Here is a 55,503-nt window from a genome sequence, read left to right on the forward strand (position 1 = left end):
ACGAGGCATGGCATCGACACGAGCGTCCATCGCACGCTGCATGCTCTGGCGAGCAGTCCTCGCCCACCTGAAGTGCGCCTCTACCTATGCAGATTTGCGATCAACCTCCTCATTGGCGGCCATGCTGGCGCAAGGGAAATTGCCGCAGCACAGAGCATGCGGGCCGGTGGGCCAGCAGCAAAGCACGGGCCCCAAGGCATCGGGGATAGCAAGACGGATTTGGCCTAGCGACGGCTCCGTCCGGCATTCGAAGTCAAGACCCTGCCTTTGGCAATATCGCTCGGCCGAGGCGCGGTCAGGAAAGCGCAGCTCGATCGTCGCGAGGGGATCGCCTCCGCCGGTCCAACCCGTCAGCGGGTCGGCAACCGGGCCCCAGCGCGGCGCAAACCTGACCCGCCATCGATTTTGGCGGCGTCGGCCGCCACTTGTCGCTAAGGCCAGCGGCTCGATGATCGCCTGAGCACCGAGCGGGAACGAGGTCGCACCCGCCAGGGCAACCGCCTGGTTGTCGTTAGCCGAAGGCCCGGACTCGAAAGTCCGGGCCCTGCCGTCAGCGGGCGCAGCCATTGACGGGAACCCGGCGGATGTGCTGCTCCGCCGCCTCTGTCCTCGGCAGCGTGACCGTCAGCACGCCGTTTTTGAAGGTGGCTGCGACCTTGTCGCGTTCGATGCCCCTAGGCAGGCCGATGCGGCGCTCGAAGCGGCCATAGCTGCGCTCCGAGTAGCCGCGATCCTTGTCCTCGACTTCGGACTTCTTTTCGCCACGCAAGGTCAAGGCGCCGTCCTCGACGAAGATCTCCACGTCCTTCTCGTCGAGGCCCGGCAGTTCCGCCGTTACCCGAATCTCCTTGTCGGTCTCGCCCAGCTCAAGGTGCGGCCATCCTGACATGCGGTCGAAGCCGGCGAAGGCGGGCATGCCGAAGTTGCGAAAGACATCGTCGAAGAGACGGTTCACGTCGCGGTGAAGCAACTGAAGCGGATGGGTTTCCCTTTCCCGCTCGGCGCTGACCGGAACGGGCAGCCGGTTTTCCTGCCGGCTCCAGGGAATGAGATCACGAATAGCCATGATGACATCTCCTTTTCTGGCTGGATGAAAGGCTGAACCTGCCGGACGCCGCGTGCGGGGGGTATCGGAAGGCGGCGCCGGCAGGCCGATGGGCGCGGGATCAGGCCGGCTCGGCCGCCTTTTCCTTCACTTCGCCCAGTCGCTTGTCGTTGGAAGCGGCGCCGAAGATCTCGATGCGGCGCGGCTTCATCGCCTCGGGCACGACACGAGTCAGCTCGATCGACAGGAGGCCGTGCTCGAAGTTCGCATTCCCGACCTCGATGAAATCGGCAAGCTGGAAGCGCCGCTCGAACGCCCGGGCCGCGATACCGCGATGCAGGTATTCGCCCTTGTCGGCGTCATCGGCACGCTTGCCGGTGACCGAGAGCAGGTTCTGGTGCGCGACGATCTCGATATCCTCGGGCTTGAAGCCGGCGACCGCGATGGTGACGCGGAAATTGTCGTCGTCGATCCTCTGGATGTCGAAGGGCGGATAGCCATCTTCCTCCCGCGCACCCGCTTCGAGCAGGTTGAACAAACGATCGAAGCCGACCGTCGAACGGCGATAGGGCGTAAAGTCAAAGTTCGGTCTCATCTCCAAATCCTCCAAATGAAGCAATTCGGGCATGAGATGCGCCAGTAACCAAGAGCCGGCGCTCTCATGTGTCCAACCGGACCCGGTTTGGCGTCCGGTACCGGTGAGCTAATTTTGGTCGCGCGGCTTTCAAGATAGTGCGGCCAAAAAATTTTTGCGGCGCGCGCAGATTTGCTCAGGCGCTGTGCTCAGCCGGGGAACCGAACGCCAGCAAGACCAATTTACCGGGCGATTTCAATCCAAATAGAGGTAATGTGTTCTCATGAGGTACCGACTGCTGCGCGATGACGACCGCTCGGTGGCGACGACGAGCGAGGATCTCGAGGGCGAACTGGCCGCGACGACGTGGGCTCGCGCATGGCTCGAAGACCATGCCGATCACGATCGCTACCGGCTCGAGCCTATGGGCGGTTCGCGGCCCATGCTGATGATTCGAACGGTCGCCGGACATGGTACGCTATTCCGATTGCTGCAGAGACGGAACGCACCTGAGCTTGCCGAACGACGCGCAAATTTCGCGTCAGGACGCGGGACCACCCTCTTCGTAGATCGGGCCGAGCGCTAGCCAGCGTCCGCTGCGCGAGCGCTCGATTGGTGTGCCGCACCAGTCGCACAGCGCCGAAAGGTCGCCGCCCCGCTTGCGCCGGCTGACCGAGATTATCGGCGGCCGGTGCCGTCCGATGAGACAGAACAGCAACCGCGCGTCGATCATGCTGGCATTGCCTCGTCATGCCGCGATCTCGCTTGATGCCATTACCGATCACTGCCGCTTTCCTGTCGCCCAATAAAGATGGCAGGGCGGGATGTTCCTCCATTCGTAGCTTTCGCGCAGGCTCGCGAAATGACGCCTCAGCAGCGGACGGATGGCGGTGCGCATCTGGTAGGCCGCCAGCGTGCCGCACGGCGACATGGCCCGCACCGTCTCGCGCATGATCGCCTCGGCGTCGCCCGGCTCGAGCGTCGAGAAGGGCAAGCCCGTTAAAATACAGTCGGCCTCGCCCAGTCCATGCTCGGCAAGGTGGCGATTGACGTCCTGCGCCGTTCCTTGAACGACGATGAGCCGGCGATCGTCGCAGCGCTGCCGCAAAGTTTTGACGAATCTTTCGCCGGTCTCAATCGCCAGAAGAACGGCATCGCGCCGCATGCGCTCCAGCGCTTCGAAGGTAAAACGCCCCGTGCCCGGACCATATTCGACCAGAATGCTGATGCGCTGCCAGTCGAGCGGGGCGAGCATGCGGCGAACCATGCGCGCGCTCGCCGGGACGGCCGAGCCGACCATGCCGGGATTGCGCACAAACTCCGAGACTGCCACCCAAGCTGAATCCTGCGCCATCGCTCTCTCCTTGCAACCGTGACAACGATACTCGCGGCCAGTGGTTCGCGGGGAGGAAGCAGTACCTCGAACTGCGCCGGTGGCGATGATGGTCGTGCTCATCCTGTTCGGCGATTCGCTGGTCCATGGCCTCCTCTCGCCGCTCGGCTCGGCCTAATGGGCGGCGGCCATTGCTATCATCATAATCGAGCGATTGCCCGCCGGGCTGATCGGCATGACCGCTTTCAGGGCGGCGCGGCACGAGAAGTCGATGCTGACCTTTTTCGGCCTCCTAGTGTCGGATCGTTTTACTATATAGCTTATGGGGTCGACGACGGTCCGTTTGCCGGTTGCCACCGGCTGCGAACCCCTGCGGATTGTCGGCCCCTTGTCATCCTGCCGGCCAAACGATCGATGAATATCGGGTTCTGACAAGAGCTGTCCTCCGATCCATCGCTTGCGAACGGCAGCAAAGTCCCAGTCTCGGCCATAACCGGACCGACAGCTCGTAGGCGCGACACTTTTCCAATTGAACGGCATGCATGGGCGCGTTGCCGCCTTTCAGCATGAGGCTTCTACAGGTTAGTGAATGGCCGCTTTGCTGGTTCGGTTTCTCCGAAGCCGAAATTCGGGAAAGTCCCATTTGCCGTCATCACAGCCGGCGTTGCCATCAATTGATATCCTAAATCAATTTGTCGAGCGTGATCGGCAAATCACGCACGCGTTTCCCAGTCGCATTGTAGATCGCGTTGGCGACCGCCGCCCCCGTACCGGTGATGCCAATTTCGCCGACGCCGCGCGCGCCCATGGGTGTGTGGGGATCGGGTATGTCGGTCCAGATGACATCGATTTCGGGAACGTCCATATGCACGGGCATATGATATTCAGCGAGGCTGGGGTTCATGATCCGTCCGCTCCGCTCGTCGAACTGTGCTTCTTCCATCAGCGCGAGGCCCAGGCCCATGATGATGCCCCCCCTGAACTGACTCGCCGCCGTCTTGGGATTGAGGATGCGGCCGCAGTCGAACGATCCCAGGAAGCGAGATATGCACGGTTCACCCGTAATCATGTTGACCCGCACTTCGCAGAACATGGCGCCGTGGCTGTGCATCGACCAGTGCATGGTCTCGAGCGGCATGGGCGGCTCGGCTTCGATGACGACGGCGTCGCGCTGGGCGCGCGAGAGGATCGACGTGTAGCTTTCATACCGCGATGGATCGTCCAGGCTGGCTAGGCCGCCATCCCGACTTCCCACCTCTGCCTGTTTCAGCCCAGCCAAAGGCGAGTCATTTCCTGCCAGAGCCAGCAGTTGCGCAACCAGCTTATTGTAGGCCGCAATCACCGAGGCGCCGATCGATGCAGTCTGCTGCGATCCGCCTGCAAGGACCAGCCCAGGCAAGGTTGAGTCGCCATAGTTGAATTGGACGTGTGACATCGGCAGGCCCAGTCGTTCAGCTGCCACCTGTGTCTGCGCCGTAGCCGTACCCATGCCCATTTCGTGCGCGGCGATGTCGATCGTCGCATGGCCGGCGCGAGACAGGGTGATGCGGGCTGCGCCGCCGGGCATCCGGTAATAGGGATAGGTAGCGGTGGCGCATCCCATGCCGATCAGCCATTCGCCTTCCTGGTGCATGCGCGGCAGAGGGTTGCGTGCGCTCCACCCGAAGCGCTCGGCCCCGTCGCGCCATGCCTGATCAATATGCCGCGCTGAAAAGGGCAGACCGGATATCGGGTCCTTCTCCGGCTCGTTGCGCAAGCGGAGCTCGATGGGATCGATACCGAGCTTCTCGGCCAGTTCGTCCATCGCGCATTCAAGCGCGAAGGTGCCCACCGCTTCGCCCGGCGCGCGCATGAATGTGTTACTGGTCATGTCGATCTCGACATGCTGGACGTCCAGCAGGATATTCTCCGCGGCGTATGCGCTGCGCGTCGGGAGGATGAATGGTTCGGGCATGACATTGTGCGATGTCTTGGCCGTCACACCGCGATGGATGAGTGCGGTGAGCTTGCCCTCGGCGGTCGCGCCCAGAGCAACCTGCTGCTCGGTCGGCGAACGACCACCAACCGTGCGGTAGACACCTTCTCGGGTCAGCATCAATCGGACAGGTCGCTCGACAAGCTTCGCGGCTGCGGCCGCAATGATCTGATGCTGCCACAGCGTCTTACTGCCGAAACCGCCGCCGACATAAGGCGATGTGATGACGACCTTGTCCGCGGGTAGATCTAACACCTGCCCCAGCGTCCAGGCCGAATGCGCGACAGCCTGCTGCGCGTCATGGATGCGGAGTGTGTCGCCCTCCCACGAAAGCGTGACGGCATGAAGTTCGATAGGATTATGATTGTGGCGCGGCGTCGAATAGGCCGCGTCGATCTTGACGGCGGCCTTTTCGAACGCTGCCTGCGCATCGCCCACCTCGTCATGCAGCGGCTGGCCCATGAACTGCGATTGGGTGGTACCCCTGGCGATCGCCGCGTGGAAGTCGGTCTCCGCCGGCTCGGCCGCATAGGCCACATCGATCAGGCCAGCGGCATGGTCCGCTTGCTCCTGCGTGTCAGCAAGTATGATGGCGATAGGCTGACCGTTCCAGTAGATCTTCTCATCCTGTAGGACGGGAATGCTGTCGCCCGCAGCGGCCTTGGGATCACTCATGAACAGGGGGGCAGGCTTTAGTCTTGGCGCGTTACGATAGGTCATCACGAGCAGGACGCCGGGCGCGCTCTCAGCCCTTTCGACATTGAGCGAGGTGATGCGGCCTTTCGCGATCCTGCTGTAGACGATGGCGGCATAGACCATGTTTTCCAGAGGAAACTCCGCCGCAAAAGGAGCAGCCCCCGTCACCTTGAGTGGCCCGTCGATGCGCGAGACGGGCTTGCCGACATGACCATGCTGGTGACGGATGAGCGGATCGGGTTCGCCTCCCGGCATCCAACTATCTGGCGCGAGCGCCACTACCTTCGCCATCGCGCCCTGCATCAGGCCTTGCGCCAACGCCTTGCCGCTATCGATCAGGCTCATGCCATGTCCTCCATCAACTGCGTGAGTACAGCGACCATCGTCCGCTGCGCGAGCGCGACCTTGAAGCCATTGTCCCGGAGCGGCCGGGCATGGGACAGTTCTTCCGAGGCTGCCTTGATGAAGGCATCCACCGTTGCAGGTGATCCACGCAAAAGCGCTTCCGCTCTGGCTGCACGCCACGGCTTATGGGCAACGCCGCCGAGCGCCAGCCGGACGTCCCGCACATGCCCCTGTTCCACATCGAGGACGGCCGCGACGGACACCAGCGCGAACGCATAGCTCGCCCGATCACGGACCTTGCGGTAGGTTGAGCGCGCAGTGGATGGCACGGCTGGCAGTTCGATTGCGGTGATGAGTTCGCCCTGCTGCAGATTGGTGTCGATATCGGGTCGCTCGCCGGGCAAGCGATGAATGTCAGCGAACGCAATCCTTCTTTCGCCGTCGGGTCCTCGCACATGCACAGCGGCGTCTAGCGCAGCCAAGGCCACGCACATGTCCGATGGATGGGTGGCGATACAATGATCGGACGCGCCAAGAATCGCATGATTTCTGGTGAAGCCGCCAATCGCATCGCAGCCGCTTCCTGGGATGCGCTTGTTACATTGCGTGCCATCCTGGTCGTAGAAATAGAGGCACCGGGTGCGCTGCAGGATGTTGCCGGCGACGGTCGCCATATTGCGGATCTGCGCGCTGGCTCCGGCGACGATCGCGCGGGAAAGAAGGGGATATCGTTCGCGGATGGCGCGATGTTCGGCCACCGCAGTGTTGCGCGCCGCAGCGCCGATCAGCATGCCGCCATCGGATTGCTCGACTATGCCCGTGTCGAGACCTGTCACATCGATCAAGGTCGATGGACGCTCGATATTTTCCCGCATGAGATCGACGAGGTTTGTTCCTCCGCCAAGATAGCGGACACCGTTACCGGCCTGTCGCAGCGCCTCGTCGGCGTTGGCGGCGCGATGATAGGTAAAGGGGATCATTCGGTGACCTCCGCAAACGTCTCGAGGATCGCATCGACGATGCCATTATGCGCGCCGCAGCGGCACAGGTTGCCGCTCATCCGCTCACGAACCTCGTCGCGCGTCATCCCTATGCTGTCGGTGTCGAGCGCGTGCGTTACGTGACTGGGAACGCCGCGTTGCAGTTCGGCGGCCATCCCGACTGCAGAGCATATCTGTCCCGGCGTGCAATAGCCGCATTGGAAACCGTCATGCTCGACAAAGGCCTGCTGAAGCGGGTGCAGATTGTCGGCCGTTCCCAAGCCTTCGATCGTGATGATCTCCTGCCCCTCATATTGAACGGCGAGCGCGAGACAGGAGAGGATCCGCTCCCCATTTGCCAGCACGGTGCAGGCGCCACATGCTCCTTGATTGCAGCCTTTCTTCGATCCGGTGAAGCCCTGATTCTCCCGCAGAAAGTCGAGGAGGGAAACACGAGGGTCTCCAGGACACTCGGCCAAGGCGCCATTTACAAGGATGCTCATCCATCACACCCCATAGTCGGGTGCGTAAACGATGTAGAAATGCGCGGATCGAGGTTTCGGGCCCATCGACAGCATTTTCCAGATGCGATTGCCGATCGGGCTCTCATCAATCAGTCTGGAAACTACCGCCCGCATAAGCGATGATCGACATGGTGGTGCCACCTTTCTGGAAGCAGAAATGCGCGGTGGCACGTCAGGAATTCAGGGCGATAGTTGACAGACCGACCAGCGGGATAGGTTCAGACCTTTGTGTCCGACTTGCCTAAGCTCGAGAGCCGTAGCCTTCCAAATGGATCCAGAATCGAATTGCTGGATCATGCGTGGAGACGCGCTAATGGTGCGTCCATGCGCAAACTCATTCTACCTCTAATCCTTCTCTCGATCACCTCGCCGGCTTTTGCCTGGGGGCCCATCGGCCACCGCGTCACCGGTGCCATTGCCGACCGGAACCTGAGCGGCGTGGCCCGCGCCAATGTCCAGCTTCTCCTGGGGGACGAAGATCTGGCACAGGCGGCGACCTGGCCGGACGACATGAAATCCGACCCCGCCGATTTCTGGCAGAAGCAGGCCAGCCCATGGCATTATGTGACCGTGCGCGAGGGCGACGCCTATACGAGCGCCGACGCGCCGCCCGAAGGCGACGCGATGAGCGCGCTTGCCCGCTTCACCGCGACGCTGCGTGATCCTGCGGCCTCAATGGACGACAAGCGCCTGGCCCTGCGCTTTGTCGTCCATATTATCGGCGACCTGCATCAGCCACTTCATGCCGGCGGCGGCAACGACCGGGGTGGCAATGACATGAAGGTGAGCTGGTTCGGTCGCTCGACCAATCTCCATTCGGTCTGGGACAGTGCGATGATCGAACAGCGATCGCTCTCCTATTCCGAACTCGCCGACTGGCTGGCGCGCGCGATCACGCCGCAGCAGATCATCGCCTGGAATGTTCGCGATCCAGGCACCTGGATCCGCGAGAGCATCGCGCTGCGCAAGACGATCTATCCCACCGATACCAGCCTGTCCTGGGACTATGCCTATCAGCACCGGGTCGAGCTTGATGATCGGCTCAAGCGCGGTGGTATCCGCATCGCCGCCTATCTCAACTGGGTGTTCGAGAATCCGCAGGACCAGAACCCGTCCCAGGCTCAAACTCCCCGCAAGCCCGCAAGGCACAAATGACATGCCACTCGGCACGCGGCACGAACTGATCGGCATCCTGCTTGGCGGCGATCCCTATACCGTGCTGCGTGTCGCTGATGGCGGGGAATGGCGGCTCGATTGCCCCAGATCCTGCCGGCATCTTATTGGCCAGAAGGTCCGGGTCGTGGGAACGAGATCCGATTTCGACATGCTCGATGTCGAGCGGATCGAACCCGCCTGAGCCGTATGGGCGGCCCGCCGCCATTCAGCGAAAATCCCGTGTCTTGACCTTGATGCCCTCTGTCGGCTGGCCCGGAATGATGCCCGAGCCAAGGCGCAGATCGGGATCGTAAAGATCGCGGGCCCCGCGCCCGAGCGGCCTGTTCGCCGCATCGCGGGGATCGGGAGCCATGGCGCTTCTGACGATATCGGCGCGGCTGACCTGATAGATGCTGGCGACATCCGCCCGCTGGCCGACGCTGGCGAGGAGAGGCGAGAGATCGTCGAGCCGCTGGGCGATGAGATGGATGACCTCGCCCTCCTTCTGGACCTGACCGCGCACGCCCATCATCGAGGCGCCCAGCACCACGCGGCGATGCTTCTCGAAGAGATTGGGCCAGACGACGAGATTGGCGACATCGGTCTCATCCTCGAGCGTGATGAACATGGTGCCTTTGGCGGAGCCCGGCTTCTGGCGCAGGAGAACGAGACCGGCGAGATTGACCCAGCGCCCGTCGCGAATGTCCCTGAGCGCGGCGCAGGTCACCATCTTCCGGCGCGCCAGTTCGTCGCGCAGAAAGGCGAGCGGATGGGCGCGCAGCGAAAGTCCGATCGCGCGATAATCCTCCACCACCTCTTCGCCTTCGCCCATCTGCGGGAGCGCCACCTCCGGCTCGATCGCTTCGGGGCGAAGCTTGCCCGCCCTTGCGTCAGCGGCGGCAAAGAGCGGCAAGGCTTCTTCGCCAAGACCCTTCACCTCCCAGAGGCCGGCGCGGCGCGAGAGCGCCAGCGAACCAAAGCCACCGGCATGGCCGATCCGGTCTAGCGCGCGGCCGCTGACGCCGGCGCGGCGCTGGATTTCCTCGACACTGGCATAGGGTTCGTTGCCACGGGCCAGGACGATCGCGGCGCCATCTGCATTTTTGAGCTCGCGCGCATAACGCAGCCCGATCCTTAACGCATGATAGCGGCCTTGGGTCGGCTCGAGCGTGCAGTCCCAGCGGCTGTGATTGACGTCGATGGGGCGGACCTCGACCCCATGCTGGCGCGCGTCGCGGACGATCTGGGCGGGCGCATAAAAGCCCATGGGCTGGGCGTTGAGGAGCGCTGCGCAGAAGACGTCGGGATGATGGCATTTCATCCAGGAAGAGGCATAGGCGATGAGCGCGAAGGATGCGGCGTGGCTTTCGGGAAAGCCGTAGGAGCCAAAGCCCTCGATCTGCTTGAAGGTCTGTTCGGCAAAGTCGCGCTGATAGCCGCGCGCGATCATGCCGTTGATGAGCTTGTCGCGGAAATGGGAGACCCCGCCGGTCAGCTTGAAGGTCGCCATCGCCCGGCGCAGCAGATCGGCCTCCGACGGCGTGAAGCCCGCGCATTCGATCGCGACGCGCATCGCCTGTTCCTGGAAAAGGGGCACGCCCAGGGTCTTTTCCAGCACCCGGCGCAGTTCTTCGGTCGGATAGCTGATCGCTTCCTTTCCCTCGCGGCGACGCAGGTATGGATGGACCATGTCGCCCTGGATCGGGCCCGGGCGCACAATCGCCACCTCGACCACCAGGTCATAGAATTTGGTGGGCTTGATCCGCGGCAGCATCGCCATCTGCGCCCGGCTCTCGATCTGGAAGACGCCCAGCGTATCGGCCTTGCGGATCATCGCAAAGGTTTCCGGATCATCATGGGGAATGGAGGCCAGGTCCATGACGATCCCCTTGTCATCCTCGAGGAGAGCAAAGGCGCGGCGCATGCAGCCCAGCATGCCTAGACCCAGCACATCGACCTTCATGAAGCCGAGCGCATCGATATCATCCTTGTCCCATTCGATGATCTGGCGATCGGCCATGGCGGCGGGCTCGATCGGCACCAGTTCGTCGAGACGCTCAAGCGTCAGCACGAAGCCGCCGGGATGCTGGGACGTGTGCCGCGGCGTATTGATGAGGGTGCGGGCGAGCTCGAGCGTCAGCGCCAGGCGCTTGTCGCTCGTGTCGAGATTTAGCTCCTGCGCATGTTTCGCCTCGACGCCGTCGCGGGCCCAGCCCCAGACCTGACTTGAAAGGCCCGACAGCATGTCTTCGCTGAGCCCCAGCGCTTTGCCGACCTCGCGCACGGCGCCGCGCGCGCGAAAGCGGGAGATGACGGCGGTCAGCGCCGAACGTTCGCGGCCATAGGTTTCATAAATCCACTGGATCACTTCCTCACGCCGCTCATGCTCGAAATCGACGTCGATATCGGGCGGCTCGCGCCGCTCGGCCGAGACGAAGCGCTCGAAGAGCAGTTCGGATTTGACCGGATCGATCGAGGTGATGCCGAGCACAAAGCAGACCGCCGAATTGGCGGCGCTGCCGCGCCCCTGGCAGAGAATATCCTTCGAGCGTGCAAACTGGACGATCGAATGGACGGTGAGGAAATAGGGCGCATAGGCCAGATCACCGATCAGCCGAAGCTCATGGGAAAGCTGCTCGCGGACATTGTCGGGCACCCCATGAGGATAGCGGCCCGGCGCCTTGGTCCAGGTGAGGCGCTCGAGTTCCTGCTGCGGGGTAAGGCCGCTTTCTCCGATCTCGTCGGGATAGGTGTAGGTGAGCTGACCAAGGTCGAAGTGGCAGGCCCGCGCAATCTCGACGCTGCGGCGGAGCGGCGTCAGGTCGCCCAGATAGCGGGTGAAGAGCCGCTCCATTTCCGCGATGGATTTGAGATGCCGGTCGGCAAAACGCTCGCGGCGCTGGCCCAGCGTATCGACCGTGCATTTCTCGCGGATGCAGCTCACCACATCCTGCAGCAGCCGCCGCTCGGGCGCATGGTAGAGAATGTCGCCGGTGGCGACGGTCTGGACCCCGGCGCGCGCGGCGAGGCGGGCAAGGTCGCGCAGTCGGGTGGCATCGCGCGGCCGGCGCCGGATCGAGAGGGCGAGATAGGCGTGGGGACCGAAGATCGAGCCAAGCCGGTCGAGCGCCTCCTCGCACGCCGCATCGGCGCGATCGGGCACCAGGATGCCGATCACCCCTTCCACCCAGTCCGCCACGTCCGACCAGTCGAGATGGCAGCTGCCCTTGCCGCCACGGGCCTTGCCGATGCTCAAAAGTCGGCAAAGCCGTGAATAGGCCTCCCGGTCCGTGGGATAGACGAGCAGGGACGTGCCGCAGACAAGGTCCAGGCGGCAGCCGATGATCGCCCGGCAGCCGGTAACCTTCTGCGCGTCCCAGGCTCGCACGGCGCCGGCCAGACTGTTGCGATCGGTGATGCCAAGGGCTGGCAGGCCGAGCAGTGCAGCGGCCGAGAACAGCTCTTCGGGGCTGGAAGCGCCACGCAGGAAGGAGAAATGGGTGGTGACCTGCAGCTCGACATAGCGGGCGCCCTCAAGCTCGTCTGCGAGATCATGCTCGGCCATCATGCAAAGGCCCCGTGGATGAACCAGCGCATCGGTCCGGTGGACGCCTGTTCGCCATCGCCCATGCGGAACAGCCAGTAGCGCGCGCCGCTTGACGTCTCGACCTGGAAATAATCGCGCACGGCATAGGGTGTGTCTGCCTCATGGCCGCCCTCTCGCCACCATTCGCCATGCAGGCGCTCTGGCCCATCGGCCTGGGCGATCCGATGGCGCCGCCCCCGCCAGACGAACATGGCAGGCGGATGATCGGGCAGCATCGCCATCACATCGACCGGCTCTGGCGGGACCAGCATGCGGGCAGGCCGGGGAAGATCATCGGCCCAGCCAGCGCCGCCGGCCGATGACAGCGGCGCAACATGTCCGACTTCGCGTTCGGGCATGCTGCTCGCGCGCGGCGCCGAGCGATAGAGGCTGCGCGCGCCAAAGCGATTGGCGAGCGCATCGACGATCGCGGTGAGATCCGGCCCGCGATCCTCGCCAGCCAGAACGCTCCCGACCTGCGCGGCCGCCATGGGCTGGGTGAGCGACGCGACCAGCGCCATCGCCTCGATCCCCATGCCCGGATCAATCGTCTCGATCTTCTGGGAGAGCAGCTTTGCCAAATGACGCACATCGCGCGAGGGGGAAGCAGTCCCGACCCGCACGGCCAGTCGGGCGCCATCGACCCGCTCGAAATGAAGGTCGAGCCGGCGCGCGCCTGTCCCCGCGCGCAGCAGGAGGCGGGCAAGATCGGTGCAGAGGTCCGCGATGACCTGGGCGATGGCATCGGCGGTACCGATCGGCTCGAGCAGGCTGCGCCGCACGCGCGGCAAGCTGGCGCGGTAGATCGGATCGATGGGTTCGGGCACCTGGCCCAGGGCCTGGTCGAGCCGTTTGTAGAGCTGCCGGCCGAACCGCTTGGCGAGGGGCGCACGCGGCGCGGCGATCAGCTGCTCGATGCGCTCGAACCCCATGCGGCGCAGTTCGCTCGCGGCGCCCGGCTCGATGCGCAGCGCCGACACCGGCATGATCGAGAGCGCGGCGCGCGTGGCGCCGGGCTCGATGATGTTCGGCCGTCCTGATGGCACAAACCGTGCCACCGCATGGGCGCAACCGGGCGTGTCGGCGACCGCGACCTGGCAGGCGAGGCCCGAGCCACTGACCCGGCGCATCATGTCCTTGAGGAGTGGCACTTCACCCTCGAAAAGATGGGCGCAGCCGGTAATATCGATCCACAGGCCATCAGATGGATCGGGCGCGACGATCGGAGAATAGCGCTTTCCTGCCCACAGAGCGAGCCGGCGCAGGCCCTCAAGATCGCCCTCGGGATCGGCATCCACGACGTCCAGGTCCGGCGCCAGCGACCGGGCGCGCGTTACCGTCATGCCGACGGCTATGCCAAGCCGGCGCGCCTCCTCGTCCACGGCCGCGATCAGGCGGCGGCCATGGTCGGCATGGGCGGTGACGAGGGGCGGTGCGCCGCCTTCAGGCGGCCTGCCGGCTTTGCGACGGATACGATCCGTCGACCAGCGCGGCAGGAACAGCGAGACAACCCGTCTCATCGCTTCCCTCTACGGTCCAGATTTGGGGTTCGGTGCCGCGCGCGCGCTCAAGCGCCAGCGACCAGCGCGGACGCGCGAGACCGGGAAAGCCCAGCGCCGGGCTGGGCACGGCCCGCACCCGCCAGCGGGTCAGCGCGGCGCTGCCCTCGGCCTGGCTTTCCGGGGGCATGGCGCGGCGAAAAACCATGGCCAGCACGCCCGATTGTTCGGCTGCCAGCTGCAGCCGGCGCGAAGCGGTCAGCGACATTTTCCGCAGTTCCCCGACGACACCACCAAGGCCGGGGTGACGCAGGCATTCCTCCATCGCGATGAGGACATTGGTGTCATTGCCCGCTTCCACAAAGATGACCCGATCGGGGTGGAGCCCGGCGAGATGCAGGGCCGGCGAAAACAGGTCGCGCCAGTGGAGGCACCAGATGATCTGGCCCCGCGACCGCGCGAGAATGCCGGCCAGGAAGATGGTGGCGGCCGCATCATCGGCGAGATCGGGACTTCCCGCCACCTCATGGAGAGCGCCGGTCGCGATACCGCCACCCGGCAGATGATGGTCGATGGCGTCGATACCGAAGGGCAGCACCGGGTGCCGACCGCCCACAGCTTCGACCTGCGCGATGCGCGCGCGCAGTTCGTCGAGGATGGCGGTTCTGGACATGGGCGGTAGGGACTCGAAAATATGTTCCATATTTGTTCGCTCCAATCTGCCACTGGAGTCAACGGCATTTCGTTCTTCATATGTTCTATGTTAGGAAGATGGCTTCGAGTCCCTCCAGGAGGTGAGGTCATGTCACGGCTGCATTGCGCGCGGGCGAGCATCGCCGAGATCGCGGCGCATTTCGGGATCGATTCCTTGCCCTCGATCACGGTGCCCGAGGAGACAGTCGAAGGGCTGCCGGGGCTGGTTGTCTTCGAGAAGAGCGGCCGGCGCCTCTTGCGGTCCATGACATGGGGTTTTCTGCGCCTGACCAAGGATATGCGCGCGCGCGGCGAAGAAGCGGGGCGTATCGGCCTTGTCGCAGATCTCACCAACCCAATGTGGGAGGAGATGGTGGTCGATCCGCGCTATCGCTGCCTTATCGTGCTCACCCATTTTGCCAATCCCGATGGCGTGCCCGGTGCCAGGACCAGGACCTGGTTTTCGGTGAAGCGCCAGCCGATCATCGCCTGGGCCGGCTTCTGCCGAAACCTGCTGAGCGAGGGGCCGGTCTATGCCGGCATGACGATGGAGGCCAATGCCGCGATCCCGCCGACCAATGACCGAATGCCGGTGCTGCTCGACCCCCATGACTATGACGCCTGGCTGCGTGGCGGTATCCAGGATGTGATCCGGTTTCAGTTCCGGCCACCTTTTGCAGCCGAGCGAATGAACGTGCAGCGAACCGAGGATAGCTGGCGCAGCAAGGCACCGCCGCCCGGAACGCAGGCGCAGGCGCTTCTGCTGTAGTCGGGGCGAGAAGTTTGCCGGCTATCCTGCCAGACAGGCGGCTTTCCCGTCTCTCGCGCCATGATAGGATGAAGCTGGAATCACCAGCTGCTCCAGCGGCTTCGTTCGAACAGGAGGTCAGCCATCTGCAATCTCTACACCGAGCGTCTGAGCGCTGCCGAGGTGGCCGCCCATTTCGGCGTCGCCAACCCGGTCATGTCCAATGCCGGTGACGAGGTCTATCCCGGCACGCCGGGCCTCGTGATCCGGGAGGAAGCCGGGCAGCGCATCATGCAGTCGATGACCTGGGGCTTCCCGTTGCGCCTCAAGGGCATGGCCCCGACGGCAAAGCCCAAGCCTGTCAACAATATTGCCGATCTCGCCAAGCCGATGTGGAAAGGCCTGGCGGCCAAGCCGCAATGGCGCTGCCTCATCCCGCTGACGGCCTTTGCGGAAGCGGAAGGCGTGAAGGGCGCCAAGACGCGGACCTGGTTCAATGTGAAGGGACAGCCGATCTTTGCATGGGCGGGGCTCTGGCGCGTGAGCGATGAATGGGGGCCTGTCTATTCGGGCGTAATGACCGATTGCAACGAAGCCATCCGGCCTGTGCATGATCGCATGCCGGTGCTTCTCATGCCGGAAGATTATGAGCGGTGGCTTCACGGCTCATTTGATGACGCGGTGTCATTTCAGGACCGCTGCTTTCCCGATGCGTTGATCGAGATGACGCGCACCAGCGAGCTCTGGGTGAAGAAGAAGGCGGTGGCCGAGGCTCCGTCACTCCTATGACCCGGGAGATGGAACGTTGGGCCGCGGCTCTCGCCGTTGATCGCCAATATGGCACCGGAGCAGCGGAGTTCATCGCAGGGCGCGTGAAAGCCCTTGCCATTGCGGGGGATGAGGCTGGCGTGCTGCGCTGGCTTGCGATCGCAGACTGCCTTGACGCTCTTGCCGCTGGCGGCACCATCCAGTGACATGATTGGCCGCATTTGGGGCCAGCCGCCGAACCGGTATCAACTGCCGCCAATGGCTCCGGCACGAAGAATCGTCGACGATATGGGCCGTGTGCGATCAGCGTCCTACGCCAGCGCCTGTCTTTCTTCGCCACAGCTTCATGATCGCAGACATCTGTTGAAACCCGCCATTTTCTGCGTCTCTTAATCATCCCATCGGCGGTCCGGCATCGCCATCAGATGGGAAAAAGCATGTCTGAGACCGCGACAATAGCTGTCAGAAAGCCCCAGCGCAGCGCGCGCATGCTGCAGACCGCCTTGGGGCCTCATATCGGGCGGTGGCTCCAGGATCCGGCCGTCATCGAGGTCATGCTCAATCCGGACGGTCACCTCTGGGTAGATCGGCTGGGCGAGGGCATGTCCGACAGCGCCATCAGGCTGGCACAAGAGGATGCAGAACGCATCATTCGCCTCATTGCCCATCATGTCGGCGTGGACGCACATTCAGGATCGCCGCGCGTGTCGGCAGAACTGCCGATAACGGGAGAGCGGTTCGAGGGGCTGCTCCCACCGATTGTCAGGGCGCCGACCTTCGCCATTCGCAAGCCAGCGACCGCGATCTTCACGATCGACGACTATGTCGCAGCGCAGGTGATCACGCATGAACAGGCGGCAGTGCTGCGGCGTGCTGTTGCCGACCGTGCCAATATCATCATTGCGGGCGGCACTGGGTCGGGCAAGACGACGCTGGCCAATGCCCTTCTCGCCGAAATCGCCAAGTCGCCGCATCGGGTCGTCCTCATCGAGGATATGCGTGAGCTGCAATGTGCCTCGCCCAATCTGGTCGCCATGCGGACGAGGGATGGCATAGCATCGCTGCAGGATCTGGTGCGCTCGGCCTTGCGTCTGCGCCCTGACCGCATCCCCATTGGCGAAGTACGCGGGGCAGAGGCGCTCGATCTGCTCAAGGCCTGGGGAACCGGCCATCCCGGCGGCATCGCGACGCTTCATGCCGGTTCCGCCCTCGGCGCGCTCCGCCGGCTCGAACAGCTGATCCAGGAAGCGGTCGCCACGGTGCCCAGCGCACTCATCGCAGAAACCGTCAATCTCATCGCGGTCCTTGATCGCAATGCCCAGGGCCGACGCCTCACCGAACTGGCCTGGGTGACAGGCCTTGATTCCGCGACCGGCAATTATCGCCTGATTTCTCATGCTTCCAGCTCAGGAGAAGATTCATGACCCATCCCCTCAATCGCTACGCTTCGCGGATGCGTGCCATGCCCGCCGCAGCCTGCATCGCCTTGATGCTGATAGCGGCGCCAGCAAATGCCAGCGGCTCGTCCATGCCATGGGAAGCACCGCTCCAGTCGATCCTTCAGTCGATCGAGGGGCCGGTTGCCAAGATCATCGCGGTCATCGTGATCATCGTCACGGGGCTCAGCCTCGCCTTTGGCGACACATCGGGTGGCTTCAGGCGGCTGATCCAGATCGTCTTCGGCCTCTCCATCGCCTTCGCAGCATCGAGCTTCTTCCTGTCCTTCTTCAGTTTCGGCGGTGGGGCGCTCATCTGATGCAGGACCATGACACCACGCCCGGCTTCCATGCGCCTGTCTATCGGGCGCTGGGCGAACCGATATTGCTGGGCGGGGCGCCGCGCTCGCTGGCGATCGTCAATGGTACGCTGGCAGGTGCGGTCGGACTTGGTCTTCGGCTCTGGATATTGGGCATCGCCCTGTGGGCCATCGCCCATTTTCTCGCCGTCTGGGCCACGCGCAACGACGCACAGTTCGTGGAGGTGGCCCGCCGCCATCTCAAATATCCCGGATGGATGCAGCCATGATGTCATTGCGGGAATATCGATCGACGTCGGCCTGCCTGGCAGACTTCCTGCCCTGGGCGGTGCTGGCGGCACCGGGCATCGTCCTCAACAAGGATGGGTCGTTCCAGCGTACGGCCAGGTTCCGCGGCCCGGATCTCGACAGCTCGACGCCCGCAGAACTTGTTGCCGTCGCGGCGCGCATCAACAATGCGCTGCGACGCCTGGGATCAGGCTGGGCGCTGTTCGTGGAAGCGCAGCGTCTGCCCGCGCAAGCCTATCCCCAAGGCCTGTTCTGCGACCGGGCATCGGCTCTAGTGGACATGGAGCGCCGCGCGCAGTTTCGCGAGGCCGGCGTCCATTTCGAGAGCTTCTATTATCTGACCCTGCTCTGGCTGCCACCGGCCGAGGAAATCTCGAGGGCGGAATCCTGGCTTTACGAAGGGCAAGTGAAAGGCGCACTCGACCCACTGACCCACCTGCGAAATTTTGCCGACCGGACAGATCGGCTGATCCATCTGCTCGACGGCTTCATGCCTGAAGCCCGATGGCTGAAAGATGGCGAGACGCTGACTTTCCTCCACAGCTGCATTTCGACCCGGCACCAGCGGGTTCGCGTTCCCGAAACACCGGCCTATATCGATGCGCTTCTTGCCGATGAGGGCCTGTCCGGCGGTTTCGAGCCGCGCCTTGGCGAGCATCATCTGCGCACCCTCACCATCACCGGGTTTCCGACGTCGACCTTCCCCGGTCTCCTGGACGAGCTTAACGCGCAGGCCTTTGCCTATCGCTGGTCGACCAGAGCGATCATGCTCGACAAGAATGATGCGACCAGATTGCTGACCCGAATCCGGCGGCAATGGTTTGCCAAGCGCAAGTCTCTTGCCGCAATCCTCAAGGAGGTGATGACGAACGAGCAGTCTGTCCTGCTCGACAGCGACGCTGCGAACAAGGCCGCTGATGCAGACATGGCGCTCCAGGCGCTGGGCGCCGATCATGCTGGCATAGCCTATGTAACGGCGAGCGTAACGGTATGGGACCGTGATCCGACCGAGGCATCGCACAAGCTGCGGCTTGTGGAAAAGGTGATCCAGGGGCGTGACTTCACTTGTTCGATCGAGCGCGTCAATGCCGTCGAGGCATGGCTGGGTGGCCTGCCTGGCCAGGTTTACGCCAATGTCCGCAGGCCTCCCATAACCACGCTCAACCTTGCGCACCTCATTCCGCTGTCCGCGGTGTGGGCAGGCGCCGCGCGCGACGAACATCTCGATGGTCCGGCGCTTCTCTATGGCAAGACCGAGGGATCCACACCCTTTCGCCTCTCCCTTCATGTCGGCGATGTCGGTCACACCCTCGTCATCGGCCCTACCGGCGCAGGTAAATCGGTACTGCTCGCCATGATGGCCATGCAGTTCCGTCGCTATGCCGGTAGCCAGATATTCGCCTTCGATTTTGGCGGGTCGATCCGCGCCGCCATCTTAGCAATGGGCGGAGACTGGTGCGATCTAGGGGGCCAAATTGATGCAGGTCAGGAAGCCAGCCCAAGGATTGCGCTTCAGCCACTGGCTCGGATCGACCAGCCGGCTGAACGAAGCTGGGCTGCGCAATGGATTGCTGCTCTTCTTGGAACGGAAGGCATTGCGCTCGATCCGGCCGACAAGGATCATCTCTGGACGGCGCTCAATTCGCTGGCATCGGCCCCTATCGCCGAGCGCACGCTGTCGGGTCTGGCAGCGCTCCTTCAGACCCAGCGCCTCAAACAAGCATTGATCCCCTATTGCGAGGGAGGCTCCTGGGGCAATTATCTCGATGGAGAAAGCGAAAATCTGGGATCGGCATCGGTCCAGGCTTTCGAGATCGAAGGTCTGGTCGGCTCCTCTGCCGCAGCGCCCGTGCTGGCCTATCTTTTCCACAGGATCGAATCGCATCTCGATGGTCGTCCGACCCTCATCCTGATCGATGAAGGCTGGCTGGTGCTCGATCATCCGCAATTTGCCGAGCAACTGCGCGAATGGCTCAAGACCTTGCGCAAGAAGAATGCGAGCGTGGTGTTTGCCACCCAGAGTCTTTCGGACATTGATGGCTCCGCGATTGCGCCGGCCATTATCGAGAGCTGCCCAACCCGTATCTTCCTGCCCAATGAGCGCGCCCTAGAGCCGCAGATCACGCAGATATATTCTCGCTTCGGCCTCAATGATCGCCAGATCGAGATATTGAGCAGGGCGACGCCCAAGCGCGACTATTATTGCCAGTCCCGGCGCGGCAATCGCCTGTTCGAGCTCGGTCTGGGTGAGGTCGCACTCGCCTTCACCGCCGTCTCTTCCAAGCAGGATCATCGCTCGATCAGCGACATCCTCGATCTGGTCGGACGGGAGCAGTTTGCCTCCAGATGGCTGACAAAAAGGGGCCTGGACTGGGCGGCAGACCTTCTCGCGCACATCGATATTGCGCCACCGGTGGATCCTGATCCGCAGATCCCTCCCCATGACGAGGAGCCTCCGCAATGAAGAAGCGCTTTGTCCTGATCGCTCTGATGGCGCCGATGGCAATCATGATCCCGCCGGCTGCGCATGCTCTGGTGGTCTATGATCCGACCAACTATGCCTCCAACGTCCTGCAGGCGTCCCGGGCACTTCAGCAGATCAACAATCAGATTCAGCAGATTCAGAACCAGGCCACATCGCTTCTTAATGAGGCAAGGAATCTGACGAGCCTTCCGCTTTCGACATTGTCGACACTCCAGGCACAAATAGGCCAGACCCGTCGCCTGCTCGCGAGTGCGCAGCGCATCGCTTATGATGTGCAGGACGTCCAGAATGTCTTTGCGACCCGCTACTCGGGCGCCGCGCTGCGCGGCGATGCTGCCCAGATGGTCGCGAATGCCGACGCTCGCTGGCACGATAGCGTCGACGCGTTGCAGGATGCCATGCGCGTACAGGCCGGCGTGGTCGGCAATCTTGATGGCGCGCAGTCGAGCATGGAGCGCTTGATGGTGGCGAGCCAATCAGCAACCGGTGCCTTGCAGGTCGCGCAAGCAGGAAACCAGATGTTGGCGCTCCAGGCTCAGCAGCTTGCCGATCTGACGGCAATATCTGCGGCACAAGGCCGGGCTCAGGCGCTGGCGGCCGCGCAGCAGGCGGCGGTCGAAGCGGAGTCGCGCGAGCGTTTCCGTCGGTTCCGAGGCAATTGACATGCGGCGGCCGGGCATCGCCATATTATGCTGCGCTGCCGCGGGAATGATCGTTGCGCTGACAATGGTCATGGCGCGCGACCGAGCGGCCGAAACATCAGCCACGGTCCGTCCACAGGAGGCCAATGCTCCTGCCGCGCCGATCCCGCCCCAGTGCCGCACGGTCGCGCAGCCGGACGCAGCATGCCTGGCGATCTGGGAAGAGAGGCGACGCCGCTTCTTTGCGTCGGATCGCCCGCGATGACCGACACAGGCGTCATCGACGAGTTCCTCCTCGTCTTCACCACCTATATCGACAGCGGTTTCGGCTTGCTGGGTGGTGAGGTCGGCTTCCTCTCCTCCAGTCTCATCGCCATCGATGTGACGCTTGCCGCCCTCTTCTGGGCGTGGGGCGCCGACGAGGATATCCTCCAGCGCCTTGTCCGCAAGACGCTCTATATCGGCCTGTTCGCCTTCATCATCGGCAATTTCTCAACGCTTGCGACGATCCTGTTCCAGAGTTTTGCGGGATTAGGGCTCAAGGCTTCGGGAAGCGGACTTGCGATCGGCGATTTTCTGAAACCCGGTACGGTCGCCGCCACTGGCCTCGATGCTGGCGCGCCGCTGCTCGATGCGACGGCCGACCTGTTGGGTCCGGTCGGTCTCTTCACCAACTTCGTCCAGATCATGATCCTGCTCCTTGCCTGGCTGATCGTCGTGCTCGCCTTCTTCATCCTCGCGATCCAGATTTTCGTGACGATCGTGGAGTTCAAGCTGGTGACGCTCGCGGGCTTTGTCCTGCTCCCCTTCGCCTTCTTTGGTCGAACTGCTTTCATGGCCGAGCGCGTGCTTGCGCATGTGATCTCGTCCGGGATCAAACTGCTTGTCCTTGCGGTGATAACCGGGATCGGAACGAGCTTGTTCGCACGCTTTACGACCGCTGGCATCCCCGCCGAACCGGACCTTGCACAGGTGATGTCGATAGCCCTTGCTGCATTGACGCTCCTGGGGCTGGGCATTTTCGGTCCCGGCATAGCCAATGGGATCGTCTCGGGCGGTCCGCAGCTTGGCGCCGGGAGCGCAGCGGGTACGGCGGTCGCAGCGGCGGCGACCCTGGCAGCTGGCGGCGCGGGTGGAAGGCTGGCAGCCGGCGCCATCGGAAGCGCGGCAGGCAGCGCGGCAGCGAGCGGCGCCCGGATCGCTGGCGCCGCAACGCGGGCCTATTCAGCCGGCGCCAGCGGGAAATCCGGCGCGTCCGCGGTGGGCGGTGGTCTGGCAGAGGTTGCAAAGAGCGCTGCGGCATCGCTGACCTCGCCGCTGCGCAACAGCGCCGCCGGCCTCAAGGACGGTTTTGCCCAAGGACGTTCAGGCGCCACAGGACAGCCTTCAGGCGCGATCGCCCAGGAGGGCGCCGGCCATGTGCCGCATTGGGCCACGGCTATGAAGCGGCGCCAGATGATCAGCCACGGCGCCACAGTCGCCAGCCAGACGCTCAAAAGCGGCGACAGCCATGGTGGCGGCGCCGGCCCGGATATCAGCGAAAGGAACTGACATCATGTTCCAGCGAACATCGGTCCATTATGGAAAGTCGCCCGAAGCAGTGACCCCATATCAGCGGGCCGCTCAGGTCTGGGATGACCGGATTGGTTCGTCACGCGTGCAGGCGCGCAACTGGCGCCTGGCTTTCTTCGCCAGCCTCGCTCTCTCGACGACGATGAGCATCGGGCTGCTGTGGCAAATGGCGCGCGGAACCGTGACGCCCTGGATCGTCGAGGTCGACAAGCTTGGCCAAGCGCAGGCGGTGGCACCCGCAACGCGCGACTATCGCCCGACGGATCCCCAGATCGCCTTTCATCTTGCCCGCTTTGTCGAGCAGGTCAGAAGCCTGCCGACGGATCCCATCATCCTGCGTCAGAACTGGCTGCGCGCCTATGACTTCACGACCGACAGGGGGGCGGCAGCACTGAGCGAATATGTGCGGCGCGATGATCCTTTCACCAAGGTCGGGCGAATTCAGGTGGCAGTCGACATATCGAGCGTCATCCGCGCCTCGGACGACAGCTTCAGGATCGCCTGGGTCGAACGACGCTATGAGCAGGGCATATTGAGCGACACCAGCCGATGGTCGGCAATCCTGACCGTGGCGCTCCAGCCTCCTCAATCCGAGGACATCCTCACCAGAAACCCGCTCGGAATCTTCGTCGATGCCCTCAACTGGTCAAAGGAGTTCGGACAGTGACAAACCCTCGCCCCTCCCTGGTTGCCGGCAGTGCCGTCCCCTTGCTGGTCGCGTTCATGGTCGCGCCTCTGTCGATTGCGCCTGCATATGCGCAGGACAGCGGAGAAATGGCAGCGGCAAAGCACTCCTCCAACAACGCCACAATCAAAGTCGTGCCACTTCCGGTTCCCATGCCGCTGCCGGGGCAGCTCAAGCCTGTGCCGCATGCGGTCCGGGCGCTGCCGGCTGCGCCCCAGCGGGATGTGAAATCAGCCAACGCAGCGGCTCGTATCCAGCCCAGTCAGGGCGATTATGTGAATGCTATGCAGCGCTATGCGTTTGCAGATGGCGCGCTCTATCAGGTCTATGCTGCGCCCGGGCAAGTTACCGACATCATGCTACAGGAAGGCGAGGAGCTTGTAGGCGCCGGTCCGATCGCCGCCGGCGACACTGTACGCTGGATCATCGGGGACACCGTAAGCGGGAGTGGTTCTTCGCTGCGCGTTCATGTGCTGGTGAAGCCGACGAGAGGCGATATCGCCACCAACCTCATCATCAACACGAACAGACGCACCTACCATCTCGAACTGAAGGGGACGCCATCGACCTACATGGCATCGGTGTCCTGGACTTATCCACAGGATGCGCTGTTCGCATTGAAAGCTGCAGCGGCGCAGGAAAGCCGCAATGCGCCGGTCGCGACGGGCTTGGATCTGGCATCCCTGAACTTCCGTTACCAGATAAACGGGGATCTGCCTGCCTGGCGCCCGCTGCGTGCGTTTGACGATGGCCGTCAGGTCTTGATCGAGTTTCCCTCGGACATCGCGACCGGCGAAATGCCACCGCTTTTTGTCACGGGTGCATCAGGATCGGCCGAGCTCGTTAATTACCGCGTGCAGGGGCACTTCATGATCGTCGATCGCCTTTTCAGCGCAGCGGAACTGAGGCTTGGGGACAAGAAAACCAGCAAGCTGGTGCGCATCGAACGGATCGACCCGAAGCCAGTTCATCGGGCAAGCCGATAATGAGCAGCGCAGAAAATAGCAGCAAGCCGGCCGATAAGGTCGAGGACCAAGTCGGGATCGATAACGACGACATCCCGCCCGCCAATGTATCAAAAGGCAAAAATTCTGAGGCGGTTGCGTTGCGGGCGGCCTCGCCGCCGGCCATGCGTCTGTCCCGGAAAGCGATCGGGCTTCTGGCGGCCGTCAGTTGCATCTGCATTGCCGGAACATTGATCTATGCCCTGCGGCCAAAGACGATCGAGCGCGTCGAAAACATACCGGTCTCGCACGGCCGCATCAAAGCCGAAACCATTGCCTCAGCACCCGACGACTATTCCAAAATTCCCAAATTGGGGACGCCATTGACCGACGTCCCGGGACAGCCGCTGCTTGAAGCGGAACAACAGCCAAGTCTGACGAACCCCGGCCGCTCGCCACCCAGCGATGAGCGCCTGACGGCGCGCCAGCAAGAGCGAGAGCGCCAGAGGAGCATGCGTGAGGCCGCGCTATCGAGCAGATTGTTTCTTGCCTCAGCGCCGACGGTTGCAAGGGCGAAGGAACCGGACGGGGTGCTGCCAGCGGAGGCCAGAGCGCCCCGGGATCCGAGGGCAGAAGCTGAAAGCCAGCCCCTCCAGTCCCGAACCACCGATACGAATAGGCGCACGTTTCTGGCGCCGGTCGCTATCGCCGAGGCAAGCACACAGCGCGTTGCGAACTCGGCATCGCCCTATGTCGTGCAGGCGGGCAATGTCATCCCCGCTGCGCTGATCACAGGCATCCGATCCGATCTTCCCGGCCTTATCACCGCGCAGGTGACGGAAAATGTTTATGATAGCCCGTCGGGCCAGATCCTGCTCATCCCGCAAGGGTCTCGGCTGATCGGCGAATATGATAGTGCGACCGCAGCGGGACAGCAGAGGATATTGATCGCCTGGGACCGCCTGATTTTTCCCGACAGCCGTTCGATTCTGCTCGACCGGCTTCAGGGCGCCGATCAGTCCGGCAGGTCGGGCCTGCAGGATGGTGTGGACAATCATTGGGCCGGCTTGCTCGGCGCAGCATTCATCTCGACCCTGTTGAACATGGGGACCGAGGTTATGGCCGACGATGACGGAAGTCTCGTGCGAGCGCTGCGATATGGCACGCAGGACAGCATCAGTCAGGCAGGCCGACAGATCATCGGGCGGCAACTGACGATTCCTCCGACACTCACCATCAGACCTGGCCATCCTCTGCGCGTGATGGTGAAGCGAGACATCATATTGGAACCATGGGAAGGGCAGAAGTGATGGTCAAACTCAAGCTAGGACCGATCGAGGATGATAAGCCAGTCAAAATCTCGGTCGAACTTTCCGCTGCGGTACATCGGGATCTGACGGCTTATGCGCGCATCCACGCTAGCGACACAGGACTGACCCATCCCATGGCAATTGAGCGGTTGATCGGCCCGATGCTGGAGCGTTTCATGGCCAGTGATCGGGGTTTCAGAAGAGGATGATGCCCAAACGGCCTTCGACAAACTTCTGCGTGATAAAATAATCCCAAGAAATGAGTCTGGTGCAGCAGGTTACTGTCCAGCAATCAGACTCTCACTTTGTCCCTGCCGCAACCGATGATGGGAGGTGTGAGCATCAGGATGCGCCATTTGCACTGTCTCCAAGCAGTGACCTGAGCCTTTCGACCGGTTGGCCAGGCTTCATAACAAGCGGCAAGTGAGGATGCCGCGCTTGCAGTTCTGGAGGAAGTCCGGCAGCGCTGTACACTAGGAACGGTATTGCGCTTTCTATCAGCAAAAGTGCTAGAGGCGTCACATCGCGATCCCGGAGATTTGCGTCAACGATGGCAGCGTCAATCTTGGCCTGGGTAAGGAAATTGACGGCTTCACTGACGGCTGAAAACGGCCCGGCAACTGTACCGCCTACGGCTTCTACATTTTCGCAAAGCGCCATTGCAATAAGCGGATCATCCTCGACGATCAGCACGCAGAATCCTGATAGCATATGTTCTCCCTTGCAGCGGGAGCACAATGTCTCTCAGTCGGTGATGCGCCGAACATGTCACCGATAGGCTGTAAGCGGATTGATATGGATTAAGTTCCGAAATTCATTTTATATTTCAGCGACTAATTGTGGTGCCCCTATATTGTTGGTCGAGACGCATTGGCTATTTCCCGCCAAATCGCAGTCTCCAAGGCTACACCGTGCGGTATAGCCTTCCTTGCCATGCCTCCAAAAGGCAGGCATGGTTCGGTGTCACCGCGTAATCGACGCCACTTCGGTTTACGGCGCGCTTGATCCAGAACGCGACAGGAATTCCATGAACTATAGCGGAACGCGCATTGCGCGGTCGTCGCCCCCTGCCTCCAATGACGCCTGGAATGGCAGAGGCGCATCCCCAGAAAGGAAAGGAGTACAGGAAAACGGGGCAGGATCGGACAAAAGCCTCCCGATAATTACGGTCGATATTGCCGATATTCCGGGCGGTGGCCAGCTTCACCTCCTCCAGTGTGGGACAGAGTTCTCGATCCAGTTCGGCGATGATGAGTTGATGGGCAGCCGGGATCATGAATCCGAAAAGGCTCTCGCAAGGCTGACCCAAGAGCGTCTTGCTCAGCGCGATGGCAATATTTTGATTGGCGGCCTCGGCATGGGCTTCACGCTCGCGGCTGCGCTCGACGCCTGGTCACAAAGCGCGACCATCACGGTTGCCGAGCTCGTGCCCAAAATCATAAGCTGGGCTAACGGACCTCTGATGCACTTGTTCGGTACCAATCTGACAGATCCGCGAGTCAGAATTCAATTGGCCGACGTGTTTGATGTCATTACCCATGAGAAGGATCGCTTCGATGCCATTCTGCTCGACGTCGATAATGGTCCAGACGGTTTCATCAGAAAAAGCAACGACAGGCTTTATTCGACCGACGGCTTGGAAATGGCCTATGCGGCACTGAAACCGGGCGGCCTACTGTCGATATGGTCAGCCTACAGCGATGACGCATTTGCCGAAAGGCTGGAGCAGGCCGGATTCTGTCTGGATGAGATTTTGCTGCCAGCCTTTAGCGGCAGCGCCGAACGCTGGCACAATATCTGGTTCGCCGCCAAGGCCGGGGCCTGACAGTCCGTACCAGCTTTGCAAGCATGAGACCAAGCCTGCCAGGCTTCCATTCGCGACAGCGCGCGACCGGGCTTGGCAGGCATCGTCGTTCTCAGGTCAGTAAACCGGAGACTCACATTTGAGTTGTCGTGATGGCACTTGGCCGGGTTAGTTCAGAATTGCCACTGCTGTAGAGGCGTTGAAGCCTCTTCGCGTTGCAACACGGAAATGATCTTCGCATAGGCACGAGCCAAATCCTCGTGCCTTGCTCTGATCGCAGGATTCTCCGCAAGCTCAGCATGCTTTAACTCGGCCAATCTCCGGCGGTTAAGATAGTCGAACCGACCCATGGCCATATTCATCGTGCTGACGGCGGATGGTGACGGGCCACATGCGATCGGGAGCGTGTGACAGATCCTTCGATCAGCTTACCCTTCATCAAAGCGCGAAGCGCATCGGCATCCCGTGGGTCAAGCAGAACGATCCGCACGCCACCGGAGTCAAGCGCCTCGAGAACCGAAATCCTGAAGCCGTTTTTTTGACACACCAGCCGCACGGAGTCGGCTGACTCCATGATGTTTATGGCCCTGCTCATATCCGACCATCCCGCTGGTCATTCAAAGCGAAAGGGGCTGAACCATCGGGACGCTCTGATCGATAGGGGTGCACATGTTCTCGAATGCGCTGCGCATAACGGTTGGCCAAACGCTGATGCGCATGGGATGCAGCGCGGCAATGCGCGCTTTGGGCACGCAGCAACTCTTCCTGCTCGCGCTTGAGCAAATAATTTAGATCTTCCACAGATGGGCTCCCTCAGCTGGCAAGCGGGAGCACGTTGGTCTCTCTGTCACGGCGAATGCTTGCAGCAAATTTCGCGCAATAATTGTGTTTATCAAATAATATTCTCAAAGTCCATGATTTAATTTATAAATCACATGAAAAACCTTAAGAATTATTGGATCGACATAGCAACGATATTTTATAAAATATAATGCATGATATTTGAGATCAAATATGTAGAACGCTCTTAATTATTTTAAAAATAATCATATTATACCATATTCACTTTGATATCTATTTAACATCATAAGACGTTTTATAGATTTTCATAATTCACCGATCTTCAGATCGTCCCCATCATCCAATATGCTGCTCCTCCACTCTGTTCGAGAATTCGGCATAATTGGTTGGCAACCAAGAAATGCGCTCGCTCACCTGGCGCTGACAGCAAATGCAGCGCCCGCTCATGACCATGGATGGCCTGGCGGGCTGCCTTCCCCTGCCCATCCACGCCTGTTTTGACGCCGGCCCAATGGAACTGCCTTCATACCCATCGCCTTGACAGTGGAGATGACGGTGCTGGACTGCATCCCAAGCTTGTTGGCTTATGGTCGGGTTCCGCATATTCATCAGCGCGACCTTGCGCTGTTCGTGACCCAACCCTTGGCCATCGGGCAACGATGCGCGGATGCTTAAGCGCAAAAGCATCAATGATAAATCTGACAATATCTATCAGAGTTCTTCGAGAATTCGCTTTACCGCCTCAAGCCCCGAAGAGCTTTTTACCGCGATGTCTAGTGGTCGGCCGCCGAGGCCGGGCTCTTCGCCGTTCAGAAATGCGATGGCGGCCTGAGAGCCCAATCGGGCTATGGCAAGTTCAAGAATATGCCCTTGGCGCTCGATCTGATCCGAAGATAGATATGGACCGTCGAACCGTCTTCCAGCCCGCTTAATCAAGATGCTCATCCTTTTTTCGCATCTTGTCCAGCGCTTGTCTTTTGCGGTCGATCTGGACCAGCAAAGCGCGATCAGACATGATCTGCCATGCAGCTTTTGACCGCAGGCAGCGCTCTTTCACATTCGCCAGATTGGTTTCCTGCGCCTCTTTGTCACATTGTGCGACGCGGGCCAGGTAGAAGTCGATCGTGGCGGGCATGTCGATCTCCTGCGAGTTGGATGTCGTTGCGACGGACGTCAATCGATCATTTCAGCGACAGCCCTGCGCAATTCGCGCACGGGCAGAGTGCCCAAAGGGACGTTTTGGTAAAATGAACGCGGCGTTTTGCCAGTCGCGGGCGATAATTTGGCATGAGCCATATTCGAACGGATACTGAGATTCATGATATTCCTGAAACACGCATCTTGGCGTGTGATGTAATGAAAAAGTCTCGCTCAACGACGTCTTTCGCCGGCACATAAGGCAAAAGAAAAAAAGCCGGAGCATTAGGCCGCTGTCACTTGGCCGGGGGCAATTGCCCATATTTAGGGCAATTATGTGATACTTAACCGCTATCCGATGTTTAAGCAAAGACAAGACGGCAAGCCAGCGCGACGCAATGCCGCGCTGGCAGTGTAAAATAGAAACTCGACTTCGTAATTTACGCGGCTTCCAGGTTCACGGCCGACTGCTTGCCCCGTCGATCTGCTTCGACTTCGTAGCTCAGACGCTGATCCTTATGGAGCGTTATCATTCCCGCACGCTCTACGGCAGAAATATGGACAAAACTGTCCGGACCGCCGTCCTCGGGGGCGAGGAAGCCGTACCCCTTGTCAGAATTAAAGAATTTTACGGTGCCGATAGGCATGGGCGTTCCCTTCACGAAAACAGAGAATCCACCCGCGGAATTGCAGGTGAAGCTGATAGCGCAAGTAAGGAAACGACACCCAAATAGGATGCAAATTTCGTCGCAGGCGACGTTAAGCACTATTGAAAATATATTATATTTTGGAAATGTCAAACGAACAATTTAATATTGGTTGAAATAAGGAATTTCCGATATAAATTTCACTGCTATCGGGCAATAATGATTATTATAATTATCGCTACGGACGTTTCCAGTTATATTTCAGGCACTATGGATGTGTCTCCAAAATGGTTCTGAAGAAACCGCATTCCCCACTGAATCTGTTGCCGCTCTCATTCTTGAGCATGGCGAATATGGGACTTTATCGAAGATTTGCTGCAATTTCGCATGTCCGTTTGACGACACGGCAGAGCAGTCGACGAGCGTCGGAATGGGTGCATGGCAGCGAAGGGATAATCCCCTTGGGTTGCGAGGAGAATGCAGGTCTGCCGCTTTGATCGAGACCTCAGACAAATATGCAATCACTGGCCGCGAAGGGCCAGATAGGTATCAAAGTGGGGGCAATTTATCTTGTGCAACAAGATATGTCGCAACAGTCTCCTTCTTCCACAAAGTCAATTGTGGATGGTGACCGGGCGACTGGCCCGCATGTCCAGGCTGAAAGGCTAAAGGGGTCAGTGCCTGTGCCCAACGCACGCCCTCACTGCTCGGTCACTATTAGCGCATCCCCGTGGCATCGGGATAATTGTTCATAGATTATAATGTAATTATAAAATGGATGGTGAATTGTTTCCGTGAAATCTTTCGAATTGCGACATGGAGTCGCTGATTTGAAGGAGAATGACCATGGAACGTGATGCACATTCGCAGGATATCGTCGATTTGGGAGATGCAGTCGAACTCACCCGCGGCGTTCTGCTGATCGGCCAGGATGATGGCAACGGCACGCTGTACAAGGCTTCCGGCATTTCCGACGAAGACTGAAGGTCGAAAGGGCGCGCCGCTCATTCAAAGCGGCGCGCCCTTTTGATTTGCGGAAGGAAACGGCAATGCGACAGATAGGACGAGATTTACATGCCTGCCTGATCGGACAGACGCCCGTAATTCTCAATATTGCGAGCGGGCGATATCAGCTTGTCCGCGGACCAACCAGAGACCATCTGACCGCCCTCCTCGCAATGAAGCCAAGCGTTGAGGACATTGCGGCCTTGGTCCGAGCAGGACTGCTCGATCCAGCCACGATGGACGCAGAATGCGCAGCGGCACCCGTAGCTCCGACATGCAGTCATCTGGATCTGATCAAGTTCAGGCATGGTTGGCTGTTGGCACCAGTGGCACTTGTTGCATTGTCCATTGCTGTGATTCAGGTCCGTCGCGACGCGCTGCGGACCATCTTGGATCGCGTCGAGGAGGGGGCAGGAAAGCCGCGGTTGACACTGCCAATCTTCAGCGAAGCCATGGTCGCCGCTGCATTTCAGCTCGTGCGGCAGTTTCTGCCGCTCGATAATCACTGCCTTGCGCGCAGCATCGCCATTTCGCGGATGTTGCGACGCTTCGGACACCAGGCGACCCTGGTGATTGGCATACAGTTGCCGATCGCGGCGCATTGTTGGGTTCAGTGCGAAGACAGGCTGATGGCCGACAGAGTCGATCGGATCGCTGCTTTCGAACCCATCCTGGCGAGATGAGTGCGTCGCGCTATCTGGCTTATGTCCGCTGCGCGACTGCCGGATCTGAAGGTGCAGCGACAGACCAGATGTCAAAGGTGCCGCTCGCGGTGCCTATCAGTCTTTGGACGTCCGACCCTGTCGTGATGATCGGCACGCAGGGCGCGATAATCGGGCATCTCTTTACGAAGGCACTACCCAGTCGGCGGATCAAAGAGCTCGACGCGGCCGAGACCAATGCGGCCATCATAACCCATGGGCAAAGTCTGATACGCGATTATTGGGGTAGTTATGTCGCCATCTTCCAGATTGCTGGCGGCGACATCGTCATAATCCGCGATCCCTCCGGTGGTCTGCCGGCTTTTTGGAGAGAGATTGACGAGGGCATCGTAATTGCGCCTCAGGTAGGCACATCTCCCTTCGCGGCATCAGATGGAATATCTGTCGACCTGGACGCGCTGCTTGTCCACATGTGGCATCCGTTCCACGCTGGCGAACAAACATGCCTCTGCGGAGTGCGGGAAATTGTGCCGGGCGGGCGGCTACACATCGGGCCGTCAAAGCAGCGCTCGGACCTTCTCTGGCAACCTTGGGACTATATAGCCGGTCGTGCGCGCCTTGGCCCTGCCTCGATCGAACATCTGCGCGCCACCGTTCTTGACGCGATCAAAACTTGGGCTGGTGAGTTCGCCTCGATCTCGTCGGGCATGTCGGGTGGACTGGATTCTTCGATCGTCTGCGCAGGACTCGCCGGGGCAACTTCTTCGCCTCGGGGCTTCCACATGAGATGGACCGACCGCGAGGGTGATGAGACGTCCTATGCGCAGCTTGTTGCTCAAGCGCTCGACATGCCGCTCGACATCTTTCCTTATGACCTGGGTGCCATTGATGTTGAGCAGCCCATTGTCGCACATGCTGCGCGTCCGCTGATGGCCCATTATGCCCAAAGCACTGCCAAGGCCCAGGCCATGGTTGCAGCACAACATAATATTGCGGCGTTCTTCACGGGCCATGGCGGGGATAATGTCTTTGGAATGACACATTCGATTGTGCCGATCTTCGATCGCTATCTGGACGCAGCGGGCGCCAAGGCTGTTATCGCCTCGATGCAGGATGTTTCGAGATTGCACGACGCTTCCTATGCCACCATTCTGGTTCATATCTTGCGGCATCTCGCACGTGGTCCGCGCAAAGCAGCGCAAGGCACTCCTGGCTTTCTCAACATCGAAAGATTGAATGCGGCGAAGGAGAGGATCGCTATCCATCCTTGGCTGACACCGCCCGAGGGCCTCGCACCCGGCGCAGCCGCGCACATTCGCGCATTATCCCGAGCTGTAGGCTATGAAGGCTTCCATGACCGGCGCGTCCAGCCACCGACAATCGCGCCGTTATTGGCCCAGTCGGTCATGGAGGTCTGCCTGGGCATACCCAGCTGGCAATGGGTGGAAGGCGGGATCGATCGCTCCATGGCGCGCCGCGCCTTTTCCTCCGATCTGCCGCCTGCCATTACCGCCCGCCGGACCAAAGGCGGGCCGGCGGGCTTTCTCGACCGATATTATTGGGACAATGAGCGCAAGATATTGTCCTTCCTCAAGTCCGGCTTCCTCGCTGAGCATGACCTCATATGCGCTGTGCCCCCGCCGGATGCGCCGTCCGGCAGACCGGCCTATGACCGAACGCATGCCCGCCGCCTGCTTGGTCTTGCCGGGGTGGAAAGCTGGGCTCGCCAGTGGGCCGGCTAGCTCGGCGATCATCGATCGCCTGACTTTGGCCGCGCAAGCCGCATGGCCTCCCATCGCGCGCGTCGCGCGCCATCCGGTTCAGTTGAGGGTGGAAGATCCCGTAGCCAATAATCAAACCACTCCAGATTCTCCGCCATGGCGCCCAGCTGATTTGAGGGCAGATGGAAAAAATGCGTCTCGTCCGACGCCCAGCTCTCTCCGGGATAAAGTGATATTTCCGAAGGGATCTGCGCAGCGCGCAATGCCTGATGGAAATCGATCGCGGACTCATGTGGTTCGGCGATCTGCTGCAGCACCGGCGCCTGAGCGAAGCGCGCTCGATAGGAAGGGGCCAAAGCGGCATAATTTGGCTGCGCAACAGGCTCGCCGGGAGCCCCGCCATAGATAGCCCGGTAGACGCATTGGTGCGTGCGATAGCTGGTTGGTTCGAGGAAACCCCCATCGCCGCTGGATGCAACTGAAAACAGATCAGCCTGGGTGACGGCGACATTCGCGATCTGGGATCCGTAACTGTAGCCTGCAATGCCGACATGCCTGGGATCGATCAGGCCTTCGGTGTCAAGCGCATGCAATATTACACGGAAGCTCTCAATCTGATTGAGCCAACCCAGGCGCTGTATTTCCGCAGGCGGTGTTGTCCCGCCGCACATGTTGCGATCTGCCGAAGCCTTTTCCAGTTCGTCACTTTGCGAGACGTCGGGCTCATTGGCCAGTATGACCATATATCCGCGTTCAGCGAAGAGCTGGATCGGATAATCCCATTGTATATCCTTCGACCCGAACCGTTCGTCGGCGTCGGAACCATGCGTAACGAGCACAGCGGGATAGCGTTGCCCGGATTTATACGTCCGGGGGTAAATGATCAGATTTCGCGCGCGGTATCCATAGGCGTTTGTCAGAATGCGGGTCTCCACGCGAAGCGGCGTAATCGCATCATGTCGCGGCGACAGGGGCTGAAGCGCTTCGATCCTGCCCGTGCCGACGGTGACCCGTACGAAGGATGGCGCTCGCGTTACCCCTTCGCGCACGCACACGCCTTCGGACAGTCTGGGCGTAAAACTGCAATGGGTCAGGCTTTCAGGAACCTCGATCCGCGCCACTCTGCCAGCGGTATCTAGGCGGATCAGGCCATAGCGGCCCGCGCTGGTGAAGCGGACAGCTATGAGAGCCATACTCCCGTCTGGAGATCGCCAATGTCCAGGGGATCGAGCGTCCGACAATGTGGCATCAAGCCCCCCATAGTCGATCAAGCGGCCATCGATTGTTCGCTCTCTCAAGCGACGCTGCTGGTTGACGCGCTCGATCGCGACCGTTCCGCCATGAGGTCCCGTGATGCGATCGGCGAACAGCGCGGGCCCTTCGTCAAGAGGTCGGCTTTTGCGATCCTCGAACCGCCAGCGGTAACGCTGGATATGGGGCACATTGAGGTTGTCTGCCTGGAGTGCATAGTCGAGTGCATCATCGTGCCAGATCGGCATGCCGCCCAGATAGCGCCCAACCCGGTCGGGGCCGACAACGTCAGCGATCCAGAGCGGCGGACCACCATCCTCCTTCATAAAGAAATGTGTCGTGACCCTCGGGCCTCGTCGCCGATAGATGGTCAGCCGCGTGACGTCTTCATCATGCCGGATTTCTCCTTTTTCGTCCTCACCGCGCAGCAGTGAGTAGAAGAGTCGACGCCCGTCGGGTGACCAGTCATAATAGGCAAGACCAAAGCGTACTGGCCCGGTGAAGCCATAGCCGAATTGTGCACCATCGGCTGACCCGACCAGGACTGGCTCGGGATTGACGACAAGGGCTTGCATGGCGCCGTCGGCCCCGAACTGATAGAGCTGAACGCCTTGTCCCTGATCGATCAATAGGCTCCAGGCCATTTTGCCGGGAACGGCCTGGAGCCTTTCCATCCAGATGGAACGGGCAAGGATCCTGTCTCCATCCGGCTGGAAGTTGGTCACATGGAGTTCGAACTCCGTGCGGTTCTCCTTTCGGTTTGCGACCCGAAGGATGTAGGCAAGCGATCGTCCGTCATCGGCCAGCGCGGTGCCGGCCACAGCGGGGATCGCCAATATGTCGTCCATGGTCCAGAAATGGCCTTGAGCCGCGACCGCACGGCCCACCATCGGCTGTGCCGCCGCGAGTGTCAGCAAGATGGCCAGGCATGTTCCCGCGCGCATCAGCATCACCACGACCGGCGAATCTGGATGGAGAGAAAGCGTCCAATTGGGGAGTAATTGGTCGTATCGAAGGGCGTGTCATAACCAGAGCCTGTGACGATCAACGGGGGCTTGGCGTTGAAGACATTCTGCATATTGGCGCCCAATTCGAATCCGCCTCCCATCTTGGCGATGGCGGAAAGATCGAGGGTCGCGAGCGCGCGCAGGCGGTAAGCTGGCAGACTCCGGTTATCGAGGATGCTTGAACTCAGATTGGTGAATGCAGAGAGGGTGAGCCGCGGTGTGACATAGCTGGCACCGACGCGGCCCTTGAGCTTGGGCGGGTTGAATATGGTGCCGGAAAGATCGACCGTCGGCAGGCCGTCGAACAATTGCCTGCTGCTATCGATCCAATTGCCATCGAAGCTGAGATCGAGCGCCTCGCGATCCGGGTCTCCGATCAGGTAGCGCATGGAAAGGCTGATGCCTTTGTAGATCTCGCGTGCCATGTTTCGGTCACGGCCATCCAGAATTGCGACGACCCGGCTGGGATCATAAGTGCCGGTCGTGCCATTCTGCAGACCGATCGCTGCACCGCTGATCAGCGACTGTTGCAGGGAGGTGGACGGGTCAAGCGTGACGAGGCTGTTATAGATCGGGTTGTTGAGCACGCCGATCGCAGACGTCAGCGGCGTTGCAACACGATCGGTGTAATCAAAATGGAAAAAACTGATGCTCCCGGTGAATTCGGGATGTTCGACTGGACGGAATTCCGCCGAGAAGGTCCAACTTTCCGATTTCTCGGGTTTCAGGTCTGCGTTCGCGCCCCCCAAGATTATCATGGTCGAGTCGGCTGGAAAGCCCGTGGCATATCTGGCGGTCTGATATAGGACGGCGGAATAGCTTCCATATCGCTGATACAGGGTCGGGAGGCGGAATGAGCGGCCCCAACTACCCTTTATCGCCAGGCCATCAAATGGCTCGTAGACGATCCCCAATTTTGGAAGCGCGACGGAATCTGTGCCTGAGTTCGCCTCGTAGCGGAATGCTCCCGTCAGCCGAAGCGCACGCCCCAGCCGGGAATTCTGCGCTGGCGAAAGGATCGGGACCAGCAGTTCGGCGAAACCAAATCCGTTTTCACTGTGCTGCTTAAAGGCGTTGCTCGTGACGCCCAATGTGGTGGTGGTCAGTTCGATGCCGGTACGGCGATAGCCGCCGCCCAATGCAACGCGAACCTCGCCGGCAGGTAGGCTGAAAAGCGGGCCGTCGCCGTTCAATTCGATCGACTGGGCATCATTGTCATATTGCCGATAACTTGCCCCATAAACCGAGCCGCCCGCGAAGATGTCCGAATGAGTCTGGGATTTGTCGGCGCCGAACGACGACAGGAGATGCAGATTCCAGGATGCGCCAAGGCTGGCCGTAAGCGACGGGGCGACAAGCCACGACCGGGTGTCTGCCCGGACCGCCGCGCCGCTGGCGGTGTGCGGCTGTCCCTCAAGGAAGCCGGCGATCACATCTTGCCTTCCGTCCTTGTACATCAGGTCGACATTGGCCTTCAGCTGACTGCCAATGTCCTGGAAGAGGCTTATCAGCGCGCTATCGCGCCCGAGCCTGGGGTAAAGCGATGAATCCGTCGCCATGCTTCTGGCGTAGGAACGGCTCGATGCTGGAATGTCGGAGTTGGACGAATGGTCCAGAACGGCGATAATTCCGCCTCCGGCCCACTTGGCGCCACCCGTCAGATTATATTGCTGCTGGAAATTGCCGCCATCGGTCGCCCCCCCGACTCTCGCCAGCGCGCTAACGCCTTCATAGTCGCGCTTCAGAATGACATTGACGACGCCGGCTACGGCATCGGCGCCGTAAATCGCCGAAGCGCCGTCCGTGATGATTTCGACACGATCCACTGCGGTTGCGGGAATGGCGCTGATGTCGACGGCAGAATTAAGACCGGTGTAGCTGAGGCGGTTGCCATTCAGCAGCGTCAAAGTGGCATTTGGACCCAGGCCAAGCAGATTGGGGGACGATGATCCGTTGACGTTGACGTCGCTGTTGCCCTGACTTGTGCCGACACCGGGGTTCTGCCCTCCGCCAAAATTCACCGGCGAACTTCGGATGACCTCACCGAGGTCCGCTTGTCCGCCGCGGCGCATGTCTTCGGCCGTTATGACGCGAACGGGGGCCGACGGCGGCGCCCCGGTAATCCGGCTGCCGGTGACGGTGATGATGTCCCTCGAATTTTCATCGCTGATCGATTTCGAGCGGATGATCACGGCTCCATCCACGATCTTAGCTTCGAGGTCGGTGGTTTTGAGGAGCCGACCAATAGCTTCACTCGGGGTCAGATTGCCTTTGAGCGGGGCAGCGGCAACGCCCTCGATATCGCTGGCAGACATGTAAATTTCCCAGCCAGCGCTCGAGGCAACGGCGCGCAGAGATTGGTCAAGCGTCTGTGCGGGCAAATCGATGACGATAGCCGGATCGTCCTTGGCCCATGTTGCGGGGATTGAAACAACCCCTGCCGCGCCAGCCATGAGCAATGCAATCGTTTGAACCTTCGTGACGGACATTGTTCCCCCCAATGCGTTTGCCGACCCGCCACATCGGCGCGTCTGGGGGGATTGACGCTGCAATTGGTACGACCTTAGTCGTCCATCAAAATTTTTTATCTCTTGCGCAGGTGAATGGCGCCTTGGCGGTGGACTGCAGCAAGTCCGAAAAGAGAGGCGATCCTCTCGGCAAAGCGGTCGCTATCCGTAATATGGAACCGTCCCGAAACCAGCAGATTGCCCAGGGGTGGCTCATCGAGCTCGATCGGCTGCCTTGCATATCGATTGGCATCCGCAATCACCTCCGACAGGGGCGCGGAATGATATTCGGTCCAGCCATTAGGCCAGTCACGCCGATCGGTGTCGTCCTGTCCGACCGCAATTGGTGTGAAGTCGCTTGCAAGATAGCCATAGCTTTGCCCGGCCTGCATCTTTGGGGCTGCCCTCTCCAACACCGCGGGGCGCAGCAACCTGCGCAATTCGACCTCACCCGACAGGACGGCGACCTCGATTTGACCATCGGCAGCCATATCCACATCAAAGCTTGCGGCATTGGCCGTAAGTTCGCCTGAACCAGCCTCGACGATGAAGGGGCGAGGGTCTGCGCTCACGGCTATACGAGCCTTCCCTTCGAGCAGCCGGATTCGACGTTCTCTGCTCGTCATTGCAACTTCGATCTGGCTGGCGGCGTCGAGCGTGAGATCGGAACCGTCGGCGAGCGCCACGGTGCGGATCTGATGCCGCGGCGCACGCATGCGCGCCGGCGCAGCTTCCTCGTTGATAGCGGTCCGCAGATGCTGGTTCGACGTGAAGGTCGCACCTAGAGCTATTGCCAGCGCAAATGCTGCTGCAATTCCCAGGCCGAGGAAAAATGTGCGGGAATGTAACGGCTTCTTTTTGCCATGGCGGACAGATGACTTCAGTATCTCTGAAGCCTCGAAATGATGTCGAGCCCGCTCATAGGCCCGTCGATGATCGGCAGACTGATCCAGCCATGCGTCGAGATCCGAGGTATCCGCCCCCGGTTCACGAGCGCGCAGATTCAGGAACCACGCGATAGCTTGTTCTTCGATGGCATCGCAGTCGACGCCATCGTCGCCATCCAGGTCGCTCATCGCGCCGCGTCCACGTGGCGGCTGATATGCGCGAGCGCCTTCACCATGTGATATTCCACCGTCGCGACGCTGATTTCCAATCGCTCATGGATTTGGCGATAGCTCATTTCATCCACCCGATGCATCAGGAATACACGGCGGGTCTTTTCGGGAAGCGTATCGACGGCATTCTCGTAGAGGCGTAGGAGATCGGACGCCTCTAAATTGAGGCATTGCTCTGGCTGCGCGACGACATCTCGCTGCTCGTCGAGTGGAAAGATGACGACATTATCACGTCCTATCTTTCGGGCTCGATCGATCAGCAAATTGCGGGCGATTCGTTTGACGAACGCGGCAGGATTTATGAGCCGTCCCGCCTGCTCGCTGCTTGCGGCGCGCACGAAGACTTCTTGGACAAGATCAGGTGCGGCATCCCATCCGGCGCGTTTGCCCAGATAACGCAGAAGCCCGGCTCGCTCGGTCTGGAAAGTTTGCGCAAGGCTTTCGGCCGGCGGAGAAACGGCGTCGGATGCCGGCGTCCCATCGGCGGGACTATTGTGGCATCCAGAGGATACGGACCTAGGCGGACGATGGCACGGGAAAGGGAATTGAGAGGGCACAAGTCAAATCCAGGCGACAGCAACTGCCATCGGGCAGCCGCCCGACTGTTTGCTTTCCCCTGCGCTATGCCGCGGTTCGACATGCCACTGTCATCTCTAGGCGGCCGTCCGTCCTTCGTGGACCGACGTAAATTATGCTTGGCAGGTATGCTTGCGAGGCACTCTTCGGATTTCCTCACGTCACGATGATGGCGGCATGTAATCGATTGCGCAAGGCAGCCGGTGCGATAGGAGACTGGTAAACTGTGATGGAAAAAGCACAGCGGAACCTAGCCCCAAACATGCTTACCATGCGCTTACTTTGCGATTTTCGAAGGAAAAATAAGCGGTTTCGATCGGCCCCGGCGGGCCAGAATTCTTTGATTTTATTGAAGAATTCTGGAGCGGGCGAAGGGATTCGAACCCTCGACCCCAACCTTGGCAAGGTTGTGCTCTACCCCTGAGCTACGCCCGCTCTTGGCGGCCGGGAGAGTGTGTCCCTCTCGGCGGGTGGCGGCGAACTAGCAGTGGTTTCCAAAGTCGGCAAGGGCTGAATTGCAGAAAAATGAAAAACTTTTTGAAAAAGGAAAAAATCCCCCGTTTTCCGGGGGTTTTGGTGGTGTGATTAAATTGGCGGGTGGCGCCGGGGCGAACGCGGCTGTGGATCGGCCCATGGCGAATCGTCGAATCATGCCGCCTTTGGCCATGGTGTGCATGTATCTGCGCGATATTGGTGATGGCAGGGCAGGCGGTGGTCGCGGCTTGACAGTGCAGGGCGCGACTTCCTAGTCCCCGATGCAAAATCGGACCAAGGGGACGCGCTTCATGAAAATCCTGCCGCTGCCGTTGATGCTGTGCGCGTTGCCCGGCGTCGCCGCTGCCCAGGCGCCCGATGTGACGGCGGATGAGGCCGCGTCGATCGTGGTGACGGGCACGGGCCTCGCCCTGCCGCCGGGGACGCCGGCCTATGGGTCGGTGGTGATCGACCGGGATCGGCTTGAGGATGCGGCGTCGGGTCGGATCGAGAGCGTGCTGGCCGATGTCGCGGGCTTCCAGCAGTTCCGCCGCTCCGACAGCCGCGCCTCCAACCCCTCGAACCAGGGCGCCACCCTGCGCGCGCTGGGCGGCAATGCGTCGAGCCGGACGCTGGTGCTGCTCGACGGCGTGCCGGTGGCCGATCCCTTTTTCGGCTATATTCCCTTCTCCGCGCTAGTGCCCGACCGGCTGGCGCTGGTGCGGGTGACGCGCGGCGGGGGCAGTGGCGCGTTCGGCGCGGGCGCGGTTGCCGGCACGATCGAACTGGCCAGCGCCACCCGCGACCAGATGCCGCACGTCGGCGCCAGCGCCTTCTATGGCAGCAGGGACGCGAGCGAACTGTCCGCCAGCATCGCGCCGGATCTGGGCAATGGTTACGTGTCGCTCTCGGGGCGCTGGGACCGCGGTGACGGTTTCCAGACCACGCCCCGCGACCAGCGCGTTGCCGCCACCGTGCCCGCCGCCTATGATAGCTGGTCGACCAATTTGCGCGCGGTCGCGCCGATCGACGCGACCTCGGAAATCCAGTTTCGCGGCACCTTGTTCCAGGACAACCGCACGCTGCGCTTTGCCGGCGCCGACAGCATGAGCCAGGGCCAGGACGCCAGTATCCGCTATATCAGCCGGGGGCGTTGGCAGGTCGATGCGCTCGCCTATCTCCAGGCGCGCAATTTCTCGAACATCGTCATCTCTTCCACCAGCTTCCGCAAGTCGCTCGACCAGCGCAACACCCCCTCGACCGGGATCGGCGGCAAGATCGAGCTGCGCCCGCCGGTGGGCGAGGATCATGTGCTGCGCATCGGCGTGGATAGCCGCTTTGCCACCGGCGACATGTTTGAAGATGCCTATAATGCCGGCATCGCCACCAACCCGCTGACAGCGCGCCGTCATGCCGGTGGTGACCAGATCACGTCCGGCATCTTTGCGGAGGATGACTGGACGATTGGCAATCTTGTCCTGACCGGCGGCGTGCGGGCCGATCGCTGGTCGATCCGCAACGGCTTCTACAAGGCGGTCAGTGCGGCCGGCGTGGTGACGCAGGACAGCGCCTACGCCAATCGGTCCGACTGGGAATTTTCCGGTCGGGCCGGCGCGCTCTACCATGTGAGCGATGCGGTGGCGCTGCGCGGCGCGGCCTATAGCGGCTTCCGTCTGCCCACGCTCAACGAGTTGTATCGCCCCTTCGTCGTCTTCCCGATCACCACCCAGGCCAATGCGGACCTGAAGCCCGAGAAGCTGAAAGGTGTGGAGGGGGGCATCGACCTGACCCCGGCATCGGGCGTGCAGCTCTCCGCCACGCTTTTCTACAACCGGCTCGACGATGCGATCGCCAATGTCACCATCGCCACCAACACCCGCCAGCGGCAGAATGTGAACGCGATTCGAGCCAAGGGCGTGGAGTTGACCGCCAGCGCGCAACTGCCGGCCAATTTCTCGCTGCTCGCTTCCTATGCCTATAGCCGCTCCAGGGTCGATGCGCCGGGCATGGCGTTCGACGGCTTCGCGCCCGCGCAGGTGCCGCGCCATTCCGCCAGCGCGACGCTGGCCTGGGCGCCCAAGGCCGGGCCGGAACTGTCGGCCACGCTGCGCTACACGGCCAAGCAATATGAGGATGACCTGCAGAGCGACGTGCTGCCCGATGCGCTGACGCTGGACGCCCTCGCCCGGTTGCCGATCGGCCATGGCATCAGCCTGGTCGCGCGCGGAGAAAATCTGTTCGACGAGGATATCGTCACCCGCAATGCCGGTGGATCGATCGATCTGGGCACGCCCAGGACGCTCTGGATCGGCGTCACCGTGCGCGGTTGAGCCGATTCCCGTCGCGCAGTTTCTTGCCCTCGCCTGGTTGCTGCTGGCGAACCTGATGGCCTTCATGCTGTTCGGGTTCGACAAGCGCCGGGCCGTGCGAGGGATGGCGCGAATCCGCGAGCGGACCTTGCTGCTCTGGGTGCTCGCAGGGGGGGCGCCGGGTGCATTTGCCGCGCGCCGCCTCTTTCGTCACAAGACGCGCAAACAGCCTTTAGTTCGGTGGCTATGGCTGATCGCCGCGGCGCAGGCGCTGGTCCTCGCCGGATGGGCGATGATCTGATTTTTCATCTGTCGGGGGGAGAAATGGTGCTGCCGGCGAGGATTGAACTCGCGACCTCAGCCTTACCAAGGATGCGCTCTACCACTGAGCTACGGCAGCACTCTATTTCGTCTCCGTCGCGCCGTGCGCTTCGGAGGTCGCGCCTATGGCCGCCCCATTGCCTCCTGTCAAGGCGGGTTGCGGCAGATAATGCATTTTGCTTATGCGCTTCATCATGAGCGAGACCCCGGACGAAAAGAAAGCAAGGCTGGCGCAGGCGCTGCGCGACAATTTGCGGCGTCGCAAGGCCCAGAGCCGCGATGTGGCGCGGGAAGGGGCTGAGCCCACCCCCGCGCCGGAATCGTCCAAGGACTGATTCGGATTAGAGCGGCGCGCAGGCCGACTGGAGCCAGGCCAGCGCCTCGCCTTCGAGCTGCGGGCCGACCACGGCCAGCACCTGCGCATGATAGGCGTCGACCCACGCGCGCTCACCGGCATCCAGCAGGTCGGTGGCGATGGCGTTGCGGTCGATCGGCGCGAAGGTCAGTGTCTCGAAACCCAGCATCGGCTTTTCGCCGCCGGCGATCGCCCGTTCCTCGACCAGCACCAGATTCTCGATGCGGATGCCATATTCGCCGGTCTTGTAGTAGCCCGGCTCGTTCGAGAGGATCATGCCCGCCACCAGCGGCTCGTCGCCGCCGCCGAAGGTCGCGATCCGCTGCGGCCCTTCATGCACCGACAGGAAGCTGCCGACGCCATGGCCGGTGCCATGGGCATAATCCAGCCCCTGTGCCCAGAGATACTGGCGCGCCAGCACGTCGAGCTGGCCACCGCGCGTGCCAAGCGGGAAGACGGCGCGGGCCAGCGCGATATGCCCCTTCAGCACCAGGGTGAAGCGCTGCTTCATCTCTTCGCTAGGGCTGCCGATGGCGATGGTGCGGGTGACGTCGGTGGTGCCGTCGCGATACTGGCCGCCCGAATCGACCAGGTAGAAGCTGCTGGTCTCGATCGGCCGATTGGTCTTTTCCTCGACGCGATAATGCACGACCGCGCCATTGGGGCCGACGCCGCTGATCGTGTCGAAGGACAGATCCTCCAGCAGGCCGGTATCCTTGCGGAATGCCTCCAGCCGGTCCGAGGCGGAGAGTTCGGTCAGGCCGCCCTTGGGCGCTTCCACCGCGATCCAGTGGAGGAAGCGGCTCAGGGCTGCGCCATCGCGCGCCTGCGCCGCCTTGTGGCCGGCAATCTCGGTGTCGTTCTTGATCGCCTTGGGCAGCACGGCGGGGTCGCGCAGGCTGAGTATCTGGGCGCCGCCGGCGTCGAGCGCCTCGAAGATGGCGGCAACGGCCCGCTCGGGGTCGGCGACGACGGTCTTGCCCTTGAGGTCGGCGAGCGCATCGGCAAAGGCGGCGCGGTCATGGATGCGCACCGCATTGCCCAGATGCTTGGCAACCGCCTCGTCCATCTTTTCCGGCGCGACATAGAGGTCGGCGGTCGCATCGGCATGGACGATGGCATAGGCCAGCGCGACCGGGGTGCGCTCGACATCCTTGCCGCGGATGTTGAAAGCCCAGGCGATCGAATCGAGCGCGGAGAGGACGGCGGCATCCGCCTTCTTCGACACCAGCCAGTCGGCGATATCGGCACGCTTCTCGGCTGCATTCTTGCCGGCATAGCGATCCTCATGGACCACCAGCTTGGCGTCGCTGGGGGCCGGGCGATCGGGCCAGACGGCGTCGACAGGATTGGTGTCGACCGCAACCAGCTGCGCGCCCTTCTGGGCCAGCGCTTCGGTGGCCTGCTTCACCCAGGCGCGGGTGTGCAGCCAGGAATCATAGCCGATGCGCGCGCCTTCGATCGCATGGTCCTTCAACCAGGCGGCGATCGAAGTCTGCGGCACGCTTTCATATTGCCAATGGGCGCCGTCCACCTGCTCGCGCACCTGCAGCGTGTAGCGGCCGTCGACGAAGATCGCGGCCTCCTCCGGCAGGACCACGGCGCTGCCTGCCGAACCCTGGAAACCCGTCAGCCAGGCGAGCCGCTGGGCATAGGCGCCGACATATTCGCTCATATGCTCGTCGGTCAGGGGGACCACGAAACCATCGAGCTTCTGGCGTACCAGCTGGGCGCGCAGGGCCTTCAGGCGATCTTCATAACTGGACATCGAACTTCCCTTGGATCATTCCGGCCTCTTGCGTTGGCCATAATGCCGACAACATAGAGGGGCCGGCGCGCTTATTCCAGCGCAGCCCCCGTCTGGACCATGGATAGTTAATGACCGATCAAATGCAGCCGCCCCTGTCCCCGCCGATCGCCGAACGCCGCCCGCACAGTTTCGCGCATCATGGCATCACGGTGGACGATCCTTACGCATGGCTGCGCGACCCCGGTTATCCCGACGTCAAGGACAAGGATGTGCTGGCCTATCTGGAGGCCGAGAACGCCTGGTTCGAGGGCGCGATGGCGCCGCACAAGCCGCTGCTCGACACGCTGTTCCACGAGATGAAGGGGCGCATCAAGGAAGATGACCAGTCGGTTCCGCAGAAGGATGGCGACTATATCTACTGGCGCGCGTTCGAGACCGGCGCGCAATATCGCAAATGGTATCGCAAGCCGGCAACAGGCGGTGACGACCAGCTGATCCTGGACGAACCGGCGCTGGCGCAGGGCCATGACTATTTTCGTCTCGGCGCCATGTCGGTCAGCCCGGACGGCCGCTATCTGGCTTATGCCATCGACACCAATGGCTCCGAACGGTTCGAGGCGCGGATCAAGGATCTCTTTTCCGGCGAAATCCTGCCCGAAATCATTCCCGACACATTGTCGTCGCTGGTGTGGACCAGCGATTCAAAGGGGCTGCTCTATGGCCTCGCCAACGAGAATTGGCGGACCGACAATGCGCGGCTGCACTGGCTGGGCCAGGATGTGGCGAGCGACGTCGAGCTGTTCCATGAGGATGATGAGGGCTTCCGCGTCTCGATCGGCCTCACCTCATCGGAAAAATGGATCGTCATCGCGACCGGCGACCATGTGACCAGCGAAACCTGGCTGATCCCGGCCGACAATCCGACCGCGACGCCGTTGCTCGTCTCCGCGCGCAAGGCCGGCCGCGAATATGATGTTGATGAGCATGAGGGCACGCTCTACATCAAGACCAACGACACCCATCCCAATTTCCGGCTGGTGAAGGCATCGCTCGACGCGCCCGACCAGTGGAATGAAGTGATCGGCGCCGACGCCCATTTTTACCTGACCGATTTCACCTTGTTCAAGACCTTCTACGTTACAGAAGGGCGGCAGGACGGGCTCGACCAGATCGAGCTGCGCGATTATGCGACCCATGCGGCAAAGCGCATTCCGTTTCCGGAAGCCAGCTATTCGGCGAGCCTCGACGACAATCCCGAATATGAGGTGACGAAGCTGCGCATCGGCTATGAATCGATGGTCACGCCCGACACCATCTATGATTATCATCTGGCAACGGGTGAACTGGAGATACTCAAGGTCCAGGAGATTCCCTCGGGCTATGACGCCAGCCGCTATGCCACCGAGCGACTGATGATCCCGGCGCGCGACGGCACGCAAATTCCGGTGTCGATCGTCTATCCCGCCGACTTCCCCCGCGACGGCAGCGCGCCGCTGCACCTTTATGGCTATGGCGCCTATGGTCTGGCGATGGAGCCGGGCTTTTCGACCAGCCGCCTGTCGCTGCTCGATCGCGGCTTTGCCTTTGCCATCGCCCATATTCGCGGCGGCGACGATATGGGCCAGCAATGGTATCTGGACGGCAAGCTCGACAAGCGCACCAACACCTTCACCGATTTCGTCGATGTCGCGAAGGGGCTGATCGATCTTGGCTATTCGGCCAAGGGCAGGATCAGTATTTCGGGCGGATCGGCCGGCGGCGAGCTGATGGGCGCGGTCATCAACTCCGATCCCGACCTGTGGGGCGCGGTGGTGGCGCATGTGCCGTTTGTCGACGTGCTCAACACCATGCTGGACGAGACGCTGCCACTGACGCCGGGCGAATGGCCCGAATGGGGCAATCCGATCGAGGATGAAGCCGCGTTCCGGACGATCCAGTCCTATGATCCCTACACCCATGTCAGCGCCCAGGATTATCCGCCGCTGATGGTGACGGCCGGGCTGAACGACCCGCGCGTCACCTATTGGGAACCGGCGAAGTGGGTAGCGAAGCTGCGCGCCACCAAGACCGACAGCAATATCCTGCTGCTCAAGACCAATATGGGCGCGGGCCATGGCGGCAAGTCGGGCCGGTTCGAGAGCCTGCACGAGACCGCCGAGGAATTTGCGTTCATCCTGTGGCAGCTGGGAGTGGAAGGCTGATGGCGTCGAGCTTCACCAAGCAGTTCACCGCACGGCCCGAGCATATCGATGTGCTGGGCCATGTGAACAATGCGGTGTGGGTGCAGTGGATGGAGCAATTGTCGGTCGAACATTGGATGACCGATGCCGACCCGGCCCATGTCGACGCCTATATCTGGGTCGTGACCCGGCATGAGGTCGATTATCGCGGCAACGTGACCGAGGGCGATGTCGTGTCGGGCCGCACCTGGATACCGGAAGGGCCGCGCGGCGCGCGGTTCGACCGGCTGATCGAGTTCACCGGACCGGACGGCAAGGTGAAGGTGTCGGCGAAATCCACCTGGGCGATGATCGACAAGGAAAGCGGCCGGCTGATGCGGGTGCCGGCCGAGGTAGCCGCCAACTTCATCGAGGGCTGAGCCGGCCCAGCTTCAGCGGGCGCTGACGGCCTGTGACAAAGCACGGGCCGCCTGCACATAGGCCGGCCCGCCGCACACGGTCCAGGCCTGGGGCAGGCTGATGCGCGCTATGTCGCGCAGCACGGGATGGTGCAGCATTTCGGTGCCCTGGTCGGTGATCCGGTCGGTGGCGCTCTCGACGATCAGATAATCGGGCCGGGCGGCGACCATCTCCTCCAGGCTGACCTGCGCGATCGCCGGCTTGCCAAGATCGGCGGCCAGGTTGCGCAGCCCCGCCCGCGTCATCAGGTCGTCGACCAGCGTGCCGGTGCCGGTCATGTAGCCGCGCCGCTGATAATAGGCCGCGACCTTTGGCTTCGGCGCGCGGGGCAGGGCGGCAAGCTCCCGGTCCATCCGCGCGATCATCGCTTCGCCGCGGTCGGCATGGCCAGTCGCCTGCGCCACCGTGCGGATCGAGGCGACGATGTCGGCATAGCTGTCCGCGCTTTTCAGGTCGACGGCGGGATAATGCTGGGCTTTGAGGATCGCGATCGCCGGATTGCGCCGCGCCGGCATGCCGATCACCAGATCGGGATTGGTCGCCAAAATCTGTTCGGCCGATCCGTCGAGGATGGGCAGGCCCTTCGTTACGGCCGCCACCGCCGACATCTGTCGATCGGCGGCATTATGGGTCAGGCCGGCAATCTGGTCGCGATCGGCCAGCGCGACCAGCAACTGGTCGGCGCACAGGTTGAGCGACACGATCCGTTGCGGACGTTTGCCTGCATTGGCAGGCTGGCGCGCGGTGGCCGCCCATAATGTGGCACCGCCGATCAGGGCGATCATCAGGGCGATCATCCCCTTGCCGGGGCCGATGGGCGCAAATATCCGCATGGCCACCTCCCTTAGCCCGCGCGCTCCGCCAGGCAAGGAAGATTGACGCTCCAGTCGGGCTCGCCTATCGCCCGGACTGCGACAGGTTCCCCGGCAGCGGGGATGAAAAGGGAATGGGGTTCAAGACCCCGGCTGCCCCTGCAACTGTGAGCGGCGAGCTTTTGTGCCACATGCCATTGGGACCGCAAGGTTCTGAGAAGGCGGCATGAATCAGCGATGACCCGCGAGCCAGGAGACCTGCCCGTCGCGGTCGTCCTTCGCGCGGACAGGGTGTGCCGAGCGGACGGGGGTGAACCCGCGTGGCGACAGGTGGACCGCAAATTGCGGGGACCATGTCGCGCCCGGCCGGGCACCGATATCGTCCCTGGGATGCGGTACCTCGTCCGGGGGCTTATGTGTTCAAATATCTGACTTTCTGTTCTTTCCTTCTCTCCACCACCGCTTTCGCCGAAGAGGCGCAGCAGGCGCCACCGCCCGATGCCGCCGCCGATGCCGGGGCCAGTTCGATCCTCGTCACGGCGACCCGCCTCGCCACGCCGGCCGATCAGGTGCCGGCCTCCGTGACCGTGCTCGACAAGGCGGCGATCGACCGCGCGCAGGATCTGGGCGTCACCGAATTGCTGTTGCGCGCGCCCGGTGTCAGCATCTCGCGCAATGGCGGCTATGGCACGGCGACGTCGCTGCGCATTCGTGGCGCGGAATCCGACCAGACCGTGGTCGTGATCGACGGCGTCAAGCTCAACGATCCGTCCTCGGCCGGCGGCGGCTATAATTTCGCCAATCTGCTGGTCGGCGACGCCTCGCGCATAGAAGTGCTGCGCGGTCCCCAGTCGACCCTGTGGGGCAGTCAGGCGATCGGTGGCGTCGTCAATGTCGTCACCGCCATGCCCGAACAGCCTCTGGAGGGTAGCTTCGATATCGAGGCGGGGTCGCGCGACACGGTCAGTGCCCGTGCGGCGCTGGGCGGCAAGACCGGCCCGGTCAACTGGCGGATCGGCGGCCAGAGTTTCACCACCGACGGCATTTCGGCGATCAGCCCGGCCTTTGGCGGCAAGGAGAAGGACGGCTACACCAACCGCAGCGTCACCGGCCGGGTCGAGGTCGCGCTGGCGGACGGGATCAGCGCGGACCTGCGCGGCTATTATTCCGATGGCCGGGTCGATTTCGACGCGACCAGCGCGGACAGCCCGGCCTATGGCACCAATCGCGAATTTGTCGGCTATGCCGGCCTTAACGTCGCACTGCTCGACGGCCGCTTCCGCAACCGCTTCGGCTATGGCTATACCGACACCGATCGCGACAATTATGATCCGCGCAACCAGCGCAAGCAGACGTTCGACGCGGCGGGGCGCAACCAGCGGCTCGAATATCAGGGCAGCTTTGCCATTGCCGATGGCTGGACCGCGCTGTTCGGGGTGGAGAATGAGAATAGCCGCTTCCGCAGCGTGTCGCCTTCGGCGTCGCTTTCGGTGCCGATTCCCGACCCGGCCCGCGGCAAGGCGGAGATCACCAGCGTCTATGGCCAGCTCAATGCCCAGCCGATTACGGGCCTGACCCTGACCGGCGGGCTGCGCTACGACGATCATAACCGCTATGGCGGCCGGACCCTCTTTTCCACCGGTGGCGTCTGGGCGCTGCCGACCGGGACGGTGCTGCGCGCCAGCTATGGCGAGGGGTTCAAGGCGCCGACCCTCTATCAGCTCTTTTCCGAATATGGGAATCAGGCGCTCGACCCCGAACGCGCCCATGGCTGGGAAGCGGGCGCGGAGCAGCGTTTCTTTGGCGAGAAACTGCGGCTGGGCGCGACCTGGTTCGACCGGACCACGACCGACCAGATCATCTATAATAGCTGTTCCACCAACTCGACCGATCCGCTCTGCTTCACGCCCGGCACCACCACCCGCCGCTATGGCTATTATCTCAATGTCGCGCGCGCCAAGGCGCATGGGATAGAGGCGCAGGCGGCGGTCGAGCCGGTCAAGGGGCTGACCATCGACGGCAATTATAGCTGGACCGTGGCGGAGGATCGTTCGGACGGCACCGCGAACGAAGGCAACTGGCTGCCGCGTCGGCCGCGCAACAGCGCCAATGGTTCGATCAGCTATGCCTGGCCCTTCGGCCTTACCACCGGCGCGGCGGTGCGCTGGTCCGGCCACAGCTATGACAATGCGGCCAACACAACGCGGCTGGACGATTATACGCTGGTCGACCTGCGCGCCGAATATGCGCTCACCCCGGCGTTGCGCCTGTTCGCCCGCGTCGAGAATCTCTTCGACGAGAACTATATGACGGCCTATCGCTATGGCACGCTTGGGCGCAGCATCTATGCCGGCTTCCGGGGGCGCTTCTGATGCTGCGCCCCGTCGAACCCGGCCCCGCCATCGTCGCCTGCAATACCTGCCGTCATTCGGCGACGATGCGGGAGGATGCGGAGGGCATGCGTGGCGGGGCACGGCTGGCGGAGGCGCTGCGCACGGTGCAGGCCTCCGACCCGCGCTATGCCGCCGTCGCGGTGCAGGACATGCCCTGCCTGTTCGCCTGCCAGGATCATTGCACCGTCCATCTGCGCGCGCCGGGCAAGGTCGGCTATGTCATGGGGCGGTTCACCCCGGATGCCGATGCGGCGCGCGCGATCCTCGATTATGCCATTGCCTATGCCGCCAGCGAGCATGGCCGCGTCGCCTTTCGCGAATGGCCCGAAGGGGTGAAGGGCCATTTCATCACCCGTACCCCGCCGGAAGGATTTGTCGTCGAATGAGCTTCGCCTCGATCACCGATTTCGAAAATGCCCTGGCCAATCTGCCGCCGGCCGAGGAACTGGCCAGCGCGGCTGCACGCGCGCGGCAGGCGGAACTGACCAAGCCGCTCGGCGCGCTCGGCCGGCTGGAGGATGTCGCGATCTTCATGGCAAGCTGGCAGGGGCGCGCGGTGCCGCGCCTGAAGCGGGCGCGTGCCGCGATCTTTGCCGGCAATCATGGCTTCACCGTCCATGGCGTCAGCGCCTATCCCGCCGCCGTGACCGCCCAGATGGTCGCCAATTTCGCCGCCGGTGGCGCGGCGATCAATGCGCTGGCCGGCGTGGCCGGGCTGGAGCTGGCGGTCCGGTCCATCGATCTGGACAGGCCGACGGCGGACTTCACCATCGCGCCGGCCATGACCGAGGAGGAATGCCTGACGGCGTTGTCGATCGGCGCGGCGGCCGCCGAAGAGGATCTGGACCTGCTGGTCGTGGGCGAAATGGGGATCGGCAATTCGACCGCCGCCGCAGCCCTGAGCGCGCGCAGCTTTGGCGGCGCGGTGCGTGACTGGGTTGGTCCCGGCACAGGCGTCGATGGCGAGGGGATTGCGCGCAAGATCGCGACGATCGATCGCGCGCTGGCCTTCCACGCCGCAGCGCCGGACAGCGCCTTTGAAACACTGCGCCGGCTGGGCGGACGCGAACTGGCGGCGATTGCCGGCGCGGTGCTGCGCGCCCGCCAGCTGGGCGTGCCGGTCCTGCTCGACGGTTTCATCAGTTGCGCCGCGATCGCGCCGCTGGTGGCGCAGGTGCCGGCCTTTGCCGACCATTGCCTGGCCGGTCATTGCTCGGCCGAGCCGGGCCACGGCCTGCTGCTGGAGCGGATGGGCCTTGAACCGCTGCTGCGCCTCGACATGCGATTGGGCGAAGGCAGCGGTGCTGCCGTGGCGGCCAATATCGTCCGTGCGGCCGTAGCCGCGCATAGCGGCATGGCGACCTTTGCCGAGGCGGCGGTGTCGACCGCGACATGATGGGCATGCCGCTCCATCTGCTGCGGCATGGCGCGCCCGAGACGCCCGGCCTGTTGCTGGGGCGGACCGACAGCGTGCCGACGCGCGCGGGCATCGATGCCTGTCTGGCGCAGGCGGAGGGGCTGGAGATCGAGATGATCGTAACGTCCGACCTGCAGCGTGCCCGGCAGGCGGCAACCGCGATCGGCGAGCGCGCCGGTTTGCCGGTATGGGTCGATCCGCGCTGGCGGGAACTGGATTTCGGCATCTGGGATGGTCTGGCCCCGGCCGATGTCGATCCCGAGGCGCTCGCCCGTTTCTGGCAGGATCCCGATGGCTTCGCGCCGCCGGGCAGCGAGGGATGGACGGCATTGCTGGGGCGGATCGCCGATGCGGTCGAGGATCTGCCGCGCGTGCCCACATTGGTGCTGACCCATGGCGGGGCGATGCGCGCGGCGCTGGCCCATCTGTGCGGGTTTAGCGTGCAGCAGAGCTGGAGCTTCGGCCTGCCCTATGCCGCCTTGCTGTCGCTGGAACGCTGGACCGGGGAGCCGCCGCTCGCCCGCATCACGGGCCTGCGCCCATGAAGGGGCTGGTCCTTGCCATCCAGTTTCTGACCCGCCTGCCGATGACGAAGGTGACAGCGAACGAGACAGACTTCGCACGGTCGATCCGATGGTTTCCGGCGGTCGGCGCGATTGTCGGTCTATCTGTCATGTTCGCCGTCAATCTTGCTGTTCGCATCGATCCCTGGATCGGGGCGCTGGCCGGGCTGCTCTGCTGGGTTGGCGTGACCGGGGCGCTGCATCTCGACGGCTTGGGAGACATCGCCGATGCCTGCGGCGCGGTGCATAAGGGGCGCGACCGGCTGCTGGCGGTGCTGGCCGACCCGCATGTCGGCAGTTTCGGCGTGGTGGCGATCGGCCTGCAACTGATCGTCAAGCTGCTGCTGCTCCATGCGCTGGTCGAGCGGGGCATGATGTTGCCGCTGCTGCTCATTCCCTTTGCCGCGCGGATCGGGCCGCTGCTGTGGGCGCGGATGCTGCCGCCGCTGCATGCCGGGCTGGGCGCGCGCTTTGCCGATGCCGTCAAAACGATCCACATCGCCCTGTGGATAAGTCTGTTGATAATCGCCGCCTGGTGGCTGCCGGCCCTGCTCGCGGCGCCGCTGCTGATGCTGGTCTGGGGCCTGTGGCTGAAGCGCAGGCTGGGCGGCATTTCCGGCGATGGCCATGGCGCGGGCATTGAACTGGTTGAAAGCGGGCTGCTTTTCGTCGTCCTGATCGCGGGCGGCACGACATGACGACGCGCTGGACCTGGCATGGCGGCGGTGTCGCGGCGGCGAGCGCGCATTTCGGTGGCGCGCCCGAAAGCTGGCTCGACTTATCCACAGGCATCAATCCCCATGCCTGGCCTGGCGCTGCCGAGCAGGCGATCGACTGGCGCGCCTTGCCCGACGAGCAGGGACTGCGCGCGCTCGAACAGGCGGCGGCCGATCATTTCGGCGCCGCTGCCGATCATGTCTGCGCGCTGCCGGGGACAGAGGTGGGCCTGCGCCTCGTTGGCACATTGCTCGACGGTTCGGTCCGCCATGCCAGCCCGGCCTATCGCACCCATGGCGCGATGGTGCCCGGCGCCGCGCCGGTCGATCTCGGCCATCTGGACGAAGCCGACGGGCAGACGCTGATCCTTGCCAATCCCAATAATCCCGACGGGCGCGTCCATGGCGTGGCCGATCTGCTCGCCCTGCTCGACCGGCGCGGGCCGGACGGCTGGCTGGTGGTGGATGAGGCCTTTGCCGATGGCCATCCGGGCATCAGCCTGGCGCCCTTCGTGGCCGACGATCGCCCTCTCATGCTGCTGCGCTCCTTCGGCAAGTTTTTCGGGCTTGCCGGCCTGCGCCTCGGCTTTCTGGTGGCGCCGCGTGCGATCATCGCGCGGGTGCGGGACAGGCTGGGTGCCTGGCCGGTGTCGGCTGCCGCCATTGCCATTGGCACGGCCGCCTATCGCGATAGAGCTTGGATAGAAGCGATGCGCGATCAGCTGCAGCGGGAGGCGCAGGCGCTCGACGCGCTGCTGCTGGGCCACGGTTATCAACCGATCGGCCAAAGCCCGCTCTTTCGCCTGATCGAAACGCCCCACGCCATGGCCCTGTTCGAGCGGCTGGCAGGGCAGGCGATTTTGACCCGGCCCTTCGATAGTCAGCCGCATTGGCTGCGCATCGGCCTGCCGGCCGACGCGATGGGCCTGGCCCGACTGGAACGGGCGCTGCGCCATGGCTGATCCGGTTGCGTTGCTGGCGCTCGCGCTCGATGCAGCGGTCGGCTGGCCGGCGGCGCTCTATCGCCGGGTCGGCCATCCGGTCGGCAGCTTTGCGCAGCTCATCGATCATTGTGCCGCGCGTTGGAATGATCCGGCGCGTAGCGCTCTCGCCCGGAAAATGGGCGGGATTGCAACGTTGTTACTTTTGCTGTCGGTCGCGGGCGGTGGCGGATGGCTGGTGCAGTATCTGCTCCGTCTCTGGTTGCCGCAGCCGTGGAGCTGGCTGCTGATCGGCCTGCTGGCCTATCCGGCGCTGGCGCTGCGCAGCCTCTATAGCCATGTCCGCGCAGTCCATCACGCGCTGGCGGCCGATGATCTGTCGGCGGCGCGGGAGGCGGTCGGCATGATCGTCGGTCGCGACACGCAATCGCTCGATGAAAGCGGCGTTACCCGCGCCGCGATCGAGAGTTTGGCGGAAAGCTTCTGCGATGGCGTCGTCGCGCCCTTCTTCTGGCTGCTGTTGCTGGGCCTACCGGGCGTCTGGGCCTATAAGGCGGTCAACACCGCTGACAGCATGATCGGCCATCGCGAAGCGCCCTGGGGGCCGTTCGGCTGGGCGGCGGCGCGTACCGATGACCTCATGAACCTTATCCCGGCGCGGCTGGCCGGTTGCCTGCTCTGTCTGGCCGGGGGGGGCGGCTGGCGGGTGATGTGGCGCGACGCGCGCAACCATGCCTCGCCCAATGCTGGCTGGCCCGAAGCGGCGATGGCGGGGGCACTCGACCTGCGACTGGCCGGGCCGATCCGCTATGATGGCGTGCGCCATGACAAGCCCTGGATCGGCAGCGGGCGAAGCGAGGCCGATCCGCTCGACCTACGCTGGGCGCTGGCCATCTATGTTCAGGCCTGCCTGCTGCTCTGGCTGGTGGCCGGGTTGCAGGCGCTATTTGCTGGAGACATGATATGACAAGCAGC

The 55,503-nt window shown here is 62.3% G+C and carries 56 protein-coding genes, 2 tRNA genes, 1 pseudogene and 1 riboswitch (2 of these 60 cut by a window edge); of the genes and pseudogenes, 35 read left to right on the top strand and 24 right to left on the bottom strand.

Translation table 11 applies throughout. The features are described 5' to 3' along the window. Positions 1-228 carry the final stretch of a hypothetical protein gene (locus U0025_RS21750; RefSeq protein ID WP_037490812.1) on the top strand. 345 nt of this gene lie to the left of the window's left edge, so only the last 228 of its 573 coding nucleotides appear in the window; the start codon falls outside the window, past its left edge; the stop codon is at positions 226-228. An 18-nt stretch (positions 229-246) separates the two neighbouring features. Here U0025_RS21750 and U0025_RS21755 read toward each other — a convergent pair. The 8 genes and pseudogenes from U0025_RS21755 to U0025_RS21790 all read right to left on the bottom strand — a co-directional run. Continuing rightward, a pseudogene (locus U0025_RS21755) lies at positions 247-567 on the bottom strand (NADH dehydrogenase ubiquinone Fe-S protein 4); the annotation flags it as partial. Continuing rightward, positions 551-1,066, bottom strand: coding sequence for an Hsp20/alpha crystallin family protein (locus U0025_RS21760; RefSeq protein ID WP_004209663.1), 516 nt, complete (start codon positions 1,064-1,066; stop codon positions 551-553). The pseudogene U0025_RS21755 and the gene U0025_RS21760, both read right to left, overlap by 17 nt. A gap of 100 nt (positions 1,067-1,166) precedes the next feature. Continuing rightward, on the bottom strand, positions 1,167-1,640 hold the full coding sequence (locus tag U0025_RS21765) for an Hsp20 family protein (protein ID WP_004209664.1): 474 nt from the start codon (positions 1,638-1,640) through the stop codon (positions 1,167-1,169). 520 nt (positions 1,641-2,160) lie between these two features. Further along, positions 2,161-2,352 carry a hypothetical protein gene (locus U0025_RS21770; RefSeq protein WP_004209666.1) on the bottom strand — a complete coding sequence of 64 codons (192 nt, stop codon included), beginning with the start codon at positions 2,350-2,352 and terminating at the stop codon, positions 2,161-2,163. Positions 2,353-2,400: 48 nt separating this feature from the next. Continuing rightward, on the bottom strand, positions 2,401-2,973 hold the full coding sequence (locus U0025_RS21775) for a class I SAM-dependent methyltransferase (RefSeq protein WP_004209667.1): 573 nt from the start codon (positions 2,971-2,973) through the stop codon (positions 2,401-2,403). 661 nt (positions 2,974-3,634) lie between these two features. Then, positions 3,635-5,968 carry a xanthine dehydrogenase family protein molybdopterin-binding subunit gene (locus U0025_RS21780; RefSeq protein ID WP_004209669.1) on the bottom strand — a complete coding sequence of 778 codons (2,334 nt, stop codon included), beginning with the start codon at positions 5,966-5,968 and terminating at the stop codon, positions 3,635-3,637. Continuing rightward, on the bottom strand, positions 5,965-6,948 hold the full coding sequence (locus U0025_RS21785) for an FAD binding domain-containing protein (protein ID WP_004209670.1): 984 nt from the start codon (positions 6,946-6,948) through the stop codon (positions 5,965-5,967). Before U0025_RS21785 ends, U0025_RS21780 begins: the two co-directional genes overlap by 4 nt. After that, complete coding sequence (locus U0025_RS21790) at positions 6,945-7,451, bottom strand: 2Fe-2S iron-sulfur cluster-binding protein (RefSeq protein WP_004209671.1); 507 nt, start codon at positions 7,449-7,451, stop codon at positions 6,945-6,947. Before U0025_RS21790 ends, U0025_RS21785 begins: the two co-directional genes overlap by 4 nt. 345 nt (positions 7,452-7,796) lie before the next feature. Between U0025_RS21790 and U0025_RS21795 the strand changes: the two genes are divergently transcribed. Further along, positions 7,797-8,627, top strand: coding sequence for a S1/P1 nuclease (locus tag U0025_RS21795; protein ID WP_004209673.1), 831 nt, complete (start codon positions 7,797-7,799; stop codon positions 8,625-8,627). Between the two features lies 1 nt (position 8,628). Further along, entirely contained in the window at positions 8,629-8,829 is a 201-nt protein-coding gene (locus U0025_RS21800) for a DUF5818 domain-containing protein (protein WP_004209675.1), read from the top strand. A gap of 24 nt (positions 8,830-8,853) precedes the next feature. Here U0025_RS21800 and U0025_RS21805 read toward each other — a convergent pair whose 3' ends face one another. From U0025_RS21805 to U0025_RS21815, 3 genes are read right to left on the bottom strand one after another with little or no spacing between them, the layout of a single operon-like run. After that, positions 8,854-12,195: an error-prone DNA polymerase gene (locus tag U0025_RS21805; protein WP_004209676.1), complete on the bottom strand. Its 3,342-nt coding sequence runs from the start codon at positions 12,193-12,195 to the stop codon at positions 8,854-8,856. Continuing rightward, positions 12,192-13,733, bottom strand: coding sequence for a DUF6504 family protein (locus U0025_RS21810; protein ID WP_080604483.1), 1,542 nt, complete (start codon positions 13,731-13,733; stop codon positions 12,192-12,194). Before U0025_RS21810 ends, U0025_RS21805 begins: the two co-directional genes overlap by 4 nt. Further along, complete coding sequence (locus tag U0025_RS21815; protein WP_037490814.1) at positions 13,657-14,385, bottom strand: ImuA family protein; 729 nt, start codon at positions 14,383-14,385, stop codon at positions 13,657-13,659. Before U0025_RS21815 ends, U0025_RS21810 begins: the two co-directional genes overlap by 77 nt. Positions 14,386-14,514: 129 nt before the next feature. Between U0025_RS21815 and U0025_RS21820 the strand changes: the two genes are divergently transcribed. The 14 genes from U0025_RS21820 to U0025_RS21880 all read left to right on the top strand — a co-directional run bounded on the left by U0025_RS21820 (position 14,515) and on the right by U0025_RS21880 (position 25,811). Next, complete coding sequence (locus tag U0025_RS21820) at positions 14,515-15,174, top strand: SOS response-associated peptidase family protein (RefSeq protein WP_004209686.1); 660 nt, start codon at positions 14,515-14,517, stop codon at positions 15,172-15,174. A gap of 123 nt (positions 15,175-15,297) precedes the next feature. Beyond that, positions 15,298-15,942, top strand: a complete 645-nt coding sequence (locus U0025_RS21825; protein WP_080604484.1) for an SOS response-associated peptidase — start codon at positions 15,298-15,300, stop codon at positions 15,940-15,942. Between the two features lie 8 nt (positions 15,943-15,950). Then, positions 15,951-16,127, top strand: a complete 177-nt coding sequence (locus tag U0025_RS21830; RefSeq protein ID WP_170978466.1) for a DUF6961 family protein — start codon at positions 15,951-15,953, stop codon at positions 16,125-16,127. Between the two features lie 231 nt (positions 16,128-16,358). Next, positions 16,359-17,345 carry a P-type conjugative transfer ATPase TrbB gene (gene trbB, locus U0025_RS21835; protein WP_004209691.1) on the top strand — a complete coding sequence of 329 codons (987 nt, stop codon included), beginning with the start codon at positions 16,359-16,361 and terminating at the stop codon, positions 17,343-17,345. Then, positions 17,342-17,677: a TrbC/VirB2 family type IV secretion system protein gene (locus U0025_RS21840; protein ID WP_004209692.1), complete on the top strand. Its 336-nt coding sequence runs from the start codon at positions 17,342-17,344 to the stop codon at positions 17,675-17,677. The genes trbB and U0025_RS21840 overlap by 4 nt, the downstream gene beginning before the upstream one ends. Beyond that, the gene (locus U0025_RS21845) at positions 17,677-17,946 is read left to right on the top strand and encodes a VirB3 family type IV secretion system protein (RefSeq protein ID WP_004209694.1); all 270 of its coding nucleotides are present in this window, start codon (positions 17,677-17,679) and stop codon (positions 17,944-17,946) included. The genes U0025_RS21840 and U0025_RS21845 overlap by 1 nt, the downstream gene beginning before the upstream one ends. Next, positions 17,943-20,429 carry a conjugal transfer protein TrbE gene (trbE, locus tag U0025_RS21850; RefSeq protein ID WP_004209696.1) on the top strand — a complete coding sequence of 829 codons (2,487 nt, stop codon included), beginning with the start codon at positions 17,943-17,945 and terminating at the stop codon, positions 20,427-20,429. The genes U0025_RS21845 and trbE overlap by 4 nt, the downstream gene beginning before the upstream one ends. Beyond that, on the top strand, positions 20,426-21,112 hold the full coding sequence (trbJ, locus tag U0025_RS21855; protein WP_004209697.1) for a P-type conjugative transfer protein TrbJ: 687 nt from the start codon (positions 20,426-20,428) through the stop codon (positions 21,110-21,112). The genes trbE and trbJ overlap by 4 nt, the downstream gene beginning before the upstream one ends. A gap of 70 nt (positions 21,113-21,182) precedes the next feature. After that, a complete protein-coding gene (gene trbK-alt / locus U0025_RS26145; RefSeq protein WP_159078555.1) occupies positions 21,183-21,356 on the top strand; it encodes a putative entry exclusion protein TrbK-alt in 174 nt (57 codons plus the stop codon). Then, entirely contained in the window at positions 21,353-22,642 is a 1,290-nt protein-coding gene (gene trbL / locus U0025_RS21860) for a P-type conjugative transfer protein TrbL (RefSeq protein WP_004209698.1), read from the top strand. Before trbK-alt ends, trbL begins: the two co-directional genes overlap by 4 nt. Positions 22,643-22,646: 4 nt before the next feature. After that, on the top strand, positions 22,647-23,330 hold the full coding sequence (gene trbF, locus U0025_RS21865; RefSeq protein WP_004209700.1) for a conjugal transfer protein TrbF: 684 nt from the start codon (positions 22,647-22,649) through the stop codon (positions 23,328-23,330). Next, positions 23,327-24,334: a P-type conjugative transfer protein TrbG gene (gene trbG / locus U0025_RS21870; RefSeq protein WP_004209701.1), complete on the top strand. Its 1,008-nt coding sequence runs from the start codon at positions 23,327-23,329 to the stop codon at positions 24,332-24,334. The genes trbF and trbG overlap by 4 nt, the downstream gene beginning before the upstream one ends. Next, a complete protein-coding gene (locus tag U0025_RS21875; RefSeq protein WP_004209703.1) occupies positions 24,334-25,602 on the top strand; it encodes a TraB/TrbI/VirB10 family type IV secretion system protein in 1,269 nt (422 codons plus the stop codon). The genes trbG and U0025_RS21875 overlap by 1 nt, the downstream gene beginning before the upstream one ends. After that, complete coding sequence (locus U0025_RS21880) at positions 25,602-25,811, top strand: DUF2274 domain-containing protein (RefSeq protein WP_004209704.1); 210 nt, start codon at positions 25,602-25,604, stop codon at positions 25,809-25,811. Before U0025_RS21875 ends, U0025_RS21880 begins: the two co-directional genes overlap by 1 nt. A 133-nt stretch (positions 25,812-25,944) precedes the next feature. Here U0025_RS21880 and U0025_RS21885 read toward each other — a convergent pair whose 3' ends face one another. Further along, positions 25,945-26,295, bottom strand: coding sequence for a response regulator (locus U0025_RS21885; protein ID WP_080604549.1), 351 nt, complete (start codon positions 26,293-26,295; stop codon positions 25,945-25,947). Positions 26,296-26,629: 334 nt separating this feature from the next. Here U0025_RS21885 and U0025_RS21890 point away from each other — a divergent pair, with 334 nt between their 5' ends. Continuing rightward, positions 26,630-27,427 (top strand): spermine/spermidine synthase domain-containing protein, encoded by a 798-nt coding sequence (locus U0025_RS21890; RefSeq protein ID WP_004209706.1) that lies wholly within the window; start codon positions 26,630-26,632, stop codon positions 27,425-27,427. 152 nt (positions 27,428-27,579) lie between these two features. Here the strand turns inward: U0025_RS21890 and U0025_RS21895 are convergent, their stop codons facing one another. The 4 genes from U0025_RS21895 to U0025_RS21910 all read right to left on the bottom strand — a co-directional run bounded on the left by U0025_RS21895 (position 27,580) and on the right by U0025_RS21910 (position 29,991). Then, positions 27,580-27,756, bottom strand: a complete 177-nt coding sequence (locus tag U0025_RS21895) for a hypothetical protein (RefSeq protein WP_234415664.1) — start codon at positions 27,754-27,756, stop codon at positions 27,580-27,582. Positions 27,757-28,918: 1,162 nt separating this feature from the next. Continuing rightward, complete coding sequence (locus tag U0025_RS21900) at positions 28,919-29,152, bottom strand: hypothetical protein (protein ID WP_080604487.1); 234 nt, start codon at positions 29,150-29,152, stop codon at positions 28,919-28,921. Continuing rightward, positions 29,136-29,342: a hypothetical protein gene (locus U0025_RS21905; RefSeq protein ID WP_004209707.1), complete on the bottom strand. Its 207-nt coding sequence runs from the start codon at positions 29,340-29,342 to the stop codon at positions 29,136-29,138. Before U0025_RS21905 ends, U0025_RS21900 begins: the two co-directional genes overlap by 17 nt. 442 nt (positions 29,343-29,784) lie before the next feature. Then, on the bottom strand, positions 29,785-29,991 hold the full coding sequence (locus tag U0025_RS21910) for a cold-shock protein (RefSeq protein WP_004209708.1): 207 nt from the start codon (positions 29,989-29,991) through the stop codon (positions 29,785-29,787). 846 nt (positions 29,992-30,837) lie between these two features. On the opposite strand from U0025_RS21910, the gene U0025_RS21915 reads away from it, so the two are divergent. The 3 genes from U0025_RS21915 (at position 30,838) to U0025_RS21925 (ending at position 33,400) form a co-directional block, all read left to right on the top strand. Continuing rightward, positions 30,838-30,975: a benenodin family lasso peptide gene (locus U0025_RS21915; protein WP_004209709.1), complete on the top strand. Its 138-nt coding sequence runs from the start codon at positions 30,838-30,840 to the stop codon at positions 30,973-30,975. 65 nt (positions 30,976-31,040) lie between these two features. Further along, positions 31,041-31,679 carry a lasso peptide biosynthesis B2 protein gene (locus U0025_RS21920; protein WP_004209710.1) on the top strand — a complete coding sequence of 213 codons (639 nt, stop codon included), beginning with the start codon at positions 31,041-31,043 and terminating at the stop codon, positions 31,677-31,679. Continuing rightward, positions 31,676-33,400 (top strand): asparagine synthase-related protein, encoded by a 1,725-nt coding sequence (locus U0025_RS21925; RefSeq protein ID WP_004209711.1) that lies wholly within the window; start codon positions 31,676-31,678, stop codon positions 33,398-33,400. Before U0025_RS21920 ends, U0025_RS21925 begins: the two co-directional genes overlap by 4 nt. 8 nt (positions 33,401-33,408) lie before the next feature. Here U0025_RS21925 and U0025_RS21930 read toward each other — a convergent pair whose 3' ends face one another. From U0025_RS21930 to U0025_RS21950, 5 genes are all read right to left on the bottom strand, one after another. Further along, the gene (locus tag U0025_RS21930) at positions 33,409-35,580 is read right to left on the bottom strand and encodes a prolyl oligopeptidase family serine peptidase (protein WP_004209712.1); all 2,172 of its coding nucleotides are present in this window, start codon (positions 35,578-35,580) and stop codon (positions 33,409-33,411) included. Next, entirely contained in the window at positions 35,580-38,126 is a 2,547-nt protein-coding gene (locus U0025_RS21935) for a TonB-dependent receptor domain-containing protein (protein ID WP_257010966.1), read from the bottom strand. Before U0025_RS21935 ends, U0025_RS21930 begins: the two co-directional genes overlap by 1 nt. 95 nt (positions 38,127-38,221) lie before the next feature. Further along, positions 38,222-39,220, bottom strand: coding sequence for a FecR family protein (locus U0025_RS21940; RefSeq protein WP_004209714.1), 999 nt, complete (start codon positions 39,218-39,220; stop codon positions 38,222-38,224). After that, positions 39,217-39,819, bottom strand: a complete 603-nt coding sequence (locus tag U0025_RS21945) for an RNA polymerase sigma factor (protein WP_257010967.1) — start codon at positions 39,817-39,819, stop codon at positions 39,217-39,219. Before U0025_RS21945 ends, U0025_RS21940 begins: the two co-directional genes overlap by 4 nt. Before the next feature lie 379 nt (positions 39,820-40,198). Beyond that, positions 40,199-40,273, bottom strand: a tRNA-Gly gene (locus U0025_RS21950). Between the two features lie 80 nt (positions 40,274-40,353). Here U0025_RS21950 and U0025_RS21955 point away from each other — a divergent pair. From U0025_RS21955 to U0025_RS21965, 3 genes are read left to right on the top strand one after another with little or no spacing between them, the layout of a single operon-like run. Further along, positions 40,354-40,587, top strand: a complete 234-nt coding sequence (locus tag U0025_RS21955; protein WP_139278719.1) for a hypothetical protein — start codon at positions 40,354-40,356, stop codon at positions 40,585-40,587. Between the two features lie 36 nt (positions 40,588-40,623). Continuing rightward, positions 40,624-42,642, top strand: coding sequence for a TonB-dependent receptor (locus U0025_RS21960; RefSeq protein ID WP_004209716.1), 2,019 nt, complete (start codon positions 40,624-40,626; stop codon positions 42,640-42,642). 55 nt (positions 42,643-42,697) lie between these two features. Beyond that, positions 42,698-42,922 carry a DUF1294 domain-containing protein gene (locus tag U0025_RS21965; RefSeq protein ID WP_051156957.1) on the top strand — a complete coding sequence of 75 codons (225 nt, stop codon included), beginning with the start codon at positions 42,698-42,700 and terminating at the stop codon, positions 42,920-42,922. Between the two features lie 24 nt (positions 42,923-42,946). Here U0025_RS21965 and U0025_RS21970 read toward each other — a convergent pair. Then, positions 42,947-43,021, bottom strand: a tRNA-Thr gene (locus U0025_RS21970). A gap of 115 nt (positions 43,022-43,136) precedes the next feature. Between U0025_RS21970 and U0025_RS21975 the strand changes: the two genes are divergently transcribed. Continuing rightward, positions 43,137-43,277: a hypothetical protein gene (locus U0025_RS21975; RefSeq protein WP_162181981.1), complete on the top strand. Its 141-nt coding sequence runs from the start codon at positions 43,137-43,139 to the stop codon at positions 43,275-43,277. Positions 43,278-43,283: 6 nt separating this feature from the next. Here U0025_RS21975 and U0025_RS21980 read toward each other — a convergent pair whose 3' ends face one another. After that, a complete protein-coding gene (locus U0025_RS21980; protein ID WP_004209718.1) occupies positions 43,284-45,065 on the bottom strand; it encodes an aminopeptidase P family protein in 1,782 nt (593 codons plus the stop codon). A 110-nt stretch (positions 45,066-45,175) separates the two neighbouring features. Here U0025_RS21980 and U0025_RS21985 point away from each other — a divergent pair, with 110 nt between their 5' ends. Further along, on the top strand, positions 45,176-47,248 hold the full coding sequence (locus tag U0025_RS21985; protein ID WP_004209721.1) for a S9 family peptidase: 2,073 nt from the start codon (positions 45,176-45,178) through the stop codon (positions 47,246-47,248). Further along, positions 47,248-47,646, top strand: a complete 399-nt coding sequence (locus U0025_RS21990; RefSeq protein ID WP_004209723.1) for an acyl-CoA thioesterase — start codon at positions 47,248-47,250, stop codon at positions 47,644-47,646. Before U0025_RS21985 ends, U0025_RS21990 begins: the two co-directional genes overlap by 1 nt. Positions 47,647-47,658: 12 nt before the next feature. Here U0025_RS21990 and U0025_RS21995 read toward each other — a convergent pair whose 3' ends face one another. Further along, positions 47,659-48,519, bottom strand: a complete 861-nt coding sequence (locus U0025_RS21995; RefSeq protein WP_004209725.1) for an ABC transporter substrate-binding protein — start codon at positions 48,517-48,519, stop codon at positions 47,659-47,661. A 66-nt stretch (positions 48,520-48,585) separates the two neighbouring features. Then, a riboswitch (cobalamin riboswitch) is annotated at positions 48,586-48,778 on the top strand. A 136-nt stretch (positions 48,779-48,914) separates the two neighbouring features. Here U0025_RS21995 and U0025_RS22000 point away from each other — a divergent pair. The 8 genes in view from U0025_RS22000 to cobU are tightly spaced (each overlapping or abutting the next) and all read left to right on the top strand, a layout consistent with a single transcriptional unit that may run on beyond the window. Beyond that, complete coding sequence (locus U0025_RS22000) at positions 48,915-50,870, top strand: TonB-dependent receptor plug domain-containing protein (RefSeq protein ID WP_004209726.1); 1,956 nt, start codon at positions 48,915-48,917, stop codon at positions 50,868-50,870. Then, positions 50,870-51,277 (top strand): DUF1636 domain-containing protein, encoded by a 408-nt coding sequence (locus tag U0025_RS22005; RefSeq protein ID WP_004209727.1) that lies wholly within the window; start codon positions 50,870-50,872, stop codon positions 51,275-51,277. Before U0025_RS22000 ends, U0025_RS22005 begins: the two co-directional genes overlap by 1 nt. Beyond that, a complete protein-coding gene (cobT, locus tag U0025_RS22010; RefSeq protein WP_004209728.1) occupies positions 51,274-52,287 on the top strand; it encodes a nicotinate-nucleotide--dimethylbenzimidazole phosphoribosyltransferase in 1,014 nt (337 codons plus the stop codon). Before U0025_RS22005 ends, cobT begins: the two co-directional genes overlap by 4 nt. After that, positions 52,284-52,853: a histidine phosphatase family protein gene (locus U0025_RS22015; RefSeq protein ID WP_004209730.1), complete on the top strand. Its 570-nt coding sequence runs from the start codon at positions 52,284-52,286 to the stop codon at positions 52,851-52,853. The genes cobT and U0025_RS22015 overlap by 4 nt, the downstream gene beginning before the upstream one ends. Next, positions 52,850-53,569 (top strand): adenosylcobinamide-GDP ribazoletransferase, encoded by a 720-nt coding sequence (locus U0025_RS22020; RefSeq protein WP_004209731.1) that lies wholly within the window; start codon positions 52,850-52,852, stop codon positions 53,567-53,569. Before U0025_RS22015 ends, U0025_RS22020 begins: the two co-directional genes overlap by 4 nt. Beyond that, a complete protein-coding gene (cobD, locus tag U0025_RS22025; RefSeq protein ID WP_004209732.1) occupies positions 53,566-54,549 on the top strand; it encodes a threonine-phosphate decarboxylase CobD in 984 nt (327 codons plus the stop codon). Before U0025_RS22020 ends, cobD begins: the two co-directional genes overlap by 4 nt. After that, positions 54,542-55,495 (top strand): adenosylcobinamide-phosphate synthase CbiB, encoded by a 954-nt coding sequence (gene cbiB / locus U0025_RS22030; protein WP_004209733.1) that lies wholly within the window; start codon positions 54,542-54,544, stop codon positions 55,493-55,495. The genes cobD and cbiB overlap by 8 nt, the downstream gene beginning before the upstream one ends. Further along, on the top strand, positions 55,492-55,503 hold the 5' end (the start) of the coding sequence (gene cobU, locus U0025_RS22035; protein ID WP_004209735.1) for a bifunctional adenosylcobinamide kinase/adenosylcobinamide-phosphate guanylyltransferase. The gene runs 495 nt beyond the window's last position; 12 of the gene's 507 nt are visible here — the first part of the coding sequence; the start codon lies at positions 55,492-55,494; its stop codon lies beyond the right edge, outside the window. The genes cbiB and cobU overlap by 4 nt, the downstream gene beginning before the upstream one ends.

This window comes from Sphingobium yanoikuyae (assembly GCF_034424525.1).
Lineage (GTDB): Bacteria > Pseudomonadota > Alphaproteobacteria > Sphingomonadales > Sphingomonadaceae > Sphingobium > Sphingobium yanoikuyae.

Excerpts from the sequence above, each read along its gene's own strand:
- U0025_RS21775 (WP_004209667.1), bottom strand. The coding sequence starts at position 2,973 with ATGGCGCAGGATTCAGCTTGGGTGGCAGTCTCGGAGTTTGTGCGCAAT.
- trbJ (WP_004209697.1), top strand. The coding sequence starts at position 20,426 with ATGAAGAAGCGCTTTGTCCTGATCGCTCTGATGGCGCCGATGGCAATC.
- U0025_RS21910 (WP_004209708.1), bottom strand. The coding sequence starts at position 29,991 with ATGCCTATCGGCACCGTAAAATTCTTTAATTCTGACAAGGGGTACGGC.
- U0025_RS21890 (WP_004209706.1), top strand. The coding sequence starts at position 26,630 with ATGAACTATAGCGGAACGCGCATTGCGCGGTCGTCGCCCCCTGCCTCC.
- U0025_RS22005 (WP_004209727.1), top strand. The coding sequence starts at position 50,870 with ATGCTGCGCCCCGTCGAACCCGGCCCCGCCATCGTCGCCTGCAATACC.
- U0025_RS21990 (WP_004209723.1), top strand. The coding sequence starts at position 47,248 with ATGGCGTCGAGCTTCACCAAGCAGTTCACCGCACGGCCCGAGCATATC.
- U0025_RS21840 (WP_004209692.1), top strand. The coding sequence starts at position 17,342 with ATGACCCATCCCCTCAATCGCTACGCTTCGCGGATGCGTGCCATGCCC.
- U0025_RS21915 (WP_004209709.1), top strand. The coding sequence starts at position 30,838 with ATGGAACGTGATGCACATTCGCAGGATATCGTCGATTTGGGAGATGCA.
- U0025_RS21930 (WP_004209712.1), bottom strand. The coding sequence starts at position 35,580 with ATGCTGATGCGCGCGGGAACATGCCTGGCCATCTTGCTGACACTCGCG.
- U0025_RS21940 (WP_004209714.1), bottom strand. The coding sequence starts at position 39,220 with ATGAGCGACCTGGATGGCGACGATGGCGTCGACTGCGATGCCATCGAA.
- U0025_RS22015 (WP_004209730.1), top strand. The coding sequence starts at position 52,284 with ATGATGGGCATGCCGCTCCATCTGCTGCGGCATGGCGCGCCCGAGACG.
- U0025_RS21790 (WP_004209671.1), bottom strand. The coding sequence starts at position 7,451 with ATGAGCATCCTTGTAAATGGCGCCTTGGCCGAGTGTCCTGGAGACCCT.
- U0025_RS21935 (WP_257010966.1), bottom strand. The coding sequence starts at position 38,126 with ATGTCCGTCACGAAGGTTCAAACGATTGCATTGCTCATGGCTGGCGCG.
- U0025_RS21880 (WP_004209704.1), top strand. The coding sequence starts at position 25,602 with ATGGTCAAACTCAAGCTAGGACCGATCGAGGATGATAAGCCAGTCAAA.
- U0025_RS21830 (WP_170978466.1), top strand. The coding sequence starts at position 15,951 with ATGGAACGTTGGGCCGCGGCTCTCGCCGTTGATCGCCAATATGGCACC.
- cobT (WP_004209728.1), top strand. The coding sequence starts at position 51,274 with ATGAGCTTCGCCTCGATCACCGATTTCGAAAATGCCCTGGCCAATCTG.
- U0025_RS21805 (WP_004209676.1), bottom strand. The coding sequence starts at position 12,195 with ATGATGGCCGAGCATGATCTCGCAGACGAGCTTGAGGGCGCCCGCTAT.
- cobD (WP_004209732.1), top strand. The coding sequence starts at position 53,566 with ATGACGACGCGCTGGACCTGGCATGGCGGCGGTGTCGCGGCGGCGAGC.
- U0025_RS21985 (WP_004209721.1), top strand. The coding sequence starts at position 45,176 with ATGACCGATCAAATGCAGCCGCCCCTGTCCCCGCCGATCGCCGAACGC.
- U0025_RS21845 (WP_004209694.1), top strand. The coding sequence starts at position 17,677 with ATGCAGGACCATGACACCACGCCCGGCTTCCATGCGCCTGTCTATCGG.
- U0025_RS21900 (WP_080604487.1), bottom strand. The coding sequence starts at position 29,152 with ATGAGCATCTTGATTAAGCGGGCTGGAAGACGGTTCGACGGTCCATAT.
- U0025_RS21965 (WP_051156957.1), top strand. The coding sequence starts at position 42,698 with ATGGCCTTCATGCTGTTCGGGTTCGACAAGCGCCGGGCCGTGCGAGGG.
- cbiB (WP_004209733.1), top strand. The coding sequence starts at position 54,542 with ATGGCTGATCCGGTTGCGTTGCTGGCGCTCGCGCTCGATGCAGCGGTC.
- trbL (WP_004209698.1), top strand. The coding sequence starts at position 21,353 with ATGACCGACACAGGCGTCATCGACGAGTTCCTCCTCGTCTTCACCACC.
- trbB (WP_004209691.1), top strand. The coding sequence starts at position 16,359 with ATGTCTGAGACCGCGACAATAGCTGTCAGAAAGCCCCAGCGCAGCGCG.
- U0025_RS21795 (WP_004209673.1), top strand. The coding sequence starts at position 7,797 with ATGCGCAAACTCATTCTACCTCTAATCCTTCTCTCGATCACCTCGCCG.
- U0025_RS21920 (WP_004209710.1), top strand. The coding sequence starts at position 31,041 with ATGCGACAGATAGGACGAGATTTACATGCCTGCCTGATCGGACAGACG.
- trbE (WP_004209696.1), top strand. The coding sequence starts at position 17,943 with ATGATGTCATTGCGGGAATATCGATCGACGTCGGCCTGCCTGGCAGAC.
- U0025_RS21820 (WP_004209686.1), top strand. The coding sequence starts at position 14,515 with ATGTCACGGCTGCATTGCGCGCGGGCGAGCATCGCCGAGATCGCGGCG.
- U0025_RS21765 (WP_004209664.1), bottom strand. The coding sequence starts at position 1,640 with ATGAGACCGAACTTTGACTTTACGCCCTATCGCCGTTCGACGGTCGGC.
- U0025_RS21780 (WP_004209669.1), bottom strand. The coding sequence starts at position 5,968 with ATGAGCCTGATCGATAGCGGCAAGGCGTTGGCGCAAGGCCTGATGCAG.
- trbF (WP_004209700.1), top strand. The coding sequence starts at position 22,647 with ATGTTCCAGCGAACATCGGTCCATTATGGAAAGTCGCCCGAAGCAGTG.
- U0025_RS21960 (WP_004209716.1), top strand. The coding sequence starts at position 40,624 with ATGAAAATCCTGCCGCTGCCGTTGATGCTGTGCGCGTTGCCCGGCGTC.
- U0025_RS21760 (WP_004209663.1), bottom strand. The coding sequence starts at position 1,066 with ATGGCTATTCGTGATCTCATTCCCTGGAGCCGGCAGGAAAACCGGCTG.
- U0025_RS21995 (WP_004209725.1), bottom strand. The coding sequence starts at position 48,519 with ATGCGGATATTTGCGCCCATCGGCCCCGGCAAGGGGATGATCGCCCTG.
- U0025_RS21815 (WP_037490814.1), bottom strand. The coding sequence starts at position 14,385 with ATGTCCAGAACCGCCATCCTCGACGAACTGCGCGCGCGCATCGCGCAG.
- U0025_RS21785 (WP_004209670.1), bottom strand. The coding sequence starts at position 6,948 with ATGATCCCCTTTACCTATCATCGCGCCGCCAACGCCGACGAGGCGCTG.
- U0025_RS21895 (WP_234415664.1), bottom strand. The coding sequence starts at position 27,756 with ATGGGTCGGTTCGACTATCTTAACCGCCGGAGATTGGCCGAGTTAAAG.
- U0025_RS22020 (WP_004209731.1), top strand. The coding sequence starts at position 52,850 with ATGAAGGGGCTGGTCCTTGCCATCCAGTTTCTGACCCGCCTGCCGATG.
- U0025_RS21875 (WP_004209703.1), top strand. The coding sequence starts at position 24,334 with ATGAGCAGCGCAGAAAATAGCAGCAAGCCGGCCGATAAGGTCGAGGAC.
- trbK-alt (WP_159078555.1), top strand. The coding sequence starts at position 21,183 with ATGGCGCGCGACCGAGCGGCCGAAACATCAGCCACGGTCCGTCCACAG.
- U0025_RS21905 (WP_004209707.1), bottom strand. The coding sequence starts at position 29,342 with ATGCCCGCCACGATCGACTTCTACCTGGCCCGCGTCGCACAATGTGAC.
- U0025_RS21800 (WP_004209675.1), top strand. The coding sequence starts at position 8,629 with ATGCCACTCGGCACGCGGCACGAACTGATCGGCATCCTGCTTGGCGGC.
- U0025_RS21975 (WP_162181981.1), top strand. The coding sequence starts at position 43,137 with ATGAGCGAGACCCCGGACGAAAAGAAAGCAAGGCTGGCGCAGGCGCTG.
- U0025_RS21925 (WP_004209711.1), top strand. The coding sequence starts at position 31,676 with ATGAGTGCGTCGCGCTATCTGGCTTATGTCCGCTGCGCGACTGCCGGA.
- U0025_RS21770 (WP_004209666.1), bottom strand. The coding sequence starts at position 2,352 with ATGATCGACGCGCGGTTGCTGTTCTGTCTCATCGGACGGCACCGGCCG.
- U0025_RS21810 (WP_080604483.1), bottom strand. The coding sequence starts at position 13,733 with ATGAGACGGGTTGTCTCGCTGTTCCTGCCGCGCTGGTCGACGGATCGT.
- U0025_RS21980 (WP_004209718.1), bottom strand. The coding sequence starts at position 45,065 with ATGTCCAGTTATGAAGATCGCCTGAAGGCCCTGCGCGCCCAGCTGGTA.